At 52.3% G+C, this 57,671-nt stretch carries 50 protein-coding genes (2 of these 50 only partly in view); 35 read left to right on the top strand and 15 right to left on the bottom strand.

Going from position 1 to position 57,671, the window contains the following annotated elements:
• Positions 1-348, bottom strand: partial view of a tetratricopeptide repeat-containing glycosyltransferase family 2 protein gene (locus DPQ25_RS01650; RefSeq protein WP_112331435.1) — the 5' portion only. It extends 729 nt beyond the left edge of the window; the window shows 348 of its 1,077 coding nt (coding positions 1-348); the start codon lies at positions 346-348; its stop codon lies beyond the left edge, outside the window.
• A 190-nt stretch (positions 349-538) separates the two neighbouring features.
• Here DPQ25_RS01650 and DPQ25_RS01645 point away from each other — a divergent pair, with 190 nt between their 5' ends.
• Genes DPQ25_RS01645 through DPQ25_RS01615 form a run of 7 tightly spaced genes read left to right on the top strand, consistent with a single transcriptional unit; the run spans position 539 to position 6,192 of the window.
• On the top strand, positions 539-1,132 hold the full coding sequence (locus DPQ25_RS01645) for a hypothetical protein (protein ID WP_112331434.1): 594 nt from the start codon (positions 539-541) through the stop codon (positions 1,130-1,132).
• 22 nt (positions 1,133-1,154) lie between these two features.
• On the top strand, positions 1,155-2,213 hold the full coding sequence (gene cobT / locus DPQ25_RS01640; protein WP_112331433.1) for a nicotinate-nucleotide--dimethylbenzimidazole phosphoribosyltransferase: 1,059 nt from the start codon (positions 1,155-1,157) through the stop codon (positions 2,211-2,213).
• Between the two features lie 14 nt (positions 2,214-2,227).
• Positions 2,228-2,749 carry a bifunctional adenosylcobinamide kinase/adenosylcobinamide-phosphate guanylyltransferase gene (locus DPQ25_RS01635; RefSeq protein ID WP_112331432.1) on the top strand — a complete coding sequence of 174 codons (522 nt, stop codon included), beginning with the start codon at positions 2,228-2,230 and terminating at the stop codon, positions 2,747-2,749.
• On the top strand, positions 2,749-3,522 hold the full coding sequence (locus DPQ25_RS01630) for an adenosylcobinamide-GDP ribazoletransferase (protein WP_216083863.1): 774 nt from the start codon (positions 2,749-2,751) through the stop codon (positions 3,520-3,522). Before DPQ25_RS01635 ends, DPQ25_RS01630 begins: the two co-directional genes overlap by 1 nt.
• A gap of 16 nt (positions 3,523-3,538) precedes the next feature.
• Positions 3,539-4,135, top strand: coding sequence for a histidine phosphatase family protein (locus DPQ25_RS01625; protein WP_112331431.1), 597 nt, complete (start codon positions 3,539-3,541; stop codon positions 4,133-4,135).
• Entirely contained in the window at positions 4,132-5,109 is a 978-nt protein-coding gene (gene cbiB, locus DPQ25_RS01620; RefSeq protein ID WP_112331430.1) for an adenosylcobinamide-phosphate synthase CbiB, read from the top strand. The genes DPQ25_RS01625 and cbiB overlap by 4 nt, the downstream gene beginning before the upstream one ends.
• A 21-nt stretch (positions 5,110-5,130) precedes the next feature.
• Positions 5,131-6,192: a pyridoxal phosphate-dependent aminotransferase gene (locus DPQ25_RS01615; RefSeq protein ID WP_242978224.1), complete on the top strand. Its 1,062-nt coding sequence runs from the start codon at positions 5,131-5,133 to the stop codon at positions 6,190-6,192.
• Between the two features lie 86 nt (positions 6,193-6,278).
• Here DPQ25_RS01615 and DPQ25_RS01610 read toward each other — a convergent pair whose 3' ends face one another.
• Positions 6,279-7,469 (bottom strand): FtsW/RodA/SpoVE family cell cycle protein, encoded by a 1,191-nt coding sequence (locus DPQ25_RS01610; RefSeq protein WP_112331429.1) that lies wholly within the window; start codon positions 7,467-7,469, stop codon positions 6,279-6,281.
• Positions 7,470-7,856: 387 nt separating this feature from the next.
• On the opposite strand from DPQ25_RS01610, the gene DPQ25_RS01605 reads away from it, so the two are divergent.
• Positions 7,857-8,555 carry a response regulator transcription factor gene (locus DPQ25_RS01605; RefSeq protein ID WP_112331428.1) on the top strand — a complete coding sequence of 233 codons (699 nt, stop codon included), beginning with the start codon at positions 7,857-7,859 and terminating at the stop codon, positions 8,553-8,555.
• A gap of 115 nt (positions 8,556-8,670) precedes the next feature.
• The gene (locus tag DPQ25_RS01600; RefSeq protein WP_146740510.1) at positions 8,671-10,764 is read left to right on the top strand and encodes a sensor histidine kinase; all 2,094 of its coding nucleotides are present in this window, start codon (positions 8,671-8,673) and stop codon (positions 10,762-10,764) included.
• An 84-nt stretch (positions 10,765-10,848) separates the two neighbouring features.
• On the opposite strand, the gene DPQ25_RS01595 is transcribed toward DPQ25_RS01600, so the two are convergent.
• Entirely contained in the window at positions 10,849-11,439 is a 591-nt protein-coding gene (locus tag DPQ25_RS01595; RefSeq protein WP_112331426.1) for a TetR/AcrR family transcriptional regulator, read from the bottom strand.
• 204 nt (positions 11,440-11,643) lie between these two features.
• On the opposite strand from DPQ25_RS01595, the gene DPQ25_RS01590 reads away from it, so the two are divergent.
• Complete coding sequence (locus DPQ25_RS01590; RefSeq protein ID WP_112331425.1) at positions 11,644-13,722, top strand: efflux RND transporter permease subunit; 2,079 nt, start codon at positions 11,644-11,646, stop codon at positions 13,720-13,722.
• Positions 13,719-15,863, top strand: a complete 2,145-nt coding sequence (locus DPQ25_RS01585; RefSeq protein ID WP_112331424.1) for a hypothetical protein — start codon at positions 13,719-13,721, stop codon at positions 15,861-15,863. The genes DPQ25_RS01590 and DPQ25_RS01585 overlap by 4 nt, the downstream gene beginning before the upstream one ends.
• 98 nt (positions 15,864-15,961) lie before the next feature.
• On the opposite strand, the gene DPQ25_RS01580 is transcribed toward DPQ25_RS01585, so the two are convergent.
• The gene (locus DPQ25_RS01580) at positions 15,962-17,110 is read right to left on the bottom strand and encodes a serine hydrolase domain-containing protein (protein WP_177576786.1); all 1,149 of its coding nucleotides are present in this window, start codon (positions 17,108-17,110) and stop codon (positions 15,962-15,964) included.
• Between the two features lie 277 nt (positions 17,111-17,387).
• On the opposite strand from DPQ25_RS01580, the gene DPQ25_RS01575 reads away from it, so the two are divergent.
• The 23 genes from DPQ25_RS01575 to leuS all read left to right on the top strand — a co-directional run bounded on the left by DPQ25_RS01575 (position 17,388) and on the right by leuS (position 46,169).
• Positions 17,388-18,452 carry a lactonase family protein gene (locus DPQ25_RS01575; protein ID WP_177576785.1) on the top strand — a complete coding sequence of 355 codons (1,065 nt, stop codon included), beginning with the start codon at positions 17,388-17,390 and terminating at the stop codon, positions 18,450-18,452.
• Positions 18,453-18,460: 8 nt separating this feature from the next.
• Positions 18,461-19,462 (top strand): helix-turn-helix transcriptional regulator, encoded by a 1,002-nt coding sequence (locus tag DPQ25_RS01570; protein WP_112331421.1) that lies wholly within the window; start codon positions 18,461-18,463, stop codon positions 19,460-19,462.
• Positions 19,463-19,568: 106 nt separating this feature from the next.
• Positions 19,569-19,703: a hypothetical protein gene (locus tag DPQ25_RS15165; RefSeq protein WP_256556980.1), complete on the top strand. Its 135-nt coding sequence runs from the start codon at positions 19,569-19,571 to the stop codon at positions 19,701-19,703.
• A gap of 51 nt (positions 19,704-19,754) precedes the next feature.
• Positions 19,755-23,129: a PD-(D/E)XK nuclease family protein gene (locus tag DPQ25_RS01565; protein ID WP_177576784.1), complete on the top strand. Its 3,375-nt coding sequence runs from the start codon at positions 19,755-19,757 to the stop codon at positions 23,127-23,129.
• Positions 23,119-26,652: a helicase-exonuclease AddAB subunit AddA gene (gene addA / locus DPQ25_RS01560; protein ID WP_242978187.1), complete on the top strand. Its 3,534-nt coding sequence runs from the start codon at positions 23,119-23,121 to the stop codon at positions 26,650-26,652. Before DPQ25_RS01565 ends, addA begins: the two co-directional genes overlap by 11 nt.
• Positions 26,653-26,920: 268 nt before the next feature.
• Positions 26,921-27,463, top strand: coding sequence for a translation initiation factor IF-3 (gene infC / locus DPQ25_RS01555; RefSeq protein ID WP_112331418.1), 543 nt, complete (start codon positions 26,921-26,923; stop codon positions 27,461-27,463).
• A gap of 49 nt (positions 27,464-27,512) precedes the next feature.
• On the top strand, positions 27,513-27,710 hold the full coding sequence (rpmI, locus tag DPQ25_RS01550) for a 50S ribosomal protein L35 (RefSeq protein ID WP_112331417.1): 198 nt from the start codon (positions 27,513-27,515) through the stop codon (positions 27,708-27,710).
• 30 nt (positions 27,711-27,740) lie between these two features.
• Entirely contained in the window at positions 27,741-28,094 is a 354-nt protein-coding gene (gene rplT, locus DPQ25_RS01545; RefSeq protein ID WP_112331416.1) for a 50S ribosomal protein L20, read from the top strand.
• A gap of 66 nt (positions 28,095-28,160) precedes the next feature.
• Positions 28,161-28,964: a TrmH family RNA methyltransferase gene (locus tag DPQ25_RS01540; RefSeq protein ID WP_112331415.1), complete on the top strand. Its 804-nt coding sequence runs from the start codon at positions 28,161-28,163 to the stop codon at positions 28,962-28,964.
• A gap of 1 nt (position 28,965) precedes the next feature.
• The gene (gene dprA, locus DPQ25_RS01535; protein WP_112331414.1) at positions 28,966-30,090 is read left to right on the top strand and encodes a DNA-processing protein DprA; all 1,125 of its coding nucleotides are present in this window, start codon (positions 28,966-28,968) and stop codon (positions 30,088-30,090) included.
• 293 nt (positions 30,091-30,383) lie between these two features.
• Entirely contained in the window at positions 30,384-32,474 is a 2,091-nt protein-coding gene (gene topA / locus DPQ25_RS01530) for a type I DNA topoisomerase (protein ID WP_112331413.1), read from the top strand.
• A complete protein-coding gene (trmFO, locus tag DPQ25_RS01525) occupies positions 32,471-33,781 on the top strand; it encodes a methylenetetrahydrofolate--tRNA-(uracil(54)-C(5))-methyltransferase (FADH(2)-oxidizing) TrmFO (RefSeq protein ID WP_112331412.1) in 1,311 nt (436 codons plus the stop codon). Before topA ends, trmFO begins: the two co-directional genes overlap by 4 nt.
• A gap of 27 nt (positions 33,782-33,808) precedes the next feature.
• Positions 33,809-34,840, top strand: a complete 1,032-nt coding sequence (gene plsX, locus DPQ25_RS01520) for a phosphate acyltransferase PlsX (RefSeq protein WP_112331411.1) — start codon at positions 33,809-33,811, stop codon at positions 34,838-34,840.
• A 45-nt stretch (positions 34,841-34,885) separates the two neighbouring features.
• Positions 34,886-35,572 carry a ribonuclease III gene (gene rnc / locus DPQ25_RS01515; protein ID WP_112331410.1) on the top strand — a complete coding sequence of 229 codons (687 nt, stop codon included), beginning with the start codon at positions 34,886-34,888 and terminating at the stop codon, positions 35,570-35,572.
• A 7-nt stretch (positions 35,573-35,579) separates the two neighbouring features.
• Positions 35,580-36,575, top strand: coding sequence for an elongator complex protein 3 (locus DPQ25_RS01510; RefSeq protein WP_242978186.1), 996 nt, complete (start codon positions 35,580-35,582; stop codon positions 36,573-36,575).
• A 35-nt stretch (positions 36,576-36,610) separates the two neighbouring features.
• Complete coding sequence (gene smc, locus DPQ25_RS01505) at positions 36,611-40,180, top strand: chromosome segregation protein SMC (protein ID WP_112331408.1); 3,570 nt, start codon at positions 36,611-36,613, stop codon at positions 40,178-40,180.
• Between the two features lie 67 nt (positions 40,181-40,247).
• Positions 40,248-41,156 (top strand): signal recognition particle-docking protein FtsY, encoded by a 909-nt coding sequence (ftsY, locus tag DPQ25_RS01500; RefSeq protein ID WP_112331407.1) that lies wholly within the window; start codon positions 40,248-40,250, stop codon positions 41,154-41,156.
• Between the two features lie 32 nt (positions 41,157-41,188).
• Entirely contained in the window at positions 41,189-41,773 is a 585-nt protein-coding gene (locus DPQ25_RS01495) for an XTP/dITP diphosphatase (protein WP_112331406.1), read from the top strand.
• Positions 41,774-41,777: 4 nt separating this feature from the next.
• The gene (yhbY, locus tag DPQ25_RS01490) at positions 41,778-42,080 is read left to right on the top strand and encodes a ribosome assembly RNA-binding protein YhbY (protein WP_112331999.1); all 303 of its coding nucleotides are present in this window, start codon (positions 41,778-41,780) and stop codon (positions 42,078-42,080) included.
• Positions 42,081-42,116: 36 nt separating this feature from the next.
• Positions 42,117-42,713, top strand: a complete 597-nt coding sequence (gene nadD, locus DPQ25_RS01485) for a nicotinate-nucleotide adenylyltransferase (protein ID WP_112331405.1) — start codon at positions 42,117-42,119, stop codon at positions 42,711-42,713.
• A 3-nt stretch (positions 42,714-42,716) separates the two neighbouring features.
• Positions 42,717-43,304 carry a bis(5'-nucleosyl)-tetraphosphatase (symmetrical) YqeK gene (gene yqeK, locus DPQ25_RS01480; protein ID WP_242978185.1) on the top strand — a complete coding sequence of 196 codons (588 nt, stop codon included), beginning with the start codon at positions 42,717-42,719 and terminating at the stop codon, positions 43,302-43,304.
• Between the two features lie 42 nt (positions 43,305-43,346).
• A complete protein-coding gene (gene rsfS, locus DPQ25_RS01475) occupies positions 43,347-43,709 on the top strand; it encodes a ribosome silencing factor (RefSeq protein WP_112331404.1) in 363 nt (120 codons plus the stop codon).
• A 45-nt stretch (positions 43,710-43,754) separates the two neighbouring features.
• A complete protein-coding gene (leuS, locus tag DPQ25_RS01470; protein WP_112331403.1) occupies positions 43,755-46,169 on the top strand; it encodes a leucine--tRNA ligase in 2,415 nt (804 codons plus the stop codon).
• Positions 46,170-46,271: 102 nt separating this feature from the next.
• Here the strand turns inward: leuS and DPQ25_RS01465 are convergent, their stop codons facing one another.
• The 11 genes from DPQ25_RS01465 to DPQ25_RS01415 form a co-directional block, all read right to left on the bottom strand.
• Positions 46,272-46,898 (bottom strand): V-type ATP synthase subunit D, encoded by a 627-nt coding sequence (locus DPQ25_RS01465; protein ID WP_112331402.1) that lies wholly within the window; start codon positions 46,896-46,898, stop codon positions 46,272-46,274.
• A gap of 21 nt (positions 46,899-46,919) precedes the next feature.
• On the bottom strand, positions 46,920-48,329 hold the full coding sequence (locus DPQ25_RS01460) for a V-type ATP synthase subunit B (protein ID WP_112331401.1): 1,410 nt from the start codon (positions 48,327-48,329) through the stop codon (positions 46,920-46,922).
• A 24-nt stretch (positions 48,330-48,353) separates the two neighbouring features.
• On the bottom strand, positions 48,354-50,117 hold the full coding sequence (locus DPQ25_RS01455) for a V-type ATP synthase subunit A (RefSeq protein WP_112331400.1): 1,764 nt from the start codon (positions 50,115-50,117) through the stop codon (positions 48,354-48,356).
• A 16-nt stretch (positions 50,118-50,133) separates the two neighbouring features.
• Positions 50,134-50,760 (bottom strand): V-type ATP synthase subunit E, encoded by a 627-nt coding sequence (locus tag DPQ25_RS01450; protein ID WP_112331399.1) that lies wholly within the window; start codon positions 50,758-50,760, stop codon positions 50,134-50,136.
• 36 nt (positions 50,761-50,796) lie between these two features.
• Positions 50,797-51,105: a V-type ATP synthase subunit F gene (locus tag DPQ25_RS01445; protein ID WP_112331398.1), complete on the bottom strand. Its 309-nt coding sequence runs from the start codon at positions 51,103-51,105 to the stop codon at positions 50,797-50,799.
• A gap of 28 nt (positions 51,106-51,133) precedes the next feature.
• Positions 51,134-51,592 (bottom strand): ATP synthase subunit C, encoded by a 459-nt coding sequence (locus DPQ25_RS01440; RefSeq protein ID WP_112331397.1) that lies wholly within the window; start codon positions 51,590-51,592, stop codon positions 51,134-51,136.
• A 51-nt stretch (positions 51,593-51,643) separates the two neighbouring features.
• A complete protein-coding gene (locus DPQ25_RS01435) occupies positions 51,644-53,590 on the bottom strand; it encodes a V-type ATP synthase subunit I (RefSeq protein WP_112331396.1) in 1,947 nt (648 codons plus the stop codon).
• Between the two features lie 35 nt (positions 53,591-53,625).
• The gene (locus DPQ25_RS01430; RefSeq protein ID WP_112331395.1) at positions 53,626-54,681 is read right to left on the bottom strand and encodes a V0D/AC39 family V-type ATPase subunit; all 1,056 of its coding nucleotides are present in this window, start codon (positions 54,679-54,681) and stop codon (positions 53,626-53,628) included.
• 4 nt (positions 54,682-54,685) lie between these two features.
• Entirely contained in the window at positions 54,686-54,997 is a 312-nt protein-coding gene (locus DPQ25_RS01425) for a hypothetical protein (RefSeq protein ID WP_112331394.1), read from the bottom strand.
• A gap of 65 nt (positions 54,998-55,062) precedes the next feature.
• Positions 55,063-56,421, bottom strand: coding sequence for a PFL family protein (locus DPQ25_RS01420; protein WP_112331393.1), 1,359 nt, complete (start codon positions 56,419-56,421; stop codon positions 55,063-55,065).
• Between the two features lie 27 nt (positions 56,422-56,448).
• Positions 56,449-56,718, bottom strand: coding sequence for an ACT domain-containing protein (locus DPQ25_RS01415; protein WP_112331392.1), 270 nt, complete (start codon positions 56,716-56,718; stop codon positions 56,449-56,451).
• 313 nt (positions 56,719-57,031) lie between these two features.
• Between DPQ25_RS01415 and DPQ25_RS01410 the strand changes: the two genes are divergently transcribed.
• A protein-coding gene (locus DPQ25_RS01410) for a histidinol-phosphatase HisJ family protein (protein ID WP_112331391.1) crosses the window boundary here: on the top strand, positions 57,032-57,671 show its 5' portion. It continues 182 nt past the right edge of the window; 640 of the gene's 822 nt are visible here — the first part of the coding sequence; the start codon lies at positions 57,032-57,034; its stop codon lies off the right edge, out of view.

Raw genomic sequence — 57,671 nt, 5'->3', positions numbered from 1 at the left:
ACCGGTGTGGTAACGCATCATAACCATGTCTGTGTCGGGCGGAAGGGTGTTTTTTAAATCGACAAGCTTTTTTTGGTCCTCAAAGCGGATGATGTCATCGGCATCCAGCCACATACAATACTCCATCGTAGCCTTTGAAAAGGCAAAATTACGCGCCGCGGCAAAGTCGTCTATCCACTCAAAATCATAGACTTGCTCCGTATAAAGCGCCGCGATCTCTTTAGTCCGGTCGGTGGAACCAGTATCTACAATAATAATTTCGTCTGCAAAGTTGATTGCACAGTCCAGGCACCTGGCCAGAACGTCTTCTTCGTTTTTTACAATCATACATAGGCTAATGGTTATCATAATATCCCTCCTACAGGCTTTTATACGCATGTGACCGTTTTAATGTTATCCTATGACGGAAAATATTTTCTGTGAAGGAATTTTATTGCAGATTTTTTTACTTTTTTCCACGGCGAATTGTCAGAAAGCATTCGCTGTGGTATGATTAAAATGAATTATAATTGGAAAATAGAAGATCGGAGGAGATTCTATGGAATTGGAGAATATATTAAAACACGAGTTATTTGCCTATGACCCGGGCGCGCATCTATGGTTTGCCCACGCTTGGGAGGAGGCTAAACCGCTGTTGGGCGGCGGGCGGCTTGACAGCCCGATTCAGCAGCTGAAAGCTATTTTGCTGGCAGTGGGCCTGAAAAGGCTGTATGCCGAGTTTTACCGTCAATTAGAGGGCGGTGAAAATGAGATTGGCAGCCTGGATGTTTTTGACCTGATGGACCAGCTGGAATGGAGCGAGGAGGCCGTCTGGTTCCTGGCAGGTGTTTACAGCAGGGAAGATGCGGAATATGAGCAGCTTTTAGCTGAAGGCGATATTCACGAAATGCTCGATTTTATGGTGCTGAATACCGCTCGCCGGGCAGCGCGGCTGTTGACGGAAAGTATAACGGCGGAGGTGCTGTTTGTACGTTTTTATATAGCGGAGAACATGGAGGCGGACCAGGAGCCGGGCCTGGAAGATCCGGCGGCTTACCGCCGCTATATAGAGGAGCATATGGCTGTTTTGAATGAGGTGGATCCCGGCAAGGAACAGGCGTATGCGTGGCTTTCGGACAGGATGCCGCTGTAATGGATCGGGAGAGGGTGTAACGATGAATTTGCGGGAGACAATCGCGGCAATCCAGCCGTTAAATGTACAAGCCGCCGGGCAGGCAAAGCAGCGTTGGGCCAGCATTGCCAAGCCGCTGAACAGCTTGGGGCTGCTGGAGAGCGCTTTAGTGCGGATTGCCGGAATGACCGGAGATGCGGAAATACGGCTGCACAAGCGTGCTGTGGTGGTCATGTGCGCAGACAACGGCGTAGTAGAGGAAGGCGTGACCCAGTGTGATAGCAGTGTGACGGCTGTTGTAGCAGAAAATTTTACCAAGGGGGCCGCCAGTGTTAATCATATGTCTGCGGTCGCCGGTGCGGACGTGATTCCAGTGGACATCGGCATCGCGAAGAAAATGGAAACGCCTGGATTGCGCGACTGCAAAATTGCATACGGAACTCAGAATATGGCCCGAGGGCCGGCAATGACGCGGGAACAGGCTGTATGCTCTTTGGAAACGGGCATTGCGATAGCACAGGAGCTCTGTGGGCAGGGGTACCGGCTTTTGGCTACCGGCGAAATGGGTATTGGCAATACCACTACCAGCAGCGCCCTAGCCGCCGTACTTTTAAACCGGCCGGTAGAGGTGGTCACTGGGCGCGGCGCCGGGCTTTCCTCAGTTGGCCTGGAGCGCAAAATTGCCGCTATTTCGAAGGCGATTGCAGTGAACAAGCCGGATCCCTCGGATGCGGTGGATAGCCTGGCAAAGGTGGGCGGTTTTGATATCGGCGGCATGGCGGGGGTTTTCCTGGGTGGGGCTGCTATGCACGTGCCGGTGTTGGTTGATGGATTTATCTCGGCTGCCGCCGCGTTGGTGGCTGCCCGTATTTGCCCGCAGGTTAAGGATTATCTGCTGGCCTCGCATGTTTCCAAGGAACCGGCGGGCTGCTTGTTGATGGAGGAACTGGGGCTGCAGCCGTTCCTGACGGCGGATATGTGTTTGGGCGAGGGGACCGGCGCGGTTGCGGCGATGCCCATTTTGGACATGGCCAATGCTGTTTACCAGGGCATGGGAACATTTCAGGATATTGCCATAGAGGCTTACCAGCCTTTGAATTAGGGGTGAGGGCAGCGGTGCTTATTTTAGTAATGGGCGGTTCCGCCAGCGGAAAATCTGAATATGCGGAAAGCCTGGTGGCAGCATCCTCAATACATGAACGCTATTACATTGCAACGATGATGCCCTACGACGATGAATGCTTTCGGCGTATTGAGCGGCATCGCGCGATGCGTGCCCAAAAGGGGTTTATCACGGTGGAAAAATATCTGGATCTGCCCGGCTGGAGCTGTCCGCCCGGGGCGGTGGTTCTGCTGGAATGCATGTCTAACCTCGTTGCAAATGAGATGTATGCGGACGGCGGATCCCGAGAAAATACGGTGCGGTCCATACTGGCTGGGGTTCGCTCGATAGCAGGCCGGGCGGCGCTGCTGGTGGTCGTCTCCAACGAAGTTTTTTCGGATGGAATCGATTACGGCCCGGAAACCAATCGGTACAACAGCCGTTTGGCGCGTGTGAACCGGGAGATTGCCGCTTTTGCGGATCAGGTGGCGGAGGTGGCCGCCGGCATACCGATTATACATAAGGGAGCGGTCTGATGAAAAATATATTGCAGGCGTTTGTAGTGGCATTTTCCATGTACTCAAAAATTCCCATGCCGCAGATTGAGTGGAAGCGTGACAATATGAAGTATTCCTTCTGCTTTTTTCCGCTGATCGGGGCAGTTATCGGTCTGCTGATCTGGTTGTGGTCACTATTGTGCGTACAGCTGGGGTTCGGGAATATTTTGTTTGCGGCGGTGGCGGTGTTGCTTTCCGTGCTGCTGACAGGCGGGATCCACCTGGATGGCTTTTGCGACACTATGGACGCACTGGGATCCCATCAGACCGTGGAGCGGAAGCTGGAGATTTTGAAGGATTCTCACACGGGTGCCTTTGCCATGATTGGCTGCGTCCTGCTTTTGCTGCTTGATTTTGCGCTTTTTGCACAGCTGGGAGCAGATTCGCCGCTGCTGCCAGTGGTTTGCACAGGCTTTGTTTTATCGCGGGTTTTGAGCGGGCTGGCGGTCGTGGCCTTCCGCTGCGCAAAAAACAGCGGCCTTCTGTCGGCCTTTTCCGATGCGGCCGAGAAAAAACGGGTAGGCATTGTGCTGGCGGCGGAGGGCGTTGCATGTGCCGTTCTAATGCTGTTGCTTCATTTATACGGCGGTTTATTTTGCTTGTTGGGGGCTGCTGTCGCATTTGCCTATTACAGGTTTATGTCCTACCGCCAATTTGGTGGAATAACAGGGGATTTGGCAGGCTTCTTTCTGCAGTCCGCCGAGCTTCTAACAGCAGCAGGCGCGGTAATTTGTTTGGGAATCTTTTATTAAACCGGGAGAATAAAAAATGAGGTTAATACTGCTTCGGCATGGAAAAACAGCCGGAAATCTGGATGGCCGCTATATTGGGCGGACAGACGAGCCGCTTTGCCCGGATGGTATTCAGGCATTAAAGCTGAAAAGCTACCCGCAGGCCGCAGCCGTTTACTGCAGTCCGCTTTTGCGTTGCCGAGAAACGGCAGCGCTGCTTTATCCCGGGCATCCGGTAGAGGCAGTGGCGGATTTTCGTGAATGCGATTTCGGCATCTTTGAGGGGAAAAATTATGAGGAGCTCAAAGAGAACAGGGCTTATCAGCGTTGGCTGGATTCCGGCGGGCGACTTGCCTTTCCGCATGGAGAGGGGAGAGAGGCCTTCTCAAACAGGGTGGCGAAGGCGTTTGACCGGCTTGCGTCAGAATGGAGGGGGAATGAGCCGCCTTCAGCGGCGCTGGTCGTACACGGCGGGACAATTATGGCAATCTTGGAACGCTTTGCTGTTCCGCACCGTGATTTTTATGCCTGGCAAGTGAAGAACGGGGAGGCTTATACCGCTGAGCTCTGCTGGACCGAAGAAGGCCGAGCTGTATTGAAGCGGGTAGAACGCTGGGAGGACATGCAGAAATGATTTCACTGTTTGCGTTGATCTTGGGCTTTTTACTGGATTTATGCTTTGGCGACCCGCACTGGATGCCGCATCCGATTCGGCTGATTGGGTGGCTGATTCAAAAGCTGGAGCGCCTTTTGCGCCGTCTTTTTCCCAAAACGGAAAAAGGCGAGCTCTGGGCCGGCGGTGCTTTAGTTGTGGCGGTGCTTGCCGTCTCGGTTTCTGTGCCGGTGCTTCTGCTGCTGTTGGCTAATTGGGTCAGCCCTTGGCTGCGGCTTATATTGGAGACCATGATGTGCTATCAGCTTCTGGCTACAAAATGTCTGAAGGATGAAAGCATGAAGGTCTATCACAAGCTGGCAAAGGGGGATATTCCCGGCGCACGCCATATGCTTTCAATGATTGTTGGACGGGATACGGAACGCCTCCAGGCTGACGGCATCGCCCGTGCGGCTGTGGAAACAGTGGCCGAGAATACGTCGGACGGTGTGATTGCGCCGCTGCTGTTTATGACGGTAGGCGGAGCGCCGCTGGGCTTTTTTTACAAGGCTGTCAATACAATGGATTCAATGGTGGGCTATAAAAATGAAAAGTATCTGTACCTGGGCCGCTGTGCCGCCCGTCTGGACGATCTCCTAAATTTCGTCCCAGCGAGGCTCTCAGCCTGGCTGATGATTCTGTCGGCGCGAATGAACGGAATGGACGCGCGCAATGCCGGGCGCATATACAGACGGGATCGCCGCAACCATGAGAGCCCCAACAGCGCGCATACAGAAGCGGTCTGTGCCGGAGCGCTGCGTGTACAGCTTGCCGGGGATGCTTGGTATTTTGGCGTGTTACACCATAAAAAAACCATTGGGGATGCGTTGAGGCCGATAGAGGCACAGGATATTATCCGTGCCAACCAACTGATGATGGGGACCGCTTTTTTGGCGCTATTGCTGTGCAGTGCGATAAAAGGCGCGGTGCTGGCGCTGATATTTCTACTGTTTTAAGGAGGAGGGGCTGTTTTGCCGGTGTTAACGCATGGCGGGGATATTTATTCGGCACGTGAAAAGGGGCTGGAGCACATTTTGGACTTCTCTGCCAATATCAATCCCCTGGGGCTGCCGCGGCAGGTCCAACTGGCTGCGGAACGATCTGTACGGGACTGTGTGCATTACCCGGACCCCTTGTGCCGTGCGTTGGCGGAGAAAATCGCCCGCCATGAGCAAGTAAAGCAAGAGTGGATTATTTGCGGAAACGGTGCGGCAGATGTCCTATTTCGCCTTGTTTATGCCCTCAGGCCGCGCAGGGCTTTGCTATTGTCGCCAACCTTTTCGGAATATGAGCAGGCGCTGCGCGCGGTGGGCTGCCGGGCCGCCGGTTGGCTGCTGAAGGAAGCCGACGGCTTTCGCCTGACGGAGGATGTGCTCCAGCGGCTTGATCCGGCGCTGGATATGCTCATTTTGTGTAACCCCAATAATCCGACAGGCGTATTAATTGACCCGCTATTATTACAAAAGGTGTTGAAGGCCTGTGCGGAAAAGCATATTTTTTTGGTGGTCGATGAGTGTTTTAACGATTTTTTGCAGAAACCGGCGTGTCATACTGTAAAGCCGTGGCTGGTTGAAAATACAGGGCTGTTTATTCTGAAGGCCTTTACAAAGTTTTATGGAATGGCAGGGCTTCGGCTGGGTTATGGATTGTGCTCCTGTCAGCCGCTTCTGGAGGCAATCCGGCAGGCGGGGCAGCCATGGAGTGTGTCGGTCCCCGCCCAGGCCGCGGGAGCCGCGGTGATGACCCCGGAGCTGGAGGAATACCGGGAGCGAACGAAGCGGCTTATTTTACAGGAGAGGCTTTATTTAGCAGAAGCCCTGCGGCGCGTTGGACTGCGTGTTTTTGACGGACAGGCAAATTATCTCTTCTTTAAGGCGGAAGGGCTGGAGGGGCTGGAGGTTCAGCTGGAGCAGCAGGGAATCCTGATTCGCGGCTGTGGAAATTACCGGGGATTAACAAAAGAGTTTTACCGGGTGGCGGTACGTACCCACGAGGAAAATGTTCAACTGACGGCAGCCTTACAGAAAATATTGAAGTAGACAGATTCTGAATATAATAATACATATAACAAGGCCCCTTCTCTTAATGAGAGGGGCCTTGTTGCAGCATAATTCGTAAAAAACAATTAAATGGCAGAGGTAATGGCAGCCCTGCGCCTGATATGGATGTGATCGGAAATAGTCGGGTGCATGGCGACACATTCCACCAGGCCAAACCCCAGGTATAAACAGGCGCTGCTGGAACCGCCGGCGCTGAAGAACGGGAGCGTGACGCCCATCACCGGCAGCAAGCACAGGCACATCCCGATATTGGAGATAGTCTGAATAGCAATCATAGCAAAAAAGCCATAGCACATTGTACTGCCCAGGTCATCGGTTGCCTTGCGTGCGACATGAATGGTGCGGATCATCAGTGCTAAAAGCAGCCCAATCAGCAGCAGGCTGCCAATGAGCCCCAAGCTCTCGGCGGCAACGGCGAATATATAGTCGCTCTGCTGCACGGGAACGGCATTTTTTTGTACGCGGGGCGCGGTAAAAAGGCCCCGGCCGGTTATTTGTCCGCTGCCAATAGAAATGCGCCCCTGGAGCTGCTGGTAAATTTTGTCAATATCAACATTGCCGCTGTCCATATATAGAAAGTCGGTCAGACGGGCCTTTTGATAATCGGCAATTAATCCTGTTTGCCAGGCGACAGGAAGCGCTACGCCGATAAGGCCGAAAACCAGCGCAAAATACCGAAGCTGTACGCCTGCCGTAAAGGCCATGACCAGGAACATAAAAAAGAATACGACGGCGGAGCCCATGTCCTTCTGTATGATGAACATCCATAAAACGGGAATCAAGGCGTGGACGCCCAGCAGCATAACATGAATAAAACGATCGATAAGCCCATGCTCCTTTAAAACGGAGACATGCTTTGCAAAGGTCAGCATAAATGCAATTTTGACCAGCTCGCTTGGCTGGAATGTAAGTCCGCCGGGCAGTTTAATCCAGGCGCGGGTGTCCATCCCTCCGGAGCTTTGCACGGAGGTCCCCTTAAAATAGGTATAAATGAGTAGCAATAGGCAAAAACCGGCTGCCAGCCACCAAAGCCGGGCAAGCGAGCGGTAATCGAAAGCGGTAATAATAAAGGCCGCAAGATATCCGGCTAAAATCGCCATCACTTGAATGGCAAAATAACTGTAAGAACGGCCGCTGGAATTGGGAATTGTCTTTAGAAGAATCAGGCTATAGCCGGAGATTGCAAGCATAACCAGCCATAAGAGCTTATCCGCCCTTTTCCAGTAGTCTAAAAAAGCTGTTCCAAATCTTTGCATTTGTTCCTCTCAAATCTATTTTTATCAATGGATATTTTGACATCTTTTTCTATTTGTTATACCATAAGGGAATGAAAACACAGGACGATCCGCCATGGTTTTCACTAGCTGGAGGGCTTGGCGGAACAGACCGCCGCAGAAAATACATTGCTTAACGAAACTGAAAAGCATATATTTGCATAAAAAGTAAAATTTTGCAGCAAGGTAAAACTGGAATCGTCCGGTTATTTTAAAATTATTATAATATGCTTCCAATAAAACTGCAAGTTAATAATCTGTTACAGCTGTTTAGAAGGCCGTTTGTAAGGAAAATGTAAGGTTTTTACGTTTCGTTTTGTAAGAGGAAGCTTTTATACTATAATAGTAGAAATTTGAGGGGGAAAAATCATGCATGAATGTGTGCTGGTAGTAGATGATGACCATGAGATTGTGCGGGCGATCTCTATTGTTCTGGAGCGGGAGGGGTACCAGGTGTTGCGCGCCTATGATGGGCTCGAGGCCCTGGAGCTTGCGTCAGGAAACCAGGTCCAGCTGATGATTATTGACATTATGATGCCTAAGATGGATGGGCTGTCTGCGGTATTGAAGCTGCGGGAGCGGCGAAATATTCCCATTATTGTGCTTTCGGCTAAAAGTGAGGATACCGATAAAATTTTGGGGCTGTCGATGGGCGCGGATGATTATGTCACCAAGCCCTTTAACCCAATGGAGCTGGCGGCCCGCGTGCGTTCTCAGCTGAGGAGGTACACCAGCCTGGGAGATATTAACGCCGGTAGCCAGAAAAACGTGATTGTAAACGGACGCCTGACCTATGACACCGATGCCCGCATGCTTCTGGTAGATGGGGAGGCGGTACGCCTGACGGCGACCGAAACGAAGATTGTAGACTTATTTATGAGGAACCTGGGCCGGGTGTTTCCGGCGGAAGAAATTTACCGGCGCGTGTGGCAGGAGGACGCTTTTGCCGCCGAAAATACCGTTATGGTTCACATCCGCAGAATCCGGGAAAAAATTGAATTAAATCCCAAAGAGCCCGAGTATTTAAAGGTGGTGTGGGGAATTGGATACAAAATCGAAAAAAAGTAGAACGGCGCATCCAGTGATTGCTTTTTTATGCTTTTTCCTATCCGTAAATATTTTTATAGGATTGGTACTGCTGGGCTTTACGTATTTTTTGCCTAAATATAGAGATGGCGAGAATATGCTGAGCTATGCATATGAGAATTTTCAGAATACTCAGCGGTTCCGAAATAACGTTGAAAACCGTCTTTACAGTGTGTTGACGCTCTATGAACAGCGTTATGGAAAAGATTGGAATATTGAAACCGAGGAGGCCTATCTCGATAATATCCTGCTGGATGGTATTGAGAATGACCAAAACCTGTTATATCTTGTCCAATATAAGCAAAATACCATTGGGGAAAACCAGGCAGGCCATGACCTCAGCAGCTACATTCAAAAAGACCAGGTGCAGAATCTGCCTGATGGCTATAGCTTTCTGTTGTATTTTGACGGAGAAAAGACCTATATTCAGAAGGACGGAAGCCTGGTTGATATTTATGGAGCCGGCGGCGTCTATCACTCAGACTTCGGCAATCAGTGGTATGTGCCCGGTTATAAGAATGAGCCGTACACTAGCAACAGTCAGAAAGACTTCAAGGTTTGGCTGATGGTAACGGAAAATCCGGTGCCATACAGCTATCAAAATGACTGGATGATGGATATTGTTAATTCTCAGAAAAACATGAGGATGGTGCTGTCCTTATTGGGTGCCGTTGTGTTGATTATGGCTGTCCTGTTCATTGCTTACATTTTGCTGCGAAAGGATAAAGCTTTATTTGACCGCAAACTTGCGCGTTTTACGGGTTGGTTCCTGTTTGAGGTCAAGCTGGCGGCGGCTGTTATTGCTTTTATAGCAGCGTGGAGTTGCATAACCTCAATGCTTTACAGAGTGGCCGGCGCAGAGGTGGTTCTTCTGTGTGCTTGCCTGTGGGGACTCTACCTGATTTTGACAGATATGCGTTATAATAAAAAATTTTATGCCCATAATACGGTAACCTGGGTTGTGCATAAAATCTTTTGCTTTAACAAGCGGTATCCTGTTCAGCGCAAGATGCTGCTGCGTGCATGGCAGTGTGCCGCTGCGGTTGCGGGAGTAGCCTTGATCGGCCTGTTTTTTATAGCGGCTTTTTCCGGCTTGTCGATGCTCTCGTTTTTCTTCTTTATTCTGACGCTGACCGGGATTGCTGGGATTGTCTACCTGTTCCGCAGAAAATATGTACAAACAGTCAATGACCTGGGCTTGCTGCTGAACCAGATTGAATTGATCCGCAGCGGTGTATCGGAAGGGCATCCCTTATTTTTAAAGAGCGATGCGGATCTTTGTGCCGCGGCAAACAGTCTGAATTCAATCGCCGAGGGAATCCAGCAGGCGGTGGAACGCCAGCTGAAAAGCGAACGGATGAAGATTGAACTGATTACCAATGTTTCCCACGATATTAAAACGCCGCTCACGTCAATCATCAGCTATGTGGAGCTGTTAAAGCAGGAGGAAGGGCTGCCGGAGCATGTTTTAGACTATATCCGTATTTTAGACCGAAAGGCGACCCGGCTGAAATTTATGGTGCAGGATGTATTTGATATTAGTAAGGCTTCCACTGGCAATATTGAACTGCATATGGAACAGCTGGACCTTGTAAAGCTTATTAAACAGACGATGGCGGAGCTGGAAGAGCCGATTTCCAACGCGCCGCTGGTGTTCAAAACGGCCTACCCGCAGCAACCCGCGATGATTTATGCCGATGGCCAGCGCCTGTACCGGGTGTTTCAGAACTTAGTGCAGAATGCGCTTCAGTATTCACTGGAGGGTTCAAGGGTCTATGTGGCGGTTAAGCTTGAAAGTGGCCGGGCGATGGTGGAGGTCAAGAATATTTCTAAATTTGAGGTGCCGGAGGGCGTGGATTTTTCCGAGCGGTTTGTCCGGGGAGATGCGAGCCGGAGCGATGGTGGAAGCGGTCTGGGGTTGTCGATTGCACGCAGCTTTACCGAGGCATGCGGCGGCGCCTTTGCCATCCGGACAGAGGCCGACTTGTTCACGGTTCAGGTCAGCTTTCCGTTGCTTAAGATCGACCCGCCGCACCCGGTGGAGGTGGAGCCAGCTGAGGAGGCTCCACAGTCGCCAGTCCATTTACCGCTGCCGCGAGGGGGAGAGGCGGGTATTCGGGGCTTGGAATCTCTGGATTATACGGATATTTCCGTGCAGGAAGACGGCCCGAAGGATTACGGGGCTTTCTGAGAGGTTCAATAAAAAAGGATTCAATATGCCCGCTCGTGCTGGGAAATAAAAAACATCGCAGAAAATTTTCTGCGATGTTTTTGCTTATTGGAGGGCCTTGCGGATAATGTCGTAAAGAATCGGCTTCATCTGGTCGATGTTGCCGGGGCGTTCCTCAATAATAGAGGCGTAACAGACAGAGCCGCACATCTCAACCAAGACGAAAATCAACCGAAAGGCCTCTTCGGGGCTGTGCTTCTTCATGAATGGGCTGGCGTTCAGTGCCAACATAAGCTCGCGAAAAAGCGGGTCTCCCGAACTTTTGAACCCCTCCTCAAACGTGGGCCAGGAAAAGTTGCGCTCCAAAAGCTTGAGTACAAGCTTGTTGCGTTTGAAATACTCGACAATATAGTCTGCAAAGTGAATGACATTTTCCACAAAATCGTTTGTATCATGTGCGCGGGCATATAAATAAGCTTCGTTTAGAATGGTATAGCTGGTTTTTTCGACCAGGGCCGCGAGGATCTCCTTTTTATCCTTAAAATAGAGGTAAAAAGTACCCTTGGCGACATTGGCCTTTTGCACAATTTCATCAATGGAGGTTTTTACTACGCCTTTTTCCATGAACAGTGCATAGGCAGACTGTAATAGATTCTGTTTTTTTTCTTGCTTTTGTTGTTCCAAATGAGCGCCCATTGTCCATCATCTCCACATTTGTAGTATAAACGATAAAAAAGGGGCTGCCAAGTCCCTTCTTATTTTTTTGTGATATTGACTAAAAGTCAATTTGTTTATTTCGTGACTGTTGGTCATTTAATTAATTGACTGTTAGTCAATTCTGATTTATACTAATACACGTTAAAGGCGGTCAGCGCTATTCTATAAGGAGATGAGGCAAATATGAAAGTATGGGCACGCTTGATTGTGAAACACCGTAAGGCGGTTTTGGTAATCGCAATCATTTTGTTGATTCCCTCCGTGCTTGGTATGCTGGGAACAAGGGTCAATTACGACATTCTGTCCTATTTGCCGGAAGACCTGGACTCCATGGTAGGCCAACAGATCCTGGACCAGGATTTTAAGACGGCAAGTACGGCAATGGTCACGCTGGAAAATATGCCCACGGCGGAGACGCTAAAGCTAAAGGAAGCGCTGGAAGGCATAGAAGGGGTGGATCAGGTCATTTGGACCAGTGACCTGGTGGACGTGTCCGTTCCAAAAGAGATGCTTCCGGAGGACATACAAAAGTTTTTCTACAATGAGGATGGCGCAACCATGCTGCTGGTAAAGTTCACTGGTTCCAGCGCCAGTGCTTCTACAATGAATGCGCTGGCGCAGATGAAGGCAACCGTGCAGGAGCATTGCTTCATCGGCGGAATGTCTGCAATTATGGCGGACACAAAACAGCTGGTCAACTCTGAAATGCCGCTGTACATTCTCTGCGCGGTGGGGTTTAGTCTGCTAATCCTTTTCCTCAGCATGAAAAGTACTCTGGTTCCGTTGCTTTTCATCGTCGGCATATTTTTTCCCATTGTTTACAATTTCGGGACCAATATCTTTTTGGGACAGATTTCTTACATTACGCAGGCTCTGGCGACAGTGCTGCAGCTTGGCGTCACGATGGATTTTAGCATTTTCCTATTGCACCGCTATGAAGAAGAAAAGCAGAGCTGCCCCAACGAGGAGGCAATGGTCCGGGCAATTTGCAGCACCTTTACCTCAATCACCGCATCGTCTCTAACCACCATCGCAGGCTTCCTGGCTATGTGTACCATGAGCCTGACCCTTGGCAGGGATATTGGCATTGTTATGGCCAAGGGTGTATTTTTAGGCGTTGTTTGCACCATTACCATTTTACCGGCGTTGCTGATGACCTTTGATAAAGCGCTGCGCTTTACACACCGCACCTTTATTCCACGGCTGTCCCGGGTATCTCATTTTGTGGTGAAGCATCCAATTCCTATTCTGGCGGTTTTCCTTATCATCTTTATTCCCTTTGCGGCGGCACAGGCTAAAACCCCGGTTTATTACACCCTGTTTGACAGCCTGCCGCAGGATATGGACAGTATTGTCGGAACAAACCGCCTAAAAGAGGATTTCAATATGACGACTACCCATTTTGTGTTAGTGGATGACGACCTTACCAACAGCCAAATGCAGAGACTGTCCGGAGAATTGGAAAAAGTAGGCGGTATAACGCAGGTTCTCAGCTATGAAAAGTTTCTGGGGGGAGGGATTCCGGAAGAAATGGTGCCGCAGGATGTTCAAAACATTTTCCATGCGGGGGGAAAACGGATGCTGCTGGCAAACAGCAGCTACAAGAGCGGATCGGACGAGCAGAATGCTCAGCTCAATGAAATGAACCGGATTGTCAAATCATTTGACCCGCAGGGGAAAATCAGCGGCGAGGGCGCAATGACAAAAGACTTGATTGAGGTTGCGGACGTTGATTTCAGGAATGTCAACATCGCCTCCATAGCCGCGGTCTTTTTGATTATCTGCGTTGTGTTTCGCAGTGCGTCTATTCCGGTGCTGCTGGTGGCCTCTATTGAAAGCGCCATCATGATTAATATGGGCATACCTTATTTTTCAGGGACGACGCTGCCGTTTATCGCGAGTATTGTAATCGGTACCATTCAACTTGGCGCTACCGTGGATTATGCTATCCTGATGACCACCAGGTTCCGCGAGGAATTGAATCACGGCTGTTCGACGAAAGAGGCGGTGCAGCGGTCCATTGAAAATTGCAGCCAAAGCATACTCACAAGCGGGCTTACCTTTTTTGCGGCGACAATCGGCGTGGCGGCTGTTTCCAGGATGGAGCTGATACAAAGCCTGTGCCTGCTTATCAGCCGCGGGGCCTTGATCAGCATGGTGGTCATATTAATTGTTTTACCGGCGTTGCTCATCCTCTGTGCGCCTGTAATCAAGTATACAACGTTTCACTGGATTCAGAAAAAGGAGCGTGTTCAGTCATGAAAAAATCGGGAAAGGCATTAGCGTGTATTTTAAGCGCATGCCTATTGTGCAGTGTCGCTGTTCCGGCTAGTGCGGTGGAGCCTTCCGCTGCCTCAGAGCGGCAAAAGGAGGCTGCGGAGGTTTCCGGGCAAACCCGGAAAGATGAAAATGTGTTTGTTATTTTAAATGCGGATGGTTCCGTAGAAAAGCAGATTGTCAGCGATTGGCTTCACAACGACAACGGACTGGCCAATATAAAGGACAAGAGCAACCTAAAGGACATACAGAACCTGAAGAGTGATGTACAACCGGCTATAAACGGCGACGAGCTTGTTTGGAACACCACGGACCATGATATTTATTATCAGGGGACAACGGACAGCACGCCGCCGGTGACCGCTGAAATTACCTATGAGCTTGACGGGCAGCCGGTTGCCGCTGGGGAGCTGGTAGGAAAAAGCGGCCATGTGACGATTAGGATTGCCCTGACGAACCATGAAAAGAGCACGGCGGTGATTGACGGAGAGGAAAGAGAAATTTATACGCCTTTTGCGACGGTTGTAGCGGCGGATCTTTCTGCCGATCATTTTACGAATATTAAGGCCGAGCATGGAACGGTACAGACGGACAGTTCCAACCAGCTGGCGTGCTTCATAGCTCTGCCCGGCATGAGACAGAGCTTTGACGGCTTGCTGACCGGAGAGCTGGAAAAAATCAACGCTTACCTTTTGGATACGGTAGTTATTGAAGCGGATACCGATAACTTTACCATGCCAGGCATCATGATGGCCTGCGCAACCAGTATGGAGGCCTTAAGGCAGGAAGGCGGCCTGCCGGAGCTGAATGAACTCTACGACAACCTGGATCAATTGCAGGCAGCAACGGACGAGCTGACGGAGGGTACTCAGAAGTTGGACGAAGCTGTGGATCTGATAGCGGGTAAGCTGGGCGAAATGATCTCCAGCTACCAGGCCTTTTATAACGGCATGCTGGAGGCAAACAGCGGCTCGAAGCAGGCGGTATCGGCGGTGGAGCGCTTAGCCGGCGGGACAGACAGCCTGATGAACGGCGCCGGCACGCTCTCCGGCAATCTGGGGCTGCTGCAAAATAAATTAAACACGCAGCTGGTGCCTGGACTGACAAGCGCCGCCCAGCTGCAGGGGACCCTGCAAGTGAAACTGCAGAGCCTGCAGCAGGAGGTGTCAGGATTAACGCTGCCGGACATGGAGGCGCTTTCGGGCGAGCTGTATAATGGAGTAGGCGCGGTATTTGATCAGGCGGCCTCTGGCGCGGCCAAGGCCGGCGCGGATGCATCGGTTCAGTACTCCAAACAGGCTGCTGCGGGTGCGCTGCAAAAAATATTGCCCCAAGTCGGTTTGAACAGTGAGCAGCAACAGGCGGTTATTCAGGCGGTTAATCAGGCAATTGATACCAGCGTAGATACAGAGGCCATCGCGCAGGGAGTGGTCGACGGCATGGCGGATGCCAAACAGCAGGCACAGGAGCAGGTGGCCGCCGCCCTGAAAAAGATTGACCTCAGCCCGCTTGAAGCCCTGTTCGGGGAATTTGAGGAAGCCGGCAGTTTGGCGGATCAGCTGTTGGGCGATATGGGCCGGTTGACTGGCAGCCTCTATAATGCGAAGGACCCTGCAGACCAGAATACCGTGGTTGGTGCTGTCAATGGCCTGGCACAAGGTGCGGGTGATCTGGCAGGCGGCGCCAGGAAGCTTAACGAAGGGGCAGGAGCGTTGAAAAAAGGGGTTGGCTCACTGGATGGCGGTATTTCGGAGCTGACTTCGGCAAGCGCGCAGCTGGACAGTGCGCTGGGCCAATTTCAGCAGGGCGCAGGTGAGTTGAAAAACGGAGCCCGGACCTTGAATGATGGTATGCAGGCCTATGCATCTGAAGGGATTGAAAAGCTCACGCAGAATGAGCTGCTTAAACGCTTTAAAGTGATTGAACAGGTAGCAAAGCAGATGAAGAAGCAGTCCGAGCAATATGACAGCTATACGGGTTGTGGAGAAAATATGGATTGCAGCGTCAAGTTTGTAATGAAGACAACGAACCCCGAGGCTAAACAGGCTAAAGCAGACAGTCGCAACGACGCTGCCGCACAGGAGCAGCCCGGCTTTTGGGAAAGAATTCGGAACCTGTTTGCGTAAATGATTTGCTTATAAGTTTTCCTTTGGAATAATAAGAAGGGGATGCCCCCGGTTTAATTTAAACCGGGGGCATCCCCTTGCTATAGACAGGCTTTGTTTTACTTCAGGGCATCGGTAACATCCTGCTCCAGTTCACGGGCGGTAATAGCGCCGGCGCCGCCAGCGTCGATGAGGTTAATCATGCGTACGGCTGTCAGGCAATTATCAGGGTCCACCCAAAAATGTGTTCCCCACGCGCCGCTCCAGCCAAAGCTGTGTGCTGCGGGATGCGGGGACGGATTTTCTTCGCCGGTAATTACCCGCATGCTGAGCCCCCAAATCTCGCCGGGGCCGCGGCCTGGAATATCGAAGGGCAGCTGCGGTGTCCGCATTTTTTCAACAGTCTCCGGGCGCAGCAGCTGTCTGCCTTGATAGCTTCCCGCGCCAAGCAGCATCTGAGCGAAGCGGTGATAGTCTTCAGCCGTGCTGTAGAGTCCGCCGCCGCCGCAGAAGTAGTGGTCAGAGCACATGTCCCCGGGGAAGCTCCCCTCGTCATCGGAGACCCCGGTGAGGACGCCGCCCACATGGTCGGTCATTTCTACCAGGCGTGACTTTTGCGCGCCGGTCAGAACAAATGCGGTATCTCTCATGTCCAGCGGGATAAAGATGTGATCCCGTAAATAATGGTCGACGGTTTGCCCGGAGACAATTTCTACAACGCGGGCGAGAATGTCGAAGGCCGCCATAGGGCTATAGCCTGTTTTGGTCCCGGGCTGGAAGTCCAAGGGGACCTGCGCCAATTTTGGAACATAGGAGGCAAGCGTGTCGTTTGGGCCGATGGGGAGGTTTTCAGCAATATACTGTAAGCCCTGTTCCTCCTGGCCAAGGCCGCAGCTGTGAGAAAGCAGATCCCGGATCATGATTTCGCGGTTCACGGCAACGAGCTTCCCGCTTTCACAGGCCTGAAGCCCGGCAAATTCAGGGATATAGCGGGAGAGCGGGCCGTCCAAAGAGAGCTTCCCCTGCTCTTCAAGCTGCATGACTGCGACGCCGATGATGGGCTTGGTCATGGAGGCCAAACGGAAGATGGTATCGGTTTTCAGGGGCACTTTTCGGGTATAATTGGCGTAGCCCTGCGCCTTGGCATAGAGTAGCTTGCCATCCTGGGCAACCAGAGAAACGGAGCCGGAAATTTCTCCCCGGTCAATTCGTTCCTGTGTGTGCTGTGTAATCATTTGTAGTTTATCAGCGCTTAAAGTTCGTTTCATCTTTACAACCTGCCCTCTTTCTGCTGTGAAAATAGGAGTATTATATCTGTTTGAGAGTATAGCACAGATCCTGCGCTTTTTCCAGCATGACAGCTTATTTACCGGCATTTTGCCCTGGCTATGCGTGGTTAAGGGTTAAAGAGGGAGGAAACGGCGCGCACTCTTTGCCATGAAGGTATTGATTTGTTTTTTATTACAGACGTGCTATAATGTCTATAAATCACAAAATCACCGGATGTGGAATATCCGTGGAATTTTATGGAAGGGGTGTGCTGCCATGCCGCCGGACAACTTGAAAATAGCCCTGGCCGGCTGTTATACCGATGCACATTTGGCGGGAATATACCGTCTGGAGCTGGCGCCTGAAACGGGCGAATGCCGGGCGGTTCCCCTGGAGCTTCCGCTGGAGAATCCCTCTTATATGGTGTTTTCCAAGAAGAAAGGCCGTGTTTATTTAGTTTCGGAAACAAAGACCTTCCAAGGACAGGCTGGCGGTGCGGTAGCCTGCTGCCGCTGGAACGGAAGCGGGCTGCATCTGAGCAGCATACAGCCTACGCTGGGCATAGATCCTTGCCACTTGATTTTGGACGATAAGGAGGCCTGCGTATTGGCGGCGAATTATGGCACGGGGACCTGCGCGGTGTTTCCCCTGGATGAGCAGGGGGAACTGCAGCCCTGCTCCCAGTTGATCCGGCATCGGGGCCGGGGGAAAAACCCGTTGCGGCAGGAGGGGCCGCATGTGCACTGTGTCCGGCAGCATCCGGCGGGTGGCAGGATTGCGCTTTGCGATTTGGGGCTGGATAAGATAAGCTTGTATGCCGGCCAGGGCGGTGTTGTCTCCGATGCGCCGCTGCAGGAGGTACTCCTGCCTGAGGAGAGCGGCCCCCGCCATCTGATTTGGCGCAGCGACGGGCAGTATGCCTATGTGGCCAATGAGCTGGCCAATACAGTTGTGGTGCTGCAGGAGGAAAACCACAGGCTGCAGCCTGTGCAGGTTGTTTCTACACTGCCGCCGGATTTTCAAGGCGAGTCCACCTGTGCGGCCATTAAATTTTCGCCGGACGAGCGTTTTTTGTACGTGTCGAACCGGGGACATGACAGCATCTGCTGCTTTCAGCTGGAAGGGTTAGGCCGGCTGCGGCTTGTGGAGATTGTTCCGTCTTGGGGAAGGACGCCCAGGGACCTTGCGTTGGATGACTCGGGGTGTTATCTGCTGGCTGCCAATCAGGAATCGGATCGTATTTCCATATTCAGCAGGGATTTGGCAACCGGAAAATTGACGTTTACCGGCTGCCAGGCAGAGCTCCGGCGACCTGTTTGCATTTGCTTTATCAATTGTTGAGGTTGGATATGAAGAGACCAAATCAAAAATTAAAACTGCTGTACTTGATGAAAATATTAATGCAGGAGACGGATGAGGCGCACCCGCTGTCGCTGGCCCAGCTTGTCGAAAAGCTGGAGGGTTACGGTGTGGAGGCAGAGCGGAAGAGCCTTTACGACGACATGGAGGTCCTGCGCGTCTTTGGCATTGATATTGAGAAAACCGGCAGCAGAAATTGTGTTTATTATGTAGGCAGCCGCACCTTTGAGGTTGCGGAGCTTAAGCTGCTGGTCGATGCGGTACAGGCCTCAAAATTCATAACACGGAAAAAATCGTCTGATCTGATTAAGAAAATGGAAAGCCTGGCCAGTGTGTATGAGGCCGGAACCCTACAGCGCCAAGTGTATGTGAGCAACCGTGTGAAAACTATGAATGAAAGCATCTATTATAATGTCGATAAGCTGCATACGGCAATTTATGACGATAAAAAAATCAGTTTCCGCTATACGGATTGGGCGGTTGATTTTACCGCGGGAGCTCGGGTGAAAAGACAGGTGCGCAAGAATGGGCGGCGCTATGCCGTTAGCCCCTGGGCGCTGACCTGGAACAATGAAAATTATTATCTGGTTGGGTTTGACGCAGCGGCCGGCCGGATTAAGCATTACCGGGTGGACAAGATGGAGTCCATTCATATTTCCGAGGAAAAGCGGTCGGGGGAGGAGTATTTTAAAAACTTTGACATGGCGCTTTATTCCAGCCGTTTTTTCGGAATGTACGGAGGCATGGAGGAAAGGGTGGACCTGAAGGTAGAGAATCGCCTGGCTGGTGTGATGATCGATCGTTTCGGCGAGAGCCTGTCTCTGCGGCAGGAGGGTGAGGAGCACTTTTTAGCTTCGGTGACGGTGGCGGTCAGCCCGCAGTTTTTTTCATGGCTTTTTGGGCTCGGCGAGGGCGTGGAGCTCTTGGGGCCCATAGAAATAAGGCGGCAATACCGGCATTATTTGGAGCGTGTTTTAAAAAAATATCAATAATTTACGGCTTATGCACATAAAGTCCTGTTTAATGGACAGTAAGTTTTTTATAATAGAGATAGAAAGAAAAATAATCTCTTGAAAACTGCTGAAGGGGGACTTTATGATGGGATATTGCATTCGAAACATCGGCGCACATGTAGAAGTATTTGACAGGCAGGGGCGTTTCTTGTTTTCTGCGGACACGGCTCAAGAAGCGGAGCAGGAGCTGCGGGAAATGACAGAGGAAGAGGCGGCTTAAGCATAGAGGCGGGCCTGCTCCATACGCTGAGCCATTATGGGAGGGAAGTCCATGCTGCATTTTATTTTAGGTACGGCGGGCAGCGGAAAAACACAAGCGCTATACAAAATTCTTCAGCGGGCTGTCGAGGAGCGGCCTGACGGTTCCTTTTACCTCATTGTCCCGGAGCAGGCCTCCTTTGACAATGAGCGCGAAATTTTAGAGCGCTTTGGCCCTTATTATGCCCAGCGGGTACATGTGCTCAGCTTCAGCCGCTTGGCCGATGAAGTGTTCCGCCGTTTTGGCGGCGGGGCCGGCGCGCGTCTGAATGATGGGGGCCGCAGTATTTTAATGAGCCTGGCGCTGGAACAGACGAGGGATCAATTGGTCTATTATAGGGATCATGCGATGGGCAACGACCTTATCGCCCGCCTGCTTTCCATTTCAACAGAACTGAAAATGTGCGGCATTACGCCGGAAACACTCGGCACAGCGGCGGCGCTGGCCGCTGAAGAAACATTGCGTAAAAAGGCGCAGGAGCTCTCTTTGATTTTAGCTGCTTACGATGCCCTGGTGGCGCAGAGCTTTGTGGACCCGCTCGACGACCTGACGCGGGTTAAGCAGCCCCTGGTGGAAAATTCCTTTTTTAATGGCGCGTTAATTGCGCTGGATTCTTTTACGGCTTTCACTATGCAGGAGTACGAGATTATCAAAATTATGCTGCTGCAGGCGGCGGATGTATATACGACTCTATGTACCGACCAACTGGCGGACCCTGAAAGCGGCGTAGGCCTGTTTTCTCTGGTCCGCGGTACCGGCAGGCGGCTGAAAGCGATTGCCAAGGAAAACGGCGTGCATATCACGAGCCCGGTGCTGCTCCGGGAGGGGCTACGGTTTCAGAGCGAAAGCCTGAAGCGCTTGGAGGCGGGGCTTTTCCGGACGCACCGGCAGGCGGCTGAGCTTTCGTCTGATGTCAAGGTGTACCGGGCGAAAAACGTTTATGATGAAGCGGCCTTCGTGGCGGCGTCTATCCGGCGGCTTGTCATAGAAAAGCAATACCGTTACCGTGATTTTGTGGTAATCGCGCGTTCCGCGCAGGCCTACAGCGGCATATTGGATCGTTGCTTTGAAAAGTATGGCGTTCCCTATTTTATGGATCAACCGCGTTCTGTGGAAGCTGAACCGCTCATGCGGATGGCGCTGTCCGCCTTTCGCGCGGTTTTACACGGCTTCCATTCAGAGCATATTTTTTCTTTTCTGAAGACCGGGCTGACAGGACTACAGACGGCGGAAATATCAGAGCTGGAAAATTATGTGTTTTTGTGGGCAATAGACGGCAATGAATGGGCGCAGGAGTGGGGGCGGCATCCCCGTGGGTTTGTTGAAGAGTACACCGCAGCGGACAGGAACCGGCTGGAACGGTTAAACCATCTCAGGCTGAAGGTAATTACGCCGCTGGAGCACTTTTCTAAGCGGGTAAAAAGAGGAAGCGGCGAGGCGTTGTCCGCCGCCGTTTACCGTTTGCTGGAGGACTTTGAGGCTGCCGTAAATCTGCGCTTGTTTGCCGCGGCCCTGCGTGAAAACGGGCAGGCGGGCCTGGCGGATGAGCAGGTTCGCCTGTGGGATATTTTGATGGAGTCGCTGAACCAGTGTGCAATTGTGCTGGGCGAGGCCGAGCTGGAGGGAGAGCGTTTTTCAGAGCTGCTGCGCCTGGTTATTTCCGCCGCAGGCATAGCAAGCATTCCTCAGGGGCTGGACCAGGTGACGGTGGGCAGTGCGGACCGGATTCGCACAGACAGCCCGCGAGTCGTATTTTTATTAGGCGCCGTCCAGGGAGAGTTCCCCCTGGCGCCGTCTTCATCGTCTATTTTTAGCGACCTTGAGCGTCAAGAGCTCATTGCGCTGGGGCTGCCGTTTAATGAGACGCTGGTAGGCGCCTCTGTACAGGAGCGCTTTCTGGCCTACGCCGCCATGTGCTGTGGGCGGGAAAGGCTGTACCTTTCCTATGTTTCAGTTGGAGGCGGTAGCGAAGAGCAGGCGCCTTCGTCCATCATTACCGAGGCATTGGCCCTGCTGCCACAGACGCAGGTTTATTCGGCCCAGAGCGTGCCGGAGTCTTATTTCGCCTGTGCGGAGCAGCCTGCCTTTGAGCTGGCTGCAAAGCATTGGAGAAGCGGCGGCCCGCTCGCGGAGACGTTGAAATATTATTTTTCCAAACAAAAAGAATACGGCGCTAAAATAAAATCGGTGGACCGTGTGTGCGCAGCGAAGCCCTTTGCGCTGGAGGATCCCGCGCTGGCACGCGGGCTGTTCGGTAGGACGATGACCGTTTCGGCAACACAGGTTGAGAAATTCTATCTGTGTCATTTTCAATACTTTTGCCGCTACGGGTTAAATGCAAGGGAAAGACGTGCCGCCGAGCTGGATGCGATGGAGTATGGCAGCCTGATGCATTACCTGCTGGAGCAGTTTTTTTCAAAGGGAAACAGGTTGGAAGAAGGGGTGTCGCTCCTCACGCTGTCAGAGGAAGAGCTGGAGACAATCATCCGGGGCTTTCTGGTTCAATACGTACAGGCGAAAATGGGCGGAACGGGGGTGCAGAGCCCGCGCATGCAATATCTCTTTGACCGTCTCTCTCAGGCCGCGGCTGTTGTCATTCGCCATATTGCGGAGGAGTTGGAGCAGAGCGCGTTTAAGCCCGTGGATTTCGAGGCTGCCATCGGGGCGGACGGTGTGCCGCCGCTGGTTCTCTCTCTGCCGGACGGAGGTTCCGTGAGGTTGGAGGGCAAGGTGGACCGGGTGGATCTCTATCAGGCGGACGGCGTAGCTTATTTGCGTGTGGTGGATTACAAGACGGGAAAAAAGGAGTTCAAGCTTTCCGATCTGTTGTATGGCATGAATATGCAGATGCTGGTCTATTTGGCGGCCCTAATGGAGAATGGCGATTGCTATGGGGAAAACCGGCAGCCTGCCGGTGTGCTTTATATGCCTGCCGCCAACCCCTCCGTACCGGCCGGCCGGGGAGATTCTGCCGAGAAGGTACGCAAAGAACGTGAGAAAAAGCTGAAGATGAGCGGGCTGGTACTGGAGGATCCGGCGGTCATTCAGGCCATGGAGGCGGATGGAGCGGGGAAGTTCATCCCGGTTGCATTGAAAGACGGTGTTCCCGCCAAGAAGGATTCGCTCGCTTCACCCACACAGTTCCGGGAGCTGCTTCATTATAGTAAACAGCTGGTGGTACGCATGGCTAAAGAGCTGCATGAGGGCCGCGTAGAGGCTGTTCCGCTAAAGGGCGGCTATGATGCCTGCCGGTGGTGCCCTTATTTTTCCGTATGTGGGCATGAGCCGGACGGCGTCGCGCAGGAAATGGCAAAATGGGACCGGGACGCAGTGCTGGAGGAACTGGGGAAATCCATGGATGGAAGGGAGGAAGACTGTGGGACGTAATTGGACACCGGCGCAGCATGACGCCATTTATGCCAGAGGCGGAAGCCTGCTTGTTTCAGCTGCCGCGGGTTCGGGTAAGACGAGTGTTCTGGTACAGCGGCTGCTGCAGCGGCTGACAGACCCATTGCATCCTGTCGCTGCGGACCGGCTTTTGGTGGTCACCTTTACAAAGGCTGCTGCCGCCGAGATGAAGTCGCGGATAACCAGGGAGATCGGCGCCTTGCTGGAGCAGGAGCCGGACAACATTCATTTGCAGCGCCAGCAAATTCTTCTGAACAGAGCCCATATCAGTACTATCCATAGCTTTTGCAGCGAGCTTGTCCGTGAAAATTTTTACAAGCTGGGCATTTCTCCCGATTTCAGGATTTTGGAAGAAAATGAGACCCTTCTGCTGAGGCAGGAGGTCATAACAGCGGTTCTGGACGGATATTATGAAAAAAGGGACGGCCTGTTTTATGAGCTGGCGGACACCTTTTCGGTAGGCAGGGACGACGGACGTATCGCACAGATGGTGCAGCTGCTCTATGATTTTACCCGTTCTCACCCCTTTCCGGACCGTTGGCTTTCTGAAACCGCACGCTCCTACAGCACAGCTGCGCCGGTTGAAAAGACGCCGTGGGGGAAAACGGTACTGAATTTTGCCGGGCAGGCAGTGGATTATTGCTGCTCGCTGGTGAAAAATTCATTGGAGCTGATGGAGGCGAGCCCCGATATTCAAGCTGCCTATGAGGAGGCCTACCTCTCGGATCTGGCTGGGCTGTTGGATATTGAAAAAGCGATTGAGGCTGAGAATTGGAATTTATTGGTCGAATTATGCGGTGATTTTTTCTACAAAAGATTAAAATCGCTGAAAGGGGCGAAGGAGGATCCGGTACGGCTTGCTGTAGCGGCTAACCGGGACGAGGTGAAAGCAACGCTGAAAAGGCTTGGCGTTCTGTTCTGCGGAACAGAGACAGCCTGTCGGGAGGACTTAAGAAGATTATCCCCGCTGGTGGAGAAGCTTTTCGAGGTTGTGCGTACATACAGCGCGCGGTTGGATGAGGAAAAGGCCAAGAAAAAGGCGGCGGATTTCGGGGATCTGGAGCATTGGGCGCTGCGCCTGCTGGTAAAGGATACGGCTCAAGGGCCGGAGTGGACGCCGGAGGCTCTGGAGCTGTCGCAGCGTTTCGAAGAGGTCATGGTGGACGAATATCAGGACACCAATGAGGCCCAGGATATGATTTTCCGGGCGCTCTCGCGCAATTCGGAAAACCTCTTTCTGGTCGGTGATGTCAAGCAGAGCATCTATGGCTTCCGCCAGGCAATGCCCCAGTTGTTTTTGCGCAGGCGCCGGGCCTATCCGTTGTACCAACGGGATGCGGAGCAGTATCCGGCCTGTATTGTACTGGACCGGAATTTCCGCAGCGCCGTGGGGGTAACGGACGCGGTGAATTTTGTTTTCCGGCAGCTGATGAGCCGGGAAACCGGAGACTTGGATTATAGTGGGGATGAGGAGCTGGTTCCGGCGGCGGATTACCCGCCGGGGCCCGCTGCCATGCGTCTGGATATTCTGGATCTCTCCGCCGGGGAGGAGGAAGAGATGGTGGCTGCGGAAGCCCGCCACCTGGCTGGTATGATTCTGGAGTTGACAGCGCAGGAGAGCGTTTTAGACGGCGGCGAAGAGCGCCCGCTGGCTTTCTCAGATATTACCATCTTGCTGCGCAGCGCCAACGAATATGCTTATCAGTATGTAAAGGAGCTGCGCGCCTATGGGGTGCCGGCTACGGCTGATACGGCGGTGGGTTTCTTTTCGGCGCCGGAGGTAGCTGCCGTTCTTGCTTTCCTGCGTGTAATCGATAACCCGATGCAGGATATTCCCTTGCTCTCGGTATTGATGGGGCCTGTTTACGGTTTCACCGCGGATGATATGGCGCGACTGCGTATCCATGAAAAGAGCAAAAATATTTATTTAATGCTTGCCGGCGCTGTAAAGGAAGATGAACGGGTAGCCGGGGTGCTGAAGGATATTGAACGCTTGCGCATGCTGGCTGCTGCGATGACCTCCGATCAGCTGATTAATGAGCTGTATGAACGGACAGGCTTCCCGGAGGTGGTTCAGGCAATGGAAAACGGTGAGCTGCGTTTGGCAAATTTGCGCTTGCTTTTGGATTACGCGCGAAAATATGAGGCCTCCGGGTACAATGGGCTTTCCGGATTTGTCCGCTTTTTGGACCGTCTGGAGCGCCAAAAACAGGATCTGTCCGCGGCGGCCTCTGAGGGAACCGTCAACGCGGTGCGTATTATGAGTATTCACCGCAGCAAGGGGCTGGAGTTTCCCATCTGTATTGTGGCGGGATGCGCGCGGCGTTTCAATAAGGATCACGGTGAGGTGCTGCTGCACCCTCAGCTTGGTTTTGGTTGCCGTTTGCCGGACTCTGAGACCGGGGGGCGCATCACAACGCTTCCGCGTGAGGCCATCGCGTTGGAGCTGGACCGTGAGGAGATGAGCGAGGAGCTGCGCGTGCTTTATGTGGCAATGACAAGGGCAAAGCAAAGGCTGATTATGCTGACGAGTGTCAAGGGGGTAGACAAGGTACTGGCGCGGCTGGCCTCAAAGCTGCCCCGGGCGGAACGGCTGCAGCCCTATGTTGTGCGTGGTTGCAGCAGCATCTCGGATTGGCTGATACTCTGTGCGCTTCGCCACCCCAGCGGCTCCGCGCTGCGGGAGCGTGCGGGGATGGGGGAAAGACCGCCGTTGCCGGCGAAAGAGGCCTGGGAGATCCGTATTCTTCGCGGAGAGCAAACCGGGGCGCGGGAAGAGGCGCAGGCCCGCCAGGAACCCCCAGCCTCAGGATTGCCGGAGCAGGACCAGGATCTGCTGCAATCCTTTGAGCGGCTGTTTCGGTACCAGTATCCTTACCAGGAGCTTGCGTCCCTACAGGCCAAGGTTACCGCCTCCGGACTTGCGGAAGAAACGGAGCAGGAAAGCTTTGAAGCTTCTTCGCGCCCGGCGTTCATGGAAAAGGGCGGCCTTACTCCTGCGGAAAAGGGGACGGCGCTTCACGCCTTTTTACAGTTTGCCGATTTTGCCAGGGCCGCCGGTTCCCCGCGGGAGGAATTGGAGCGGCTAGTAGGCGGGCAGTTCCTGACGCGGGAGCAGGCTGGCGCGGTGGACCTGGCGAAAATCGAGCAATTTTTTGCATCGGATTTGGGCACGCGGCTGCTGCACGCAAAAAATGTTTTGCGTGAGTACCGTTTTACGGTGGAGCTACCGGCCCGAGAAGCTGCGCCGGAGCTGTCGGCTGAATGGGCGGATCAGAAGGTGGTGCTTCAGGGGGCAATCGATTGTGCGTTTGAAGAGGACGGCGCTTTTGTCATTCTGGATTTTAAAACGGACCGCGTGAAATCTTCGCAGGAGCTTAGAGGCCGCTATGAGGTACAGCTCTCGCTCTACCGGCGCGCGCTGCAGCAGTGTACCAACCAAAAGGTGAAGGAATGCCTCCTTTATTCCTTTCACCTAGGAGAGTCCTGTAAAATAGAATAACATTCGCTGCCTATTTTATTTTTTGAACGATGAATGACTTAAAGGCAATAGGGAACGGGTTGAGAAAATTCGCGAATTTACTTGACAAACGGCAGCTGTACTGTTAGAATAAATTAAGTAAAACAAAGGGGGCTGTTTGCCCACACCTGTATGGCTTGGTCCGTTACGGGTCAATATGGAACTCACCGAAAGGTTTCAGCGGGTGAATTGTGTATTGATGCGGGCGGTTGCAAACCACCCGCTTTTGTTTTGTAGCTTTTAACGGGTAATATTTTTTTGGAGGTGCTTAATCATTAGCAATAAGGAACTGCAGATCAACGAGGATATCCGCGACAGGGAAGTACGCGTCATAGGGCCGGACGGCGCTCAGTTGGGTGTGATGACATCTAAGGAGGCGCTGGAGCAGGCTTTTGCCCAGAATCTGGATCTGGTCAAAATTGCACCCCAGGCGACGCCGCCGGTATGCAAGATCGTCGATTACGGCAAATATCGTTTCGAGCAGACCAAACGCGAAAAGGAAGCGAAGAAGAACCAGCGTATTGTTGATATCAAAGAAGTTCGCCTTTCTTTGAACATTGATGTGCACGATTTTGAAACGAAAGTCGGGCATGCGGTGCGTTTCCTCAAGGGCGGAGACAAAGTAAAGGCTTCCATCCGTTTCCGCGGCCGTGAGATGGGGCATCCGGAAATTGGCTATGATGTGATGAAGCGTTTTGCTGAAGCGCTGGAGGAGGTCGCCGTAGTGGAAAAGCCGGCAAAGCTGGAAGGGCGCAATATGTTGATGTTCCTTGCCTCCAGGCCCGCGAAATAAGCTGTCAACCTGTTTAATTTTTTTTTATAAAATAGAAGGAGGGGCTATCATGCCTAAAATCAAGACGCATTCCGGCGCTAAAAAGCGCTTTAAGCTGTCAAAAAACGGTAAAGTCATTCGTGCTCATGCGAATAAGTCGCACATTTTGAACAAAAAGACGACAAAACGTAAGAGAGGCCTCCGGAAAACCACCGTGGTTGGCGAGACCAATGTGGCGCAAATCAAGAGACTCATTCCCTATAAATAAGAAGAAAACCGAATGTGGAGGTAAGATAGAATGGCTCGTATTAAAGGTGCGTTAGCGACACGCAAGAGAAGAAAAAAAATTCTGAAGCTGGCAAAGGGTTACTGGGGTTCTAAAAGTAAGCATTTTAAAATGGCCAAACAGGCCGTAATGAAATCTGGTAACTATGCATATATCGGCCGTAAGGCGAAGAAGAGAGATTTTCGCCGCCTGTGGATTACCCGCATTTCCGCTGCTTGCCGTGCCAATGGCGTCAGCTATTCCGTGTTTATGAACGGACTGAAAAAAGCCGGCGTAACCCTCAACCGTAAGATGCTGGCAGAAATCGCCGTAGCCGATGCAAGCGCTTTTGCAACGCTGGTGGAAAAGGCTAAGGCCGCTTTATAATTAAGCTGTGATTGCGCCCGGAAATGCTGCCGGGCGCAAATTTTCATTATTGGAGTTTGAGTGCTTATGCCGGATATCATCACCAGCAGAAAAAATGAATGGGTCAAGTTTGCCGCCCGGTTGTCCGCTGATTCTGCCTTTCGCCGGAAGGAAGGCTCTTTTTTGGTAGAGGGGGCGCGCTTATGTGAAGATGCGGTTCGCAGCGGCTGCGAGGTAGCCTGCCTGTTTTATACGGAGCAGGCGCTTTCCCGTTATGCGCGTTATTTGGAAAAGATGATACCGGCGGCGCGGCGCGCCTTTCAGGTGGCGCCGCATGTAGCGCAGCTTTTGTCTGAGACAAAAACTTCTCAGGAGGTTTTTTGCATTTGCGGCTTAGCCGGAAACGGCGCACAGCCAGCAGGTGAAAAGCCTATTGTCGGGCGCTGCCTCGCGTTGGAAAACGTCCAGGACCCGGGCAATATGGGAACGATTCTGCGTACTGCCGAGGCCCTGGGATTACAGGAAGTAATCGTTGCGGGGCAAAGCTGTGATGTGTACAGTCCCAAGGTGCTGCGGGCGAGTATGGGGGCTGTTTTTCGCTTGCCCTTGCGTTATGAAGCGGATTTGGCATGTCTCTTTAACCGTCTGAAGAGGCAGGGGACTGCCTGCTATGCGGCGGTTCCCAGAGCGGACGCGCGTTCTATACTGGAGGTTGACTTTACGCCTCCTTCTATAGTAGCGGTTGGAAACGAGGGGAACGGGCTGCGGGCCGAAACCATTGAGGCCAGCGCCGCTTGTGTGGCTATTCCTATGGAGGGCCGGGCGGAGAGTTTGAATGCTTCTGCATCGGCCGCGATTTTGATGTGGGAAATGATGCGGAAGGGGACATGATATGGTAGACCGCAGAGCATACTGGATATGGATGCAGCACGGCCTAGGAGCGGGAAGCACCAAGCCGCTGCGTATTTTACGTTCCTATGAAAATATAGAGCAATTTTATCATAGCGGTGAAGAGAGCTGGCGTTTGGAGGGAATTTTTACAACGAAGGAAATCGCTCGCTTGTCGTCCTATTCCCTTGAGCAGGCGCAGGCACAGCTTGATTTTGCAGAAAAATTGGGCCAGCAGGTTTTGACGCTGGACGACCCTTGCTTTCCTTCCCGCCTGTATCAGATTCCCAATCCGCCCTGTGTGCTGTATATAAAAGGGCGATTGCCGGATTTGGGTGGAGAACGGTTGGCGATTGCGATGGTGGGAACCCGCCATGCGTCCGGCTCCGGTATTGCGACGGCAGCCTCTCTGTCCTACGATTTGGCGAAGGCCGGGGTAGCTATTGTGAGCGGCGGCGCGCTGGGCATCGACACTGCGGCGCATAAAGGGGCAATCCGGGCGGAGGGGGAAACAATCTGCGTGCTGGGCTGCGGCATCGATTTTAATTATTTAATGTCGAATGCCGCTCTGCGGGAGAGTGTGGCCCGGCACGGCGCGCTGGTTTCAGAATATCCGCCGAATAGTCCGGCTTCGGCCACGACTTTTCCTGTACGCAACCGTATTATAGCGGGCCTGTGCCAAGGGACTGTAGTAGTTGAGGCGGCGGGAAAAAGCGGATCGCTGATTACAGCCGATTTTGCCTTGAACCAGGGCCGCGATGTTTTTGCTGTGCCGGGCGATGTATCCCGCGTGGTTTCCCGCGGTGTTAATACGTTGATACAAACCGGCGCCAAGGCGGTTTGGAGGGCTCGCGATATTTTGGAGGAATACGGACTAAGCGCCAAAATCATGCAGGAGCCAATGCGAATGGACGAAATACGGCGGGAACCGGCAGAAGTGCGGCCTTTGCCGGATGATGCGTCCCCGGAGGCTTCTCTTGTGTATGGCTGTTTGACACAAGAGGAGCAGCCGCTGTCTGCCTTGAGTGAACATGCCGGCCTTGACGTGCGCCGTGTTTTGGCAGCGCTGACAGAGCTGGAGCTCCTCGGCGTGGTCCGCTCCTATTCAGGAAAGCGGTATTCCCTGTAGCCGGTTGCCGGTATGAGAGCACAAGCAGGTTTACTGTTAAAGTCCATCATAATTTATGGTGGATTTTAACAGTAAAATAGTATATGATAGAAAACATGGGCGGAAAATCCTGCTCCGCCGGTTCTAAATTATCCTTACAGAGCATAAAAAGTGAGCAATCCTTACAATGAAAATGGGAGGACAGAAAATATCTTGCCGCGGCGGACTGTTCGGCAGTTCGTCTGCTGCCTTGCTGGGGTATTTTTTCGGATTGCGTTAACATTCAATAAAAGATGAAATAGGGGTGCTGCGTTTTGTCAAAATTGATTATTGTGGAGTCGCCTACCAAGGTGAAGACGATAAAGAAATATTTAGGCGGGGAATATGACGTTGTGGCAACGATGGGCCATATCCGGGATCTGCCGGAAAAACGCCTCAGCGTTGATATAAAAAAGGATTTTAAACCCAAGTATGAGATTATCAAAGGCAAGGAAAAATTGGTGGATGAGCTCAAGGAACGTGCCGAAAAATCCAGTGGCGTATTGCTGGCCACCGACCCGGATCGCGAGGGCGAGGCAATTTCCTGGCATCTGGCCTATATTCTGGGCCTGAACACGGAAGATAAAAACCGGATCACTTTTAATGAGATTACGAAATCGGGGATCTCCTCCGGTATGGAGGCCCCGCGGACAATTGATATCGACCTGGTTAACGCCCAGCAGGCCCGCCGTATCCTGGACAGGCTGGTTGGCTATAAGCTGAGCCCCTTTCTTTCCCAGAAGATTCGCCGCGGTCTTTCAGCGGGGCGTGTCCAGTCGGTAGCGGTCCGGATTATTGTGGACCGCGAAAATGAAATTCGTGCCTTTGTACCGGAAGAATACTGGACGCTGGACGCAAAGTTCATTCCGCAGGGTTCCCGCAAGGCTTTTGCCGCGGCCTTTTACGGCAATGAGGATGGAAAGATTAAAATTTCCAACAAGGAAGAGGCGGATGCGCTTCTCAAGGAGCTGGAGGGCGCGCAGTACAAAATTTCCAAGCTTAAAAAGGGTACGCGCAGAAAGAGCCCAGCACCACCGTTCATCACCTCGACATTGCAGCAGGAGGCCTCCAGAAAGCTGGGCTTTCAGGCCCGCAGAACGATGAAGGCTGCACAGGAGCTCTACGAGGGCGTTGAACTGGAGGGCCTGGGCGCAACAGGCCTGATTACCTATATGAGAACAGACTCGCTGCGTATCTCTGAGGATGCGATTCAGGAGGCGGTACAGTACATTGGCGAACGCTGGGGGAAGAAATATCTGCCCGACAGCCCGCGTCATTTTAAAACTAAGGCGAACGCTCAGGACGGGCACGAGGCCATTCGGCCAACGACCATTTCGCTGTCGCCGGATAAGGTAAAGGCCAGCCTGACAAATGACCAGTATAAGCTGTATAAGCTGATTTGGGAGCGTTTTGTCGCCTGCCAGATGGCAAATTGCCTGCAAAGCACCACGCAGGTGGATATTCTGGCCAGTACCGGCCATTTATTTAAGGCCTCCGGCTATATTGTCACCTTTGACGGGTTTACGGTGCTGTATGAAGAGGGAAAAGACGAAGAAACGAAGGAAGGCGGAAGCTTACCGCCGCTGGAAAAGGATATGGCGCTGAAATGTAAGGAGCTGCTGGGGAACCAGCATTTCACGCAGCCTCCGCCGCGTTATACAGAGGCAACGCTGATTAAGGCCCTGGAGGAAAATGGGATTGGGCGCCCTTCCACCTATGCCTCCACAATTTCGACCATTACCGGGCGGGAATATGTGGTGCGGGACGGCAAGGCCCTCAAGCCTACTGAACTGGGCGAGGTGTCTACCAAGCTGATGGAAGACCGTTTCCCGAAAATTGTCAATATCCGCTTTACCGCACAGGTTGAAACTGATTTGGATCGTATTCAGAATGGGCAGACCAATTGGGTGGACACGCTGAAGAGCTTCTACGGCGACTTTGAAAAGACCTTGAAGCAGGCCAAGGAGGAAATGCAGGGCGTAAAAATCCAGCTGAAGGAAGACGAAACGGACATCATCTGCGAGAAGTGCGGGCGCCGCATGGTGATCAAAACAGGGCGTTACGGAAAGTTTATCGCATGCCCCGGCTATCCGGAGTGTAAAAATATCAAAAAGCTAATCCAAGAAAATGGGGCTCAATGCCCGAAGTGCGATGGAAAGGTTGTGGTGCGCCGTTCCAAAAAGGGGCGTGTTTTCTATGGCTGCAGCAATTACCCGGCATGTGATTTCGTCTCCTGGGATGAGCCTGTACAGGAGAAATGTCCGCGCTGTGGGAAAACCCTGCTGCGTAAAAAGGGAAAGACACCAAAGCTCTATTGCATAACCCCGGATTGCGGCTTTGAGAAGATGGAAGGGCAGGACGAATGATTCAGGTAATTGGAGCAGGGCTGGCCGGGTGTGAAGCGGCCTGGCAAATTGCCCAGGCCGGCGAGCGGGTAGTCCTGCGGGAAATGAAGCCGCAGCGTTTTTCTCCGGCACATAAAAGCCCTTTATTTGCAGAGTTGGTGTGCTCCAACTCCCTAAAAGCCCGTCGGCTAGACAGCGCCGCGGGGCTGCTGAAAGAGGAGATGCGGCGTATGGGCTCCTTGTTGGTAGCTTGTGCGGAACAATGTGCGGTTCCGGCCGGCGGGGCGTTGGCGGTAGATCGTGATCTATTTGCCGCCGCGGTTACAGAAAAAATTCGCAGTCATGCCAATATTGAAGTGGTTGACGGGGAGGTAACGGAGCTGCCAGCGGAAGGGCCCGCCGTTATTGCGACCGGCCCGCTGACCTCGGAGACGCTGGCGGAAAAAATCTCCGCGCTTTGCGGTGGAAGCCTGAGCTTTTTTGATGCGGCAGCACCGATTGTGACGGCTGACAGCCTGAATAGGGAAAAGATCTTTGCTGCCTCCCGCTATGGCCGGGAAGAAGCCGGGGCTGAGGGGGCCTATCTCAATTGCCCAATGAACAAGGCCGAATATGAGACCTTTTATCAGGCGTTGATTGAGGCGGAGCCCGCACCAGTGCACGGCTTTGATGTAAGGGACCCTAAGGTCTATGAGGGCTGCATGCCGGTGGAGGTTATGGCCCGGAGAGGGCCTGACACCATTCGCTTTGGCCCGCTAAAGCCGGTTGGGCTGAGAGACCCTGCCACCGGACACCGGCCTTGGGCGGTCGTTCAGCTGCGAAGGGAAAACCAGGCCGGAACGCTTTATAATTTGGTCGGATTTCAGACAAATTTGAAATTCGGTGAGCAAAAACGGGTTTTTCAAATGATCCCGGGTTTGGAGCAAGCAGAATTTGTTCGCTATGGAGTGATGCACCGCAATACCTTTTTAAATTCGCCACACGTGCTTTCAGCGGACTTGAGCTTGCGTGAGAATCCAGCGCTTTTCTTTGCCGGACAGATACTTGGAGTCGAGGGCTACATGGAGTCCAGCGCCTCAGGAATTGTTTCCGGCCGTAATGCTGTTGCAAGGCTGCGCGGGGGACCGCCGCTGATCTTGCCGGCGGAGACGATGATAGGCTCGCTGCTGCGTTATGTGGCCTTTGGCGGTACTGCGGATTTTCAGCCCATGGGGGCAAATTTTGGTATTTTGCCGCCGCTGGAGACGAAGATTAAGGACAAGCGGCTGCGCTATGCTGCGTTTTCTGAACGTGCACTGCAAAAACTTGCCGCTGTAATAGAAGCATAGGCACAGGAATAAACGGAGGAAATAATTATGAAGATTATTGTAGATGCCTTTGGCGGGGACAATGCACCGCTGGAAATCCTGAAGGGCTGCGCGGAGGCTGTTGAAGAGCTCAATATCGATATTATGTTGACGGGGCCGCGTGCTGAAATTGAACGTGTGGCGAAGGAACATGAGATTTCCTTGAATCGAATGGAAATTGCCGATGCACCGGAAATCATTACGATGGAGGACTCTGCGGGCGATATTATGAAGACCAAGAAGGACTCGTCCATGGCTGTCGGACTGCAAAAGCTTGCGGCTGGCGAGGGAGATGCCTTTATCAGCGCCGGCAATTCCGGTGCGCTTGTTGTCGGTACCACGATGATTGTCAAGCGCATTAAGGGGGTGCGGCGCGTTGCCTTTGCACCGGTTATGCCGAAGGATAAGGACTTTTTTATGCTCATTGACAGCGGCGCCAACGTGGATTGTAAGCCGGAGATGCTCCAGCAGTTCGGCATAATGGGTTCCATTTATATGAATAAGGTCATGGGGGTTGCTAATCCGCGCGTAGGTCTTGCTAATGTGGGCACCGAGGACCACAAAGGCGGTGAGCTCCAGCATGAGGCTTTTGCGCTGCTCAAGCAGGCGCCCGTGAATTTTATCGGCAACATTGAGGCAAGGGACATCCCGGCAGATGCGGCTGATGTCATTGTTGCCGACGGCTTCACAGGCAACTGCATTTTAAAGCTTTATGAAGGCGTAGCCATGGTGCTGATGAGTAAACTCAAGGGGATTTTCACAAAGAGCGTTAAAAATAAGCTGGCGGCGGCGATGGTTCTTTCCGATGTAAAAGAGCTTAAGAAGACGATGGATTATAATGAATATGGCGGAGCTCCGATTATGGGCGCTTCAAAGCCTGTGTTTAAAGCGCATGGCAGCGCAAAGGCGAAAACCTTCAAAAACGCGCTGCGCCTGACCAAGGCCTATGTGGAGGGCAACGTTGTGGATGAAATCAGTGCCAGCATCAGGGCAATCAACATAGCGGCAAAGGAACAGGGGCGGGAATCCACCGCGGAATAAGGAATTTTAATCTGGGATGATTGATGAGGATCAAAGGAGCAGAAAATGGCACAGGATATCAAAATACTGGAGGACCGTCTTCAATATCATTTTAACAATCAAAATTATTTGTTAAATGCTTTGACGCATTCTTCTTTTGCAAATGAATCTAAAAATAGATCTGAGAGCAATGAGCGTCTGGAATTTTTGGGCGATTCTGTTTTGGGCGTTGTGGTTGCAGATTATTTGTTCCGGAATTTTCCAGAGGTCCCGGAGGGGGAATTGACGAAAAAACGGGCGGCCCTTGTCTGTGAGCAGGCCTGCTGCGGCTTTTCCAAGCAGCTTGGAGTCGGCGATTATCTCTACCTCAGCCATGGGGAGCAAAATTCCGGCGGGCGGGCCCGTTCTTCCATTTTGGCGGACGCATTTGAGGCAATTATTGCTGCCATCTATCTGGATGGCGGAATGGAGGAGGCCCGGAAGTTTATTCTTCGTTTTGTACTTCCGCTTTTAAAAGGGCATACGCAGAAATCGTTCAAGGATTACAAGACGGCGCTTCAGGAGATTATTCAGCAAAATCCAGAGGAGCATATCCATTATGTGTTAATTGGAGAGACAGGGCCGGACCATGACAAGCATTTTACAGTAGAGGTTCGGTTGAACTCCAATGTAATCGGCCGCGGCGGCGGGCGTAGTAAGAAGGAAGCGGAGCAACAGGCCGCCCGCGAAGCCCTGTCCCTGATGGGCTATTAACGGTATAATGGCGCATGCGAATGTAGCGGTGTTCATCCCGCATCTGGGTTGCCCGCACCAGTGTAGCTTCTGTAACCAGCGGAGCATCACGGGCAGACAGCGGGCCCCTCTTCCCGAGGAGGTTGCCGGGGCAGCCGGAAGCGGCGCGCTTATGGCTGCCCGCTCCAATGGAAAAACAGAGAGGGAATTTGCCTTTTTTGGCGGAAGCTTTACAGCGGTGCCCAGGGCTTATATGCTGGCGCTCTTACAGGCAGTTCAGCCATATCTGCAAAGCGGCGCCTACAACGGCATCCGGATCTCGACCCGCCCGGATGCCGTTGACGCAGAGATATTGGCATTGCTGAAGCAGTATGGCGTAACGGCAATTGAGTTGGGAGCCCAGAGCATGCAGGACGGCGTGCTGCGGAGAAATGGCCGCGGGCACACAGCGCGGCAGGTAGCCGAAGCGGCGGAGAGAATATCCGCCGCAGGATTTTCGCTTGGCCTGCAGATGATGACGGGGCTTGACGGGGATACACCCGAGGGCTGCCGGGAAACAGCGGTACGGCTGGCGGCGCTGGAGCCGGAGACAATGCGGATCTATCCGGCAATTGTCATGGAGGGTACCGAACTGGCCCGACGCTGGCGGGCGGGGATGTATGAGCCGATGAGCCTGGAGTGTGCGGTAAATTTATGCGCGGAGTTATTGGACTTTTTTGAACAACGGCAGATCAGGGTGATTCGCTTGGGACTCCATGCGTCGCCTGAGTTGGAGCGGGACCGGCTGGCCGGCCCCTGGCATCCGGCATTCAGGGAACTGTGCGAATCCCGGCGGCTGCGGAAACAGATGGATCAGCTTCTGCGCACTGTCCGCCGGGGGCCGGTCGTGTTCCAGGTGAATCCTCGCTCACGCTCGAAAGCGGTGGGACAGAAAAAATCAAATGTGCAATATTTGCAGGCGATGGGTTACGAACCGATTTTTCAGATGAATGAGCTAATACCGGAAAATCGTATTGAGCTTTAAAAATGTTTGTGTATTTTACTTAAGGAGGCGATTCCGTGAAATTAAAATCGTTGGAGCTGCAGGGCTTTAAGACCTTTCCGGAGAAGACGGCTCTGACTTTTGACGATGGAATCACCGTCGTCGTCGGGCCCAACGGAAGCGGAAAGAGCAATATTTGTGATGCAATCCGTTGGGTACTGGGGGAGCAATCTGTTAAAACGCTGCGCTGCCTGAAGATGGAGGGGCTTATTTTTAATGGGACTCCGGTTCGCAGGCCGCAGGGGTTTGCCGAGGTAACCCTGACCATTGACAATACGGAACGGCAGCTGGCTTTTGACGGCGATATGGTGGCTATTACCCGCCGGTATTACCGCTCGGGGGAAAGCGAATATCTCATTAATAAGAATATTGTCCGGCTGAAAGACATCAATGAGCTTTTTATGGACACCGGCCTTGGGCGGGATGGTTATTCCATCATCGGCCAGGGCAGGATTGACAGCATTGTCGCGGCACGCAGTGAGGACCGGCGGGAGATTTTTGAGGAAGCCGCCGGGATTTCACGTTTTCGTTACCGCAAGGAGGAGTCGGAGAATAAACTCGCAAAGGCAGAGGAAAATCTGGTTCGCCTGCGGGATATTTTGACCGAGTTGGAGCAGCGGGTAGAGCCGTTGCGGGTCCAAGCGGAAAAAGCACGGCAATATCTGGAGCTTTCCGAGGAAAAACGAGGGCTTGAAATCGGCCTGTGGCTGAACACGCTCGATTGCTCGGGAAAAATCCTGCGCGAACATGATGATAAAATGATGATCGCTCGCAACCAGTCCGCGGAAATTGAGAAAAGACTGCAGGCAATTGACGGCGAGATCGACCGTAACTTTACAGAGAATACAGCCTGCTCAGCTCGAATTGATGAAATCCGCAAGGAGATTTCAGAACTTGAGGAACAGGCTGTGCGCAAGGACGGCGAGGGCTCTGTTTTAGAAAATGACATTCGCCACCATCAGGAGACCATCTCCCGGCTGGAGAATGAAATTGTGCAAGCTTCGGCCTCGGAGCAGAAGATGGCAGAGGAGATCCGCCAGAAAACAGAGGGCGCAAAGGCCAAGGAGCAGGAGCGCGCGGAGCTGGATAAAAAGCGCTCCAGCCTGGAAGAAGAGCTGGAGCAGCTGCGCAGGAGCATGGATAACCTTTCTGGCGAGGCTTCGCGTCTTTCTGGCGAGGCCACGGAAAAAAGCGCTTCTTTGACAGAGCTAAAGGTGGCTTTTTCAACGGCTTCCGCCTCCATGGAGGCAATTGCCCTGCGGCGCCGGGCAATTACAGAAAGCGAGGGAGCGCGTAAGCTTCAGTGGCAGTCCTTTGATAAGCTTTGCAAGGACTATGAAAAGCTGCTGCACGAAACAGAGGCCCGCATTACCTCGTTAACCAATACGGTCAAGGGCTACGAGCTGCGCCTAGCCGGCCGCAGCCGGCGTGCGGAGGAGGCCCGGCAAAAGAGCGAGAGGCTGCGTCTGGACACGGATGAAAAAGAGCGCAGAGCCCGCTTGCTGGAGGAACTGGAGCGCAATCTGGAGGGGTTCTCCCAAAGCGTCAAGGCCGTAATGAAAGAGGCCGGCCATGGTGTCCTGTCAGGGATTCATGGGCCGGTGTCCAGGTTGATCCGTGTACCGGGCGCCTATACGGTCGCCGTTGAGATGGCGATGGGCGCTGCTATGCAAAATATTGTTGTCAGTGAGGAGCAGGATGCAAAGCGGGCGATTCTTTTGCTGAAGCAAAAGGACAAGGGGCGCGCGACCTTTTTGCCACTGACGACCGTGCGGGGAAATGTACTGCAGGAGAAGGGGCTGGAAGGCTGCCCGGGTTTTGTAGGGATTGCGGCTGCGCTTTGCCAATGCGAGCCTGCATACCAGGGGGTGCTTAACTCCATTTTGGGCAGGATTGTTGTCGCCGAGGATTTGGATTCGGCCGTAGCGATTGCCCGCCGCTATGGCTACCGGTTCCGCATTGTTACGCTGGACGGTCAGGTGGTTAATGCGGGCGGTTCTCTGACCGGCGGCTCCCTGGCACGAAATTCCGGTTTGCTCAGCCGTGCCGTAGAAATAGAAAAACTGCATAAACAGGCGCTCTCCCTGCGTGAAGGGCTGGAGCAGGCGCTTCGCGAGCAGAAGACGGCGCAGGAGGAGCTTTCCGCCGCGCAGGCTGAGGTAGCGGCGGCGAAGAGCGAGCTTTCCGCCGCGCAGGAAGAACGGTTCCGCCTTAGTACGGCGATGGAGCATACACAGGCAGACCGAGATAAAATGGCGGAGGAAATCGACAGCCTGGAAAAGGAAGAAGCCGGAGCGGCGGCTCGTTATGCGGAACTAGAGAAAGAGCGCATCGGGGTGCAGAAGCAGGTCGAGCGCTGCGAAGCGGAAATGGTCGCATTACAGGAAAAGCTTTCTATGCTCAGCGGCAGCCGGGGAGAACAGAATCAGCAATCGGATGCCTTGCTTCACGCCATTCAGGAAAGCAGAATGCAGAGCGTGGCGCTGCAAAAGGACCGCGATGCGTTAGTGGCTGCGGTCGAGGATATAGAAAGGCGTAAGCTTGACCATGCGGGCCGGGTAACGGCTCTACATGGTGAAATAGACCAAACACAGGCGGAAATTACCACGCTGAGAAATAAAATTCATCAGGTTATGGATGAAGCCGCTGCCCTTCGCCGTAGGGGCACGCTTCAGAAGGAGGAAATCGAGCGCTTAAACCAGCGCAGGATGGAGTTCGACCGCCGGTCTACGGAGCTGCGGGCACAGGAGAAGGAACAATCAGACGCCCATGAAAAAATTGGCCATGAACTGGCCCGCCTGGAGGAGCGGCGCAATAATTTACAAAAGGAATATGATGAAATTATCAGCCGGTTGTGGGAGGAGTACGAGCTCACACGCCGCGAGGCGGAGGAGACCTTTGAAAAGCTGGCGGACATACCGGCGGCGCAGAAAAGGCTTAATGAGCTTAAAATTAAAATTCGCGGCCTCGGTACCGTCAATGTAGCGGCGGTGGAGGAGTATAAGGAGGTCAGCGAGCGCTATGCGTTCTTATCCGCCCAGGTACAGGATGTTGAAAAGAGCCGGGACGAGCTGAATAAACTGATTTTTGATCTGACCCGCCAGATGCGGGAGTTATTTTTGGAACGCTTTCAGCAGATTAACGAAAATTTCAGGCATACCTTCCGGGATCTTTTCGGCGGCGGCACATCGGATTTGACCTTGAATGATCCGGAGAATATCCTTGCCTGCGGTATTGATATAGCCGTCCAGCCGCCTGGCAAGATTGTAACCAACCTGGAGAGCCTTTCCGGTGGTGAGAAGGCGCTGGTGGCGATTGCACTCTATTTTGCCATCATGAAGGTCAACCCGCCGCCCTTTTGTGTATTGGATGAAATCGAGGCGGCCCTGGATGATGTAAACGTCAATCGTTTTGCGGCCTATTTACGCCGGATGAACCAGAATACGCAGTTTATCGTCATTACTCACCGGCGTGGCAGTATGGAGGAGGCAGACGTGCTCTACGGCGTGACAATGCAGGATGAGGGCGTCTCTAAGCTGCTGGAGCTTCGCGCCGGTGAAATTGAGCAGAAATTAGGAATGAAATGATGGATTTTTACCGGCTAGTTTGGTAAGATGAAAATAGGAGAATGATGAAGACGAGGAGGGTTCCGGTTTGGGCTTTTTTTCTAAAATTAAGGAGGGGCTGCGCAAAACGCGAGAAAATGTAAGCGCCTCCATTCAAGGCATGCTGCACTCCTTTACCAAGATTGACGACGAATTATTTGAGGAGCTGGAGGAGCTCCTGGTAATGGGGGATGTGGGCGTTTCTACCGCTGGGCGCATTTGTGAGGAGTGCCGCCAGCGGGTCAAGCAGGAAGGCGTTAAGGATCCCGAGCGTATTTTTGGGCTCTTAAAGGAAGTTACCGCAGATTTATTGCGGGGCGGCGAGGCGCTTCAGTTGAACACCAGGCCGTCCATTATTTTGGTTATTGGGGTCAACGGAGTGGGAAAGACAACCACCATTGGCAAGCTGGCCGCACGCTTTAAACAAGAGGGCAAAAAAGTGGTGATTGCCGCTGCAGACACGTTTAGGGCCGCTGCTGTTGAACAGCTTGAGGTTTGGGCGCAGCGCAGCGGCGGCGACCTGATTCAGCAGGGGGAGGGGAGCGACCCCGCAAGCGTGGTGTTTGATTCAATCTCCGCTGCGAAGGCGCGCGGAGCAGATGTGGTCATCTGCGATACGGCGGGACGGCTTCACAATAAAAAGAACCTGATGGATGAGCTGGCAAAGATCAATCGCGTTATCGACCGTGAACTTCCCGGCGCCGATAAAGAGGTGCTGCTGGTTCTTGACGCCGCCACCGGGCAAAATGCTGTCAATCAGGCTCGTGAGTTCAAGAACTTTGTCGATGTGACGGGAATTGTTCTGACAAAGCTGGACGGCACGGCCAAAGGCGGTGTTGTTCTTGCAATACGGGAGAGTCTCGATATTCCGGTGAAGTTTATTGGTGTTGGCGAGCAGATCGACGACCTACAGCCCTTTAACGCGGACGAGTTTGCAGAAGCGCTTTTTGCACGTTGAAACTGAACCGGATGAATAAGGAGAGATTACCAATGCGTACTTTTGTGATGGCGACACATAATCAACATAAGCTGAAAGAACTTCAGCGCATTCTGGAGCCATTGAATATTCATGTGGTTTCCGCCGACCTGCCGGAGGTGGAGGAAACCGGCACTACCTTTGAGGAGAACGCCGCATTGAAAGCACGTTCCGCTTGTGTGGCAACAGGGCTGCCAAGCGTTGCGGACGACTCAGGACTGGAGGTGGACGCCCTTGGCGGCGCGCCGGGAGTGTATTCCGCCCGTTATGCGGGCGAAAATGCGACTGACCGGGAGCGAATCGAGAAGCTGCTGGGTGAATTGCTCAACGTACAGGCAAAGGACCGCACAGCCCGGTTTGTCAGTGCCGTTTGCTGTGCTTTCCCGGACGGCAGCGAGTTGATGGTACGCGGTACATGCGAGGGAATGATCGCGCATGAACCGCGCGGTGAGGATGGATTTGGTTATGACCCTGTTTTTCTGGTGGGAGATAAGACGTTCGCGGAGCTGACGGGGGCGGAAAAGGACGCAGTCAGCCACCGGGGGGTTGCCCTGCGGAAACTGACTGAGGAATTGAGAAAAAGAGGAGAGGGACAATAATTTGATGTTAAGCAGTAAACAACGCGCCTTTCTGCGCGGGTTAGCCGTTGAGGCAGATACAATTTTAATGGTCGGAAAGTCTGGGATGAGCCCGGATATCGTCAAGCAGACGGATGACGCCCTAGAGGCCCGGGAGCTGTTAAAGGGCAAGGTGCTGGAAACAGCGCCGCTGAGCCCGCGCGAGGCTGCTGAGCAGCTGGCTCGCGAGACCGGCGCCGAAGTTGTACAGGTCATCGGGGCGAAGTTTGTTCTTTACCGGGCCAAAAAGAAGGACCCGGCCATTGTTCTGCCCAAGGTGAAAAAATAAGCCCGGGCTTAATACTTCTTTTCAGGGAGGCCTTTGATGAAGCTGGGGATCTTGGGCGGTACATTTAACCCGCTGCATGCGGGGCACCTGCATGTAGCGGGCGAATTTGCCAGGTTGCTGGAGCTTGACCGGGTTTTACTGATTCCCACTCGTGTGCCGCCGCACAAAAGGGCGCAGCAGCTTGTGCCGGGGCGGCAGCGGCTGAAAATGTGCCGTTTGGCGACGGAGGGGAATCCCTTGTTTGCAGTCAGCGGAGTTGAAATCCGGCGGCGGGGAAAAAGCTATACGGTGGATACATTGGCCTATCTTCGCAGGAAATACCCACGGGACAGGCTGTTCCTTTTAATGGGGGAGGATATGTTTTTGACTCTGGACTCCTGGCGCCGTGCCTCGGAAATTATAAAGATGGCGGCTATTGCCGCGGCGCCGCGGGGAGGCAGCTCTGTAAAAATGCAGGCTCAGAAAGAGCGTCTTGAAGCGATGGGGGCCAGCGTATGGCTTTGTCCCATTACTTTTTTACCGGTTTCCTCTACGGAAATCCGTCGCAGAGTACGGGCTGGAGAATCGCTGGAAGGCCTCCTTTCCCCTGATGTAGCAGCCTATATTAAAAAGAAAAGGTTATATGAGGGCTAACAGATGATGACTTATGAGAAAGCAGAAGCGGCGGTGCGGCCGCTTCTGTCTGAAAAGCGCTTTTATCATTCGGTTTGTGTATCCCACGAGGCGGAGCATTTGGCCCGCCGCTATGGTGCGGACCCGGAGCAGGCACGCTTGGCCGGAATCCTCCATGATATTATGAAGGATCTTCCCGGGGATGAGCAGTTGAAATTGATGGAGCGGTTTGGTATAATATTAACGGATCTGGAGCATGCGCAGAAAAAGCTCTGGCATGCGATTCTAGGCGCTGCTTACATTGAAAAAGTGTTGAAGGTAAGGGATGCAGGTCTGATTTGCGCGGTAAGGTACCACACTACCGGGCGGGCGGATATGACGTTGCTGGAAAAGGTTATCTTTCTGGCAGATTTTATCTCCGCAGACCGCGATTTTCCGGGCGTGGAGGATTTGCGAAAAAAGGCGTATATCAGCATGGACAGCGCGATAGTGGAAGGGATGATTTTTACTATTCGGGAATTGGCAGAGCATAACCAGCCAATTCACCCGGATACAATACAGGCTTACAATCAGCTGGTGTTGGCTGGGAGATCTGCCGAAATTCTCCCTTAACAAATAAAACAGAGGCCGTTCGGGCGGCGGAAAGGTTTTTTTATGGAGTCAAAATTGCTGGCGCTCAGTGCCATCAAGATTTTAGATGAAAAAAAGGCGGCGGATTTGAGCCTGATTCAAATTGATGAAATTTCGTCGCTGGCTGACTATTTTGTTCTTGCAACAGGTACGTCGGGGACGCATGTAAAGGCGCTTGCCGACGAGGTTGAGTTCCGGCTGAAAAATGAACAGGGTGCGGAGCCGTCCCATATTGAGGGCTACCGTTCCAACTCCTGGATTTTACTGGATTACGGTTCGGCAGTTATTCATGTGTTTACAAAGGAGGCCCGCCAGTTTTACGACCTTGACCGGCTGTGGCAGGATGGAGCAGCCGTAGACCTGTCAGAGGTTATAAAAGAAAATTGATTCCGCTTGTGGAATGACTATTTTTTAATAATGGGAGCGACTAGAATGAAATACGAGAGGTATGACCACACCGCCGTTGAAAAAAAATGGCAGAACAGGTGGGAGCAGGCCGGCGTGTTCCATGCGGCGCAGAGCATGGATAAGCCGAAGTTTTACGCGTTAATTGAGTTTCCCTATCCTTCCGGGCAGGGGCTGCATGTTGGGCATCCGCGCCCCTATACGGCACTGGACATTGTGGCGCGTAAGCGCCGCCTGCAAGGGTATAATGTGCTTTATCCGATTGGGTGGGATGCTTTTGGCCTGCCAACAGAAAACTATGCCATTAAAAATCATATTCACCCCGCCATTGTAACCAAAAAGAATGTGGAGCGTTTCAAGCAGCAGATTCAATCGCTCGGTATTTCATTTGACTGGAGCCGTGAGATCAATACTACCGACCCGGCGTATTATAAATGGACTCAATGGATTTTTCTGCAATTATTCAAGCATGGGCTGGCCTATAAAAAGGAAATGTCAGTCAATTGGTGCACCTCCTGTAAATGTGTGCTGGCAAACGAAGAGGTAGTCGACGGTGTTTGTGAGCGCTGCGGCAGCGAAGTGGTGCACAAGGTTAAATCGCAGTGGATGCTGAAAATTACGGAGTATGCCCAGCGCTTGATTGACGACCTGGATTTGGTAGATTATCCTGAACGGGTTAAGGCACAGCAAAAAAACTGGATTGGCCGGTCAACCGGTGCGGAAGTGGATTTTGGAACAACCGTGGGCGACCAGCTGACCGTCTTTACCACACGGCCGGATACGCTCTATGGTGTGACCTATATGGTGATGTCTCCCGAGCATCCACTGATTGAGAAGTGGAGCGGGCAGATTCAAAATCTTGACGAGGTACATGCTTATCAGCAGGAAGCCGCTAAAAAGTCCGAATTTGAGCGCACGGAGCTTGCAAAGGAAAAGACCGGCGTGCGCCTGAAGGGCGTGTGCGCGGTCAACCCTGTCGGCGGAAAGGAAATTCCGATTTTTATTTCAGATTACGTTTTGGTTTCCTATGGTACAGGTGCTATTATGGCGGTACCGGGGCATGACTCCCGGGACTGGGAATTTGCCAAAAAGTTTGATTTGCCCATTATTGAGGTCGTACAGGGCGGTAACGTAGAAGAGCAGGCCTTTACAGACTGCGCGACCGGCACGATGGTAAATTCAGGAATCCTGAATGGCCTAAGCGTAGAGGAGGCTAAGGTCAGAATAAAGGAGTACATGCAGGAAAAGGGCTTTGGCCGCGAAAAGGTTAATTATAAGCTGCGCGATTGGGTATTCTCCCGTCAACGGTATTGGGGAGAACCTATCCCGATTGTACAGTGTGAGAAATGCGGCTATGTAGCCTTGCCGGAGAGTGAGCTGCCGTTGCGGCTGCCAGAGGTAGAAAGCTATGAACCGACGGACAATGGCGAGTCCCCGCTTGCGCATATGACGGAATGGGTGAACACCGCCTGTCCTTGCTGTGGGGGGCCGGCTAAGCGTGAAACGGATACCATGCCTCAGTGGGCAGGTTCTTCCTGGTATTTTCTGCGTTACATTGACCCGCATAATACGGAAGCCTTAGCAGACCGGGGGGCAATGGATTACTGGCTTCCGGTAGACTGGTATAACGGCGGGATGGAGCATACCACGCTGCATTTGTTGTACAGCCGGTTCTGGCATAAATTCCTCTATGACATTGGCGTTGTGCCCACTGCCGAGCCTTACGCTAAACGTACCAGCCACGGGATGATTCTCGGCGAAAACGGCGAGAAGATGAGCAAGAGCCGCGGAAACGTGGTAAATCCGGACGATGTAGTCCGCGAGTTCGGCGCAGATACACTTCGGCTGTATGAGATGTTCATCGGTGATTTTGAAAAGGCTGCGCCGTGGAGCACTACCAGCGTAAAGGGATGCCGGCGTTTTGTCGAACGGTATTGGAACCTGCAAAACCTATTGATTGATGGCGCCGGTATTCGTCCGGAGATGGAAAGCGTTTTCCATAAAACCATAAAGAAGGTCGGCGAGGATGTTGAAAACTTGAAATTCAACACGGCCATCGCCGCCCTGATGGCCCTGATGAATGAGATCAGCGGAAATGGAAGCATTACAAGGGATGAACTGAAGGTGTTCACATTGCTGCTGAACCCGTTTGCCCCCCATGTGACGGAAGAGGTATGGGCTGAACAGGACTTTGAGGGCATGGTATGCCAGCAGGCCTGGCCGGTTTATGACGAGGCCAAATGCGTAGATGCACTGGTGGAGGTTGTTGTACAGGTAAATGGTAAGGTTCGCGCGCGTGTGTCCGTACCAGCTGACACAAGTAAGGAAGGGTTGCTGGAGCTTGCCAAGGATCAGGAGAAAATTCAGGCCGAAATTTCAGGCAAGACCATTGTGAAAGAAATTTCAGTGCCGGGAAAACTGGTCAATATTGTTGTTCGTTGACGAATAGAATATGGAAGGCCTCTTTCGGTATTTTGCCGGAGGAGGCCTTCTTTATGCAATAAAAAAATCTGTGCCCAACGGACACAGATTTGAAGAGATCCCTTATGCTTGACCGAGCTTTTCTTTTTGCCGTTTGATAATCTTTAAGCGGGAAAATTCTTCACGTTCTTTTTCCTCAAGTGAGTCTGTAATAAACTTAACAGTTTCTTCAAAGCGTGGAATCATAATATTTTTCAGCGCGTTAGCACGTTTTTGCGTCTTTTTAATCGCATCTGCTAGACGATAAACGCTGTTTTCCACTTCGGCAAGCTCTGCGGTCAGCTGCTTTACCTCATTAAATTTCAGAAAGGCCCTGTCCATCATAATATTGGTGGAATTGAGGCCATATGGAACCAGCATATCCGAAGGCTCTCCAATGGAGATCATAGGAATTTCAACCCCCATAACGCTACGGTAGGCGATATTAAGGCTATTGTCAAGCGGTACTGTTTTTGAAAGCTCGCTACAGATTCCCAGTGTAATGTTAGCCATTTGTAGGGCCTGGTAGGCCTGGGCATAGGTGTCGTCAATCTTGTTTTGGATATTGGACGCACGCCCCATCAGGCCCATCATTTCGCGAATCAAGATATTGCGCTTGCGGTCAAGCAGCTCAAAACCGTTTTTGGAAAGTGCCAAGGACTTTTTGGCGGCCAGCAGGTTGCCCTTGGTGGGGACTGTTTGTACACTCATAACCAATCACAAGCCCCTTTCTCACTTCTCCTCAACAGAAATATCCTGAATGGAACCGTCGGAGGGTTGATAATATTGGTTTAGCGTTTCCTCATCAACACGATCCAGCTCTTCACGCGGCAGAACAGAAAGCAATCTCCAGCCTAAGTCTAGGCTTTGGTCAATAGTGCGGTTTTCATTAAAGCCCTGATTGACAAAATATTTTTCGAAGAGCTTACCAAATTCGAGATATTTTTTGTCGGAGGGGGAAAGCTCCTCTTCACCAATAACAGAAGCCAGTGAGCGGGCGTCGATTACATGTGCATAGGAAGCAAACAGCTGGTTGGAAAGGGCAGAGTGGTCTGTGCGGGTGTAGCCCTCGCCAATGCCGTCCTTCATCAAACGAGAGAGAGAGGGGAGCACGGAAACCGGCGGGTAGGTACCGGCGCTATCCAGCGCGCGGTCCAGTACGATCTGCCCTTCCGTAATGTAGCCGGTCAGGTCCGGGACGGGATGCGTCACATCGTCATTAGGCATGGTGAGGATGGGAATTTGTGTGACGGAGCCCTGCTTGCCTATTACCATACCGGCTCGCTCATAAAGGGAGGCCAGGTCGGAGTATAGGTAGCCCGGATATCCCTTCCGGCCGGGAATTTCACCCTTGCTGGAGCTAAATTCGCGTAACGCCTCTGCATAGGAGGTCATATCCGTCATGATTACCAGTACATGCATCCCCTGCTCAAAGGCCAGATATTCCGCAGCGGTCAATGCGCAGCGGGGCGTCAATATGCGTTCGATGATCGGGTCGTTGCTCAGGTTGAGAAACATGACAACACGCTGTAGGACGCCGGATTCGTCAAAGGAGCGGCGGAAATATTCTGCAACATCATTTTTAACACCCATTGCGGCAAAGATGATGCAAAATTTCTCCCCCTCGTCACTGATTTTCGCCTGACGGGCAATCTGTACAGCAAGCTCGTTGTGCTTCATACCGGAGCCTGAGAAAATGGGCAGCTTTTGGCCGCGAATCAGCGTCATCAGGGTATCAATCGAGGAGATACCGGTATTAATGTAGTTTTTGGGGTAAATACGGGCAACAGGATTAATCGGGGTGCCGTTGATGTTGGCCCGCTTTTCGGGGAAGATATCCCCCAAGCCGTCGATAGGGCGTCCGGCGCCGTCAAATACACGCCCGAGGATTTCCGGGGAAAGCGCCAGCTCCATAGGGTGGCCGGTCAGACGGGTGCGGGTATTATCGAGGGCGATTCCGCGCGTGCCTTCAAATACCTGAATAACAGCACGCTTGCCGTCCATTTCTACAATTCGGCCCTGGCGCATGGAACCGTCTGCTAAACGGATTTCAACAACCTCTTCAAAGGAGGCGTTTTCTACATCGTCTATGACAATCAGGGAGCCATTAATTTCGGTTACGCCAACATAATCAAGCAACATAATATTTGACTTCACTCTCCTTTCCTATGCAGAAACGATCTGCGCGAGCTTTTGGTCGATTTCAGAGAGATACGCATCAAATAACGCGGGGTTATCATTTGGAATATCGTATTTCATCTTCACGAGCTTATCCAGTAAGCCGGTTTCAATCACACTGGAGATGGGTACACTGGCGGCGACGAGCTGCTTGGCCTTGTCATAGAGATAGAGAATGGCCTCCATCATCCGCTTTTGCTTGGGGAGGGGGACAAAGGTGTCGTCTTTATGGAAGGCGTTCTGTTGCAGAAATCCGACACGGATTACGCGTGCAATCTCAATTACAAGCTTCTGGTCGTCGGGCAAAACATCGGAACCAATCAGCTTGACAATTTCCATCAGCTGGTTTTCTTCCTGCAAAATCCGGCTGATGCGCTTGCGGTACTTGACGAAGTCCTCACCAAGCTCCTTTGTGTACCAGGGGTCCAGGTCAGTAAAATATTCACTATAGCTCTGTGTCCAGTTGATGGCCGGATAATGGCGGGCATAGGCCAGTGCCTTATCCAGCGCCCAGAAGCAGCGTGTAAAGCGCTTGGTGTTTTGTGTAACGGGCTCGGAAAAATCGGAGCCCTGCGGAGATACGGCGCCGATGATGGTTACAGAGCCGTTGCTGTTATTCAGGTTTTCGGTCAGGCCGGCGCGCTCATAAAACTCGGAAAGACGGCTGGGCAGATAGGCGGGGAACCCCTCTTCAGCAGGCATTTCCTCCAAACGGCCTGAGATTTCGCGCAGTGCCTCGGCCCAGCGAGAGGTAGAGTCCGCCATAATAGCGACATGGTAGCCCATGTCACGGTAATATTCAGCTAACGTAATGCCGGTATAGATGGAGGCTTCACGGGCCGCTACCGGCATGTTGCTGGTATTGGCAATTAAAACAGTACGGTCTGTCATGGGGCGCCCGGATTTAGGGTCCATCAGGCTGCTAAATTCATCAAGCACTTGGCTCATTTCATTGCCGCGTTCCCCACAGCCTACATAAACGATAATATCGGCGTCACACCATTTTGCCAGCTGATGCTGCGTCATCGTTTTGCCGGTGCCGAAACCACCGGGGATTGCAGCGGTACCGCCTTTGCCGATAGGGAAGAGCGTATCGATAACGCGCTGCCCGGTAATGAGTGGAATATTGGTGGGCAGGCGACTGGCGACCGGGCGCGGGGTTCGAATAGGCCAGCGCTGGCAAAGAGTCAGCGAATGTACGGTGCCTTTTTCGTCCGTGAGTTCCGCAATGGTGTCGTCTGCATGATATTGTCCATTGGGCATAACCTTGGTGATGGTGCCGGAAAGATTCGGCGGCACCATGCAGCGGTGCTCAATAATAGCGGTCTCCGGCAGTGTTGCATAGATGCTGCCGCCCTTTACGGGGTCGCCCTCATGAACGGTCAGCGTAACCGCCCAAAGCCGTTTTTGATCCAATGCGGAGACGTTACTGCCGCGGGAGATGAAGGAGCCGCTCTGCTCCTGAATGGCCTTCAGAGGGCGTTCGATGCCGTCAAATATATTGTCGAGAATACCGGGGCCCAAAGTGACATTCATTGGGCTTCCAGTGCCTTCAACGGGTTCGCCGGGAAATAACCCGGTAGTTTCTTCATAGACCTGGATGGTGGTCAGATTCTCGGTAATCCCGATGACCTCGCCCACCAGATGTTCCTTCCCCACAAAGACCATTTCCATCATGGAAAAGCTGCGGGAATTTTTCAGTGTGACAACGGGTCCATTTATTCCGTAAATTACATCGTTGGACTTGTTCATGAATTGGCTCCTTTCCTCAAGAAATCGCCAGATGAGAGTGCTCCTCAAACCAGGGAAGCTGGTCCTTTAATAAGGCATCGAGGGTAGAATCCGCGACAAGCCTCCTTGCCTCGCAGGAGACGCGCAGCCCACCCAGCTGAATTTCCGGGTCCGATACAAAGGAGCAGGGGGCAGAAAACAGGGGCACAATAGAATCGCGGTATTTTTCATCTCCCGGCTTCAGGTAAATAATAAGCGCATCGCACTCCTTCTTCTGCATAAACAGGGCAATTTCCTTTGCAAGTTTCTGCAAAAGAGCAGGGTAGCGGTCTGTCTGGGTATATTGCAGCAGTGACTCCGCTGCCTGCTTAAAAACCTCATCGGTGATCTTCTGGCGCTGTTCCAACAGACCGCGCCGGCAGTCAATTTCCCTTTTTGCCATTTCTCTGGAAATGCCGCCGCGCATCTGAGCCATTTCTTTTTGAATCAGGTGGTAGGCCTCTGCTAAAACCTCATTTTCGGCCTCTTCCAGCTTTTTGGACTTGAACTCGGCAATTTCATGTTCAATTTTTTTACGCTGTTCCAAGGCGTAATGGTTGATCGCCGTATAAAATTTGTTGACTTTTTCTTCCTCATTATTAACAGGAGTGGTGTTAATAGGCATTTAGGGTTCCCTCCAGTCCAGCCGCCCGGCGCGGCTTCATAGTTTCAGGCCAATTGCTTCGCGGACGTAACGGGTAATAGAGTCGCTGGTACGTCCGTTGCCGTGCCGGTCGGGAATTTCGACGATTAGCGGCCGTTTGCAGTTGAGTTTGAGGCTGTACACCTTTTCACGGCACAGCTGAAGCAGCGTTTCTGTAATTAAAATAACAGCTACGTCCTCCATTTTTACTGCTCTATCCAAGGCTTTTTCAACCTCTGCGGGCTCATGAACGACAACTCCGTCAATCCCTGCAAGGCGCAGCCCCACCTGAGTGTCGACATTGTCGCTGATTAAATAAAAGCGCATATAAAAACCTCCTGCCAAAAGGAAGGGGTTAACATTTCATCCAGATCAGGATAGCGATCAGCAGGCCATACAAGGCGATGCCTTCGCCGAGAGCAACAAAAATCATCGCCTTACCAAAGGCCTTGGGGTCCTCGCTGGTGGCGCCAATAGCAGCAGGGGCGGCTGCGGCAACCGCAATGCCACCGCCGATGCCGGCAATACCGACTGCGAGCGCTGCGGCAATCAAGCCCAACCCATTTTGTGAGGAGGCGCCGGCCGCTTCTGTTTGGGTGGTTTCAGCAGCTGTAGCAGTTGGGGCGGCATCATCATTTGTAGCAGCCTGCGTTACTGCCGGCACAGAGAAGCATACAACACAGATGGCAACAAAGCTGAGAAGCTGGTAAGCAAACGCACGCGCAGGCTTTCGGCCTCTTTTGACAGAATACACGGAGTAAGCAATAGAAAGAATCAATGCGAGCGCAGAAATGCCGATCATAATGTAAGTCATAACGGGTACCTCCTAAAAAATAATAGATGATATAATAAAAGGGGAACCGGGTTAAAATTCCCCGCGGACAACAACGGGTTTAAAGGGCCGCCCACCGCCTTCAAAAAAGCGGCTGAACATTTCGTAAAATTCCAGGCGCATGACCTGAATACCGACCAAAAGCCCCTCCATGCCCATTACGATGATATTGCCGATTACTACAATTAAAATATAGGCAATACCGCCGCTCATATCGGCCAAAGTGAAGACCATGGTCATCATCCCGGCGTGTACTAGCACGAAAGCGCCGACACGCAGGAAGGAGATTGTGTTGCTGGCATAGGCGAGCAGCACCTCAAACAGCTCAAAGAAATTTTCAGCAATATAGCTGCCCCAGCTGTCCGGCTTCCAGTCCGGCCGGTGCTCGGCAAGCCCGCCCAGAACCTCCTGAAAGAGAATGATAATCAACGGGAGTACAATCACCAGCAGAATATAGGGCAGACTGAGAATAGGCCAGCCTAAAACCATCTGGCCGCCGAACCCAAGCACGAGCCCCCCATAAAAGACAAAGCCCGCGATCCCATTGGGCCCGAATAGGGCGCGTTGGTAATGCTTCTGCTTCAAGGAACAGACAATGTTGATTAAAATAGCAGTCAGCACAAGGAAGATGCCAATGCAGACGGCGGCAATGATGATGCCAACGGTTGCGTCGGGTTCCATAATTTCAATAGGCTTGCTCTTTAGGCCGAATACGGATTGGTAGAAGGGGTCCAGGACATGTTCATAGCCAAACACCGAACCGAAAACAACGCCAAAAACAGCCGAGGAAATTCCGCACGGAATCAGCGCCTGGCCCAGCTTCATTTTCTTAAATTTCCACATCAGCCAGCCTACAATCGAGACGCAAATTCCCTGGCCAACATCGGCGAACATGATGCCGAACAACAGAAAATAGGTGATGGCGACAAAAGTTGTAGGGTCCAGTTCGTTATATTGGGGAAGCCCATACATGTCCACAAAAAATTCAAAAGGCTTGAAGGGCTTATGATTTTTCAGCTTGACAGGCGGAGAATGGGCGAGCTCCTCGCTTGCATCCTCGAAATAAAGCTCAACGGAAGGAATTTTGTCCAGCTCAGCCCGGAAAAGAGCCTCATCCTCTGCCGGTATCCAGCCCGTCAAAATGAAATTGTCATTGTACCTTGCAGCGAAATGGCGGATGCCGAAATAAACCGAATGCTCCCGCAGCCAGGAGTAAAGCTTCAGGCAGTGGTCCTTTTCCTGCTCCCAAAGGGAGGAGAGCTGCGAGTCAATGCGCTGAATCCGTTCAAGCTGTACTTCCCTCGCACTGCGAAGGTCTGCGACAGCCTGCTCCGGGGTATCCTTGAGCTCTGCAAGACGAACCCGCTGAAAGTAAAGGCTGGAAAAAATGCGGTCCACTTCGCTGACCTGATCCACCGGTGAAAAATAGATGCCCCAATAATGCTCGTCGTCACTGGAGCAGGGAAAAAAGATGATGTAGGGATTTTGGTCATAGTGCTTAAGTTTTTCAAAGCTTTCTTTGGGGATGAACCCAAAGCGGACCTTGATGTATGAGCACTCTCGGATGGAGTCAAGGTCCAGTGCCATGCCGGTGAAATGGCTGATTTGAGAAATTTCGCGCGAATAATCCTCGATGCGCTGCTGGGCATCGGACCGGTCGGCCTGCAGGCCGCCGAATTTTTCCGAGATGGTGGAAATGTAGGCGTCAATTTCGTCTTCGGTATAATTGACCCCTTCCAGTGCGGGGGCGTCCAGCAGGTACAGGCGCTTGTGGTTTCCATCGACTGCGTCTGCAAGCTGCTGCAGGGGTTCTATATAGGGGTTCTCTTCATTGAGTGGTGAAAAGTCAGAGGTATCCGAGTAAAAGGACAATGGGTTGTCCGGGTGGAATATACCTGCTTTTCCACACACGGCCGTCACATTATCAAGGGCGGTCATTCTGCCGATAATGCTGGCCACTTTGATTTTTAAGACTGCCAATGAGTTCGCTCCCTTTCCAGTGGCGTATTGCTTATTTATACAGGATCAAATCGAATAACAGTCAATAGCTTTTCAATCTCATCCGGCGGTAGCTGATAGCGAATCCCTTCGACAATGGTGATGATATCGTAAATCTCACATTGCGTCAGAAAAATATAACTCATCATTACCACAGAGGGATGCGTGGAAAAGCGAATATCGCGCCGACATGTTTTATACTTGACCCGGTTGGGAATTTCGTCTACATAGTTGTATTCTGTCTTTGCAATCTGGCGGCCGATGGAGGTCTTTGCCAGAGCGGCATCAATCTGCTCTTTTGACTCGGCGGCTAAAACCTCGTTCAGCAGCTTTTTCCTAAAGGCGCCGTAGGGGAACAGGGTGCTGCGAATGAAATCCGTTCCGGAGCGGTAGGTGAATTTCAGGCGCAGAATCCGCACATAATTGAGCAGGTCTATATAAGAGTCAAACAGCTCTGTGAGCTGCCTGGCGGCTTCACCCTTCATATAACGGCCGATTACCTGAAATACATTTCCGTACAGGTAGGTATACAGGGCATTTTCAATTTCAGTAAAGTGCAAGCGGTCGTTTTCTGCCGGACGGAAGGGCTCTAATAACGCGCGGTAAGGGGTATGGGCAAGCGCGCTCAATAAATCGTCAAAGCTTTTAATCCGGCTCAAAGAGGAGAGGTCGATTCGTGTGTGCCGGCTGAGATACATGGGCATGGAAAACAAATATTCCTCCGGCATATCTGCGTTAAGCAGGAGAATGCTGTGAAGAATTTGCTCAATTTCCGTGCGGGTAATCAGATATTGAGAAAAGTGCTCGCCTACGGAAATTTCATAGCGGCACAGCGCGGCATAGTCATCAAAAAGCTTTTGACGCAGCTTGGTTTCAAGCTGAAGCCGGTGCACTTCAATTTCATTGATGCCGGCGAGAATGGAGCCGTAGGCGGTCTGCGATTTTAAATAACCGGCCACCTCGCCCACCGTTTTACAGGCAAGCAGCGCGCGGTAATCCTCGGTTTTCAGCCGTCGGCCGTACATGGCCCTCGCCTTTGCCAGAATGGCGTTAGAGGAAAAAGAGGAAAGCATATAATCACTCTCCCGTCACACGGGCAACAAGCTCCGCTACCCATTGGCTGCCGTTTTCGCGGTAAGTTTTTTCCAGCTTCTCTGAAAGCTGCTTGTAATAGGCGGCTTTTTCCGTCCAGGCCTTTTCGGCGGCCTCCCGTTCAATAGGCTCGTTTTTTTGGATGCGCTGCCGTGCGCGTGTCAAATATTCCTGCCGGATTTGTTCCCGTTTTTGGGCGGTTTCCTTTTCTGAATTTACCTTTTCGACCTGGGCTGCATCGGTTATTTCCCGAGCTTTTTTATCCATGTCGACAATTTCCTTAATCAGGTTTTGCACTGTGCCCGCCTCCTAATTCTTGACAATCACAAAACTGTTTTTGTTCGGTTAGCTTTAACCGGTTTTCAATTTTTTAAACTCTGCATAGGTGCAGGAATGCGTCCGCCGCGCTTGATGAATTTTTGCGGAGAATAGGGGTTTAGCTCCATGATGGGGCCGCCTCCCAGCAGGCCGCCGAAGTTCAGCTCATCACCGGCATGTTTACCGATGGCGGGGATAACGCGGACGGCGGTGGTTTTCGAGTTGACCATACCGATAGCGGCCTCGTCGGCAATGATGGCGGAGATCACCTCCGGCGGCGTATCGCCCGGAATATTGATCATATCCAGCCCCACAGAGCAGACAGCAGTCATGGCCTCTAGCTTAGTGATAGAGAGCGCCTTGCAGCGCGCTGCCTCAATCATACCGGCATCCTCCGTCACGGGAATGAAGGCTCCGGAAAGGCCGCCCACGTGGGAAGAGGCCATGACCCCGCCTTTTTTAACGGCATCATTAAGCAGCGCCAAGCAGGCTGTCGTGCCATGTGCGCCGCATTTTTCCAGACCCATTTCCTCCAGAATATAGGCAACGCTGTCGCCTACCGCTGGGGTCGGCGCCAGAGAGAGATCCACAATACCGAAGGGGACGAACAAACGGCGGGAGGCCTCCTGCGCAACAAGCTGCCCCATGCGCGTAATTTTAAAGGCTGTTTTCTTAATCGTATCGGCAATGACGGTAATATCGCAGTCACCGGCCTTGGCAATAGCTGCGCGAACAACGCCGGGCCCGGAAACGCCTACATTAATCACACAATCGGGCTCGCCGGGCCCATGAAAGGCGCCGGCCATGAAGGGGTTATCCTCCGGCGCGTTGCAGAAGACAACAAGCTTGGCGGCGCCAATGCAGTCACGGTCCGCAGTGGCTTGTGCGGTTTCCAGTACAATCCGGCCCATTTTGTCCACGGCATCCATGTTGATGCCGGCTTTGGTGGAGCCGATGTTAACGGACGAACAGACAAACTCCGTTTCACTGAGCGCCTGCGGTATGCTTTTGATGAGGTTGTAATCCCCGGGGCCGAACCCCTTGTGGACCAGCGCGCTGTAGCCGCCGATAAAATTGACGCCGATGGCGCGGGCGGCCCGGTCCAGGGCATGTGCAAAGGCAATGGGTTCATGGCCGGGGCAGGCCGCCGCAATCATGGCAATGGGGGTTACGGAGACTCGCTTGTGAATGATGGGAATACCGTATTCCTTGCTGATAGCCTCACCGGTTTTTACCAGGTTCTGCGCGTAACGGCAGACCTTGTCGTACACCTTCCGGCAGGCGGCGTTGATATCGCTGTCCGCGCAGTCCAGCAGGGAGATGCCCATGGTTATGGTGCGGATATCAAGGTTTTCATTGTCGATCATATTGATGGTTTCCAATATATCATGGGAGTTTAACAATGCGGCGTCCTCCTTCCGTAATATAGTTTATACGTGATGCATGCTGTTGAAAATATCCTCGTGCATCGTGTGGATGGTGAGGCCCATTTCCTGGCCGACTGTGGTAAGCCTGTCAGCCAGTTCGCTGAAAGGAATGGATGCCTTGGAAATGTCAACCATCATAATCATGGCGAAGAGATCCTGTAGGATTGACTGCGTAACCTCAACCACATTCACATCATATTCCGCGCAGATGGTTGATACCTTTGCCAGAATACCGACCATATCTTTTCCGATAACCGTGATAATTGCACGCATAAAAGCTCCTCCTGCCTTGTTTTATTAGACCGTTAGACACCCGGAAGGCCCTTGTTCCGGGCTGGTTGTAGGGCTGTATTTTAACAATTTTAATTTATTATTTATCTATTATGAACTCTAAAATTTAATTTGTCAATATTCTCTCGTGAGTGGTGCAAAACGGCCTGGAATCACAACAAAATATCCAAAAAGATGAGATGTTGGTCAAAAACATCAGATATCCTCTCTGTTTTTATTTTAAAAATTTTATGGTATAATTTGACTAAAGAAACAACGTCTATTCTGTATAAAAGAGATAGGAGCAGCCGTTTAAATGAAATACCGTTATCTCTCCGATTGCCATGTACACACAGCCTGTTCCAGCGATGCCAGCGATAGCGCCGTTATGATGTGTGAATCGGCGGCCAGGCATGGGTTGTTTGCCCTCACAATCACGGACCACTGTGAATGCCAGGACTACAAAAAGGCCGGTTATGACCGGCTGATCCGGCAGTCCTATTTTGAGGCCAGAAGGGCTGCGGACGTCTTTCGTAATCGATTAAAGGTCTATGCCGGGATTGAATTGGGGCAGCCCCTGCAGGGTCCTAAGGCCGCTGAAGATATTTTAGCAGCCTGTGATTTCGACTTTGTACTTGCTTCATTGCATAACCTGAAGGGTAAAAAAGATTTTTATGAGCTGGACTACAGCCATATGAAAAAGGACACGGTTTATAGTTTGCTTCGGGAGTACTACCAACAGGTAGAGGAAATGGTGGAATGGGGGAATTTTGACTCTTTGGCGCATCTGTCCTATCCGCTGCGCTATATAGTTGGAGAGCATCATATAGATATTGACATTTCACCGTTTATCCCCCAGATCGACCGGATTTTAAAAAAGTTAATTGCTGGAAATAAGGCGTTGGAGGTGAATACCTCCGGCTTAAGGCAGGAACTGGGTAAGACAATGCCCGGAT

The sequence above is a fragment of the Hydrogeniiclostridium mannosilyticum genome, from assembly GCF_003268275.1.
GTDB lineage: Bacteria > Bacillota > Clostridia > Oscillospirales > Acutalibacteraceae > Hydrogeniiclostridium > Hydrogeniiclostridium mannosilyticum.
The sequence above is the reverse complement of the archived record's forward strand: the minus strand, read 5'-3'. Positions and strand labels throughout refer to the sequence as shown.

Excerpts from the sequence above, each read along its gene's own strand:
- DPQ25_RS01645 (WP_112331434.1), top strand. The coding sequence starts at position 539 with ATGGAATTGGAGAATATATTAAAACACGAGTTATTTGCCTATGACCCG.
- cobT (WP_112331433.1), top strand. The coding sequence starts at position 1,155 with ATGAATTTGCGGGAGACAATCGCGGCAATCCAGCCGTTAAATGTACAA.
- DPQ25_RS01630 (WP_216083863.1), top strand. The coding sequence starts at position 2,749 with ATGAAAAATATATTGCAGGCGTTTGTAGTGGCATTTTCCATGTACTCA.
- DPQ25_RS01625 (WP_112331431.1), top strand. The coding sequence starts at position 3,539 with ATGAGGTTAATACTGCTTCGGCATGGAAAAACAGCCGGAAATCTGGAT.
- cbiB (WP_112331430.1), top strand. The coding sequence starts at position 4,132 with ATGATTTCACTGTTTGCGTTGATCTTGGGCTTTTTACTGGATTTATGC.
- DPQ25_RS01610 (WP_112331429.1), bottom strand. The coding sequence starts at position 7,469 with ATGCAAAGATTTGGAACAGCTTTTTTAGACTACTGGAAAAGGGCGGAT.
- DPQ25_RS01605 (WP_112331428.1), top strand. The coding sequence starts at position 7,857 with ATGCATGAATGTGTGCTGGTAGTAGATGATGACCATGAGATTGTGCGG.
- DPQ25_RS01600 (WP_146740510.1), top strand. The coding sequence starts at position 8,671 with ATGCTGAGCTATGCATATGAGAATTTTCAGAATACTCAGCGGTTCCGA.
- DPQ25_RS01595 (WP_112331426.1), bottom strand. The coding sequence starts at position 11,439 with ATGGGCGCTCATTTGGAACAACAAAAGCAAGAAAAAAAACAGAATCTA.
- DPQ25_RS01590 (WP_112331425.1), top strand. The coding sequence starts at position 11,644 with ATGAAAGTATGGGCACGCTTGATTGTGAAACACCGTAAGGCGGTTTTG.
- DPQ25_RS01585 (WP_112331424.1), top strand. The coding sequence starts at position 13,719 with ATGAAAAAATCGGGAAAGGCATTAGCGTGTATTTTAAGCGCATGCCTA.
- DPQ25_RS01580 (WP_177576786.1), bottom strand. The coding sequence starts at position 17,110 with ATGAAACGAACTTTAAGCGCTGATAAACTACAAATGATTACACAGCAC.
- DPQ25_RS01575 (WP_177576785.1), top strand. The coding sequence starts at position 17,388 with ATGCCGCCGGACAACTTGAAAATAGCCCTGGCCGGCTGTTATACCGAT.
- DPQ25_RS01570 (WP_112331421.1), top strand. The coding sequence starts at position 18,461 with ATGAAGAGACCAAATCAAAAATTAAAACTGCTGTACTTGATGAAAATA.
- DPQ25_RS15165 (WP_256556980.1), top strand. The coding sequence starts at position 19,569 with ATGGGATATTGCATTCGAAACATCGGCGCACATGTAGAAGTATTTGAC.
- DPQ25_RS01565 (WP_177576784.1), top strand. The coding sequence starts at position 19,755 with ATGCTGCATTTTATTTTAGGTACGGCGGGCAGCGGAAAAACACAAGCG.
- rpmI (WP_112331417.1), top strand. The coding sequence starts at position 27,513 with ATGCCTAAAATCAAGACGCATTCCGGCGCTAAAAAGCGCTTTAAGCTG.
- rplT (WP_112331416.1), top strand. The coding sequence starts at position 27,741 with ATGGCTCGTATTAAAGGTGCGTTAGCGACACGCAAGAGAAGAAAAAAA.
- DPQ25_RS01540 (WP_112331415.1), top strand. The coding sequence starts at position 28,161 with ATGCCGGATATCATCACCAGCAGAAAAAATGAATGGGTCAAGTTTGCC.
- dprA (WP_112331414.1), top strand. The coding sequence starts at position 28,966 with ATGGTAGACCGCAGAGCATACTGGATATGGATGCAGCACGGCCTAGGA.
- trmFO (WP_112331412.1), top strand. The coding sequence starts at position 32,471 with ATGATTCAGGTAATTGGAGCAGGGCTGGCCGGGTGTGAAGCGGCCTGG.
- plsX (WP_112331411.1), top strand. The coding sequence starts at position 33,809 with ATGAAGATTATTGTAGATGCCTTTGGCGGGGACAATGCACCGCTGGAA.
- rnc (WP_112331410.1), top strand. The coding sequence starts at position 34,886 with ATGGCACAGGATATCAAAATACTGGAGGACCGTCTTCAATATCATTTT.
- DPQ25_RS01510 (WP_242978186.1), top strand. The coding sequence starts at position 35,580 with ATGGCGCATGCGAATGTAGCGGTGTTCATCCCGCATCTGGGTTGCCCG.
- DPQ25_RS01495 (WP_112331406.1), top strand. The coding sequence starts at position 41,189 with ATGCGTACTTTTGTGATGGCGACACATAATCAACATAAGCTGAAAGAA.
- yhbY (WP_112331999.1), top strand. The coding sequence starts at position 41,778 with ATGTTAAGCAGTAAACAACGCGCCTTTCTGCGCGGGTTAGCCGTTGAG.
- nadD (WP_112331405.1), top strand. The coding sequence starts at position 42,117 with ATGAAGCTGGGGATCTTGGGCGGTACATTTAACCCGCTGCATGCGGGG.
- yqeK (WP_242978185.1), top strand. The coding sequence starts at position 42,717 with ATGATGACTTATGAGAAAGCAGAAGCGGCGGTGCGGCCGCTTCTGTCT.
- rsfS (WP_112331404.1), top strand. The coding sequence starts at position 43,347 with ATGGAGTCAAAATTGCTGGCGCTCAGTGCCATCAAGATTTTAGATGAA.
- leuS (WP_112331403.1), top strand. The coding sequence starts at position 43,755 with ATGAAATACGAGAGGTATGACCACACCGCCGTTGAAAAAAAATGGCAG.
- DPQ25_RS01465 (WP_112331402.1), bottom strand. The coding sequence starts at position 46,898 with ATGAGTGTACAAACAGTCCCCACCAAGGGCAACCTGCTGGCCGCCAAA.
- DPQ25_RS01460 (WP_112331401.1), bottom strand. The coding sequence starts at position 48,329 with ATGTTGCTTGATTATGTTGGCGTAACCGAAATTAATGGCTCCCTGATT.
- DPQ25_RS01455 (WP_112331400.1), bottom strand. The coding sequence starts at position 50,117 with ATGAACAAGTCCAACGATGTAATTTACGGAATAAATGGACCCGTTGTC.
- DPQ25_RS01450 (WP_112331399.1), bottom strand. The coding sequence starts at position 50,760 with ATGCCTATTAACACCACTCCTGTTAATAATGAGGAAGAAAAAGTCAAC.
- DPQ25_RS01445 (WP_112331398.1), bottom strand. The coding sequence starts at position 51,105 with ATGCGCTTTTATTTAATCAGCGACAATGTCGACACTCAGGTGGGGCTG.
- DPQ25_RS01440 (WP_112331397.1), bottom strand. The coding sequence starts at position 51,592 with ATGACTTACATTATGATCGGCATTTCTGCGCTCGCATTGATTCTTTCT.
- DPQ25_RS01430 (WP_112331395.1), bottom strand. The coding sequence starts at position 54,681 with ATGCTTTCCTCTTTTTCCTCTAACGCCATTCTGGCAAAGGCGAGGGCC.
- DPQ25_RS01415 (WP_112331392.1), bottom strand. The coding sequence starts at position 56,718 with ATGCGTGCAATTATCACGGTTATCGGAAAAGATATGGTCGGTATTCTG.